The organism is Brevibacillus porteri (genome assembly GCF_003013475.1).
GTDB classification, from domain to species: Bacteria; Bacillota; Bacilli; order Brevibacillales; family Brevibacillaceae; genus Brevibacillus; species Brevibacillus porteri.
This window is the reverse complement of record NZ_PXZO01000049.1, coordinates 1-57,671: the sequence shown is the minus strand read 5'-3', so window position 1 is coordinate 57,671 and position 57,671 is coordinate 1. Positions and strand designations below refer to the sequence as shown.

Sequence of the window (57,671 nt, the reverse complement as noted above, 5' to 3'; positions counted from 1 at the left end):
TGAGCTGAACCGTCTCTCCGCCCGGCGAAGTGGCTTTGATGTAATCTGCCTGGAAATACAGGATGTTCGGGTCCTTCAGGTGCTCGCCGCGAACTGCCTGTGTCGCCAAGCGAATAAACTCCGCAATATTCAACTTCTTCACGACGATGACATCTAGCTTGCCGTCTGACAAATCGGCTTCCGGAGCGATGTTGTCAAAGCCGCCTACCGAGCGGCTATTGGCGATGAGAAATACCATGATTTCTTCATCCAACAGCACCTCTTTGCGGCTCTCCAGACGTACACGGATCGGGTGCAGCGACGGCAGCTTCTCCAATCCCTTGACGTAATACGCCATTTGTCCAATCAGCGTTTTCAGCTTGCTCGGGACCTCATAGGTCAAATTCGTCAGTGAGCCGCCACCCGCGATGTTCATAAAATAGCGGTTGTTGATGCGCCCTAGGTCAATGCGTTTCTTCTTGCCCATGGCGACAATCTCCGTTGCACGCGTGATCGATTTTGGTATACCGACCGCCCGGGCAAAATCATTGCTGGTTCCGCAGGGGATTATTCCTAGAGATGGACGTGCTTTATGCTCTGCCATCCCATTTACTACTTCATATATGGTTCCATCTCCACCAGCGGCCAGGATGACGTCAAAACCGCGAGCTACTGCACGAGCAGCTTCTTCTGTCGCATCATCTTCCCCTTTGGTCGCATAGCATGAAGTTTCATATCCGGCCGACTCCATTAAATCGAGGATTTCCGGCAATCGCCGACGCACGATCTCCCGGCCGGAGCTTGGATTGTAGATTAATCTGGCTCGTTTCAAGGCAGATCCCTTCTTCCTTCCCTCGCTCACGGGGGTACTCTCTTCCATCATATCCTGTATAGCCATTTTTGGGAATCGCTATGCTCCATATAGCGTGATAAGATAGAAAAAGATGGAAAACAAGGAGATAGGGGAGACGCTTGTGGAGAAGATCATCGTGGGAGTAGATGTGGGTGGCACTGCAATCAAGATGGCTTTGATTACGCCAGAAGGCAAGCTGGTGACAAAAATGCAAGAACCGACGCCTGTTGCTGATGGCGAGGATGGCATTTTGCAAAAAATCGTAGACATGTCTCATGATCTTCTTGCGCAGCATGACTATTCTCTTTCACAAGTCTGCGGAATCGGTGTAGGAGTACCCGGACCCGTTGATGGCGGAAAGGGGATCGTCTTCCAAGCGGTGAATCTTCACTGGCGCCAACCCGTTTTATTAAAAGAAAAATTGGAAGCCCTTACAGGTCTGCCAGTCGCGGTCGACAACGATGCCAATGTCGCAGCCCTCGGGGAAATGTGGCAAGGTGCAGGCCAAGGGGCACAAGACCTCGTTCTCATCACGCTCGGCACAGGAGTAGGTGGAGGTGTTATCCTCAATGGAAAGGTCATCCATGGCATCAACGGTGTTGGCGGCGAAATCGGTCACATCACCATGACCCCGGATAGCGGTGCCCCCTGCAATTGCGGTAAAACAGGTTGTCTCGAAACATATACGTCTGCGACTGCTATCATTCGTGAAGGGCGATTTGCCGCTACAAACGGTTCAAGCCCGGCGCTTGCCGCTGTACTAGCCACCAAAGGAAACATTGCAGCGAAGGATGTCCTCGAGGCAGCCGTAGCAGGAGACGCAGCAGCTCTAGCCATTACCGATCAAGTGGCGCTCTATCTCGGTCTCGCTCTCTCTCATTTGGCGAATGTACTGAATCCCGCGAAGTTTATGATCGGTGGAGGCGTGGCCGCAGCAGGTGACTTCCTCTTTTCCCGAATCCGTGAATCATTCAAACACTTTGTTCCATTCACCTATGTCATCGAGTCCACAGAGATCGTTCCGGCCGAACTCGGCAATGATGCGGGTGTGTACGGTGCGGGCTGGTTAATCCGCTCACAGATGAACGAAGCCTGATCAGGCCACATAAAAAAAAGAAAATGGACGCTCCTGCACGTGAAGCCTCACAGCAAGAGCGTCTTTTTGGTATAGCTTTATGAAGAAGCCTGACTGGGTGCCAGCTCTGACTCGCCACCTTTCCCCGAAACAATCAGCGCAGCACCGACGAGCACTGCACATCCCCCCAACAACTGGAGCAGGCTAAAAGCTTCGCCAAACAACAATGCCGAAAACCCAAACGTGACCACAGGCTCCAGCGTGCTTAGCACCGACGCTTTGGTTGAGCCAATCAGTTGCAAGCCGCGGAAGAAAAAACTGATAGCGACCACCGTAGAAAAAACGACGATCCCCAGCAGCGACCACCACCCTTGTACCGCAAAAGAGAGGTCGACACCTCCGTCTTTTAGCGCAATGAAAAAGGTAGATATGGTAGCAAACAGGGCAATGTACGCAGACGTTACATAGGACGAGACGCCTTTTACCACTCGATTTCCCACCACAATATAAACGGAATAAAACAACGCCGCTGCAAGCGCCAACAGCACGCCAATCGGCTGAATCCCGCCAAATGACAAGCCGAGCACCAGTCCAAGACCAACGAGTGTAATCAGCATGGCGATGACAGTCTTTTTCGTCAACCGCTCCTTCTCGACGAAGTAGCTCAGTATGGCAACAAACACCGGAAATGTGTACAGCAGCAAAGCCGCCATGGAGGTCGGGATGTACTGCACCGCCGAGAAAAAGCTAAGGGATTGCAGGGTGTACAAAATCCCTCCGAGACAAAACATCGCGAGCACCTGTCTTTTATCCAAGCGAAGCGACTCCTTACGCCAGAGCAGCAAACCAAAAAACAGGGCAGCCGCCAATAAAAACCGCAAAAACAAAAGCGTTGAAACAGACACACCCGCTTCGTAGGCGTACACAGCAAAAATAGACATGACGCCAAAACCAGCAGCCGATCCGAAAATATAGAACACACCGACATACAGCGGATTCACAACATTTCACCAGCTTTCTCAAAATGACAGCGACGAGTGATGCGACAGGTCTGAAAATGTTACGATCAGTGCTTCAACCCCGCCCCTTCTCTGCGGAATATGCGCGACGCGAGAAAAATGGTGAAAACCACATAGATAAGCAAAGAGCCAATCCCCAGGAGTGCATGCATCGGGTCCACCTTGCCATAAAACACTTCCTTGGACAGTGCGACACCGTTGAACACGGGCATCACGTAGTAATGCGTAGGGATGTCGACCGGACTGACTGGCATCAGCATATATGAGGGAACCATCGCCAAAAATAGGACAGCACTCATGTACGTCTGCCCCTCTTTAAAAGACTTGGCAACCGTACTCAAAACAAGCTCCAACCCTGCAAAGAGCGCCGCCAACAACAAAATAGTCACGATGAGCACCAACAAAGTAACAGGCGAGAAGAAAGCGAGTGTAAAATGATCTCCTTCCGTCCCCATTGGTCCCAGACGCATGGCCAGCGTGACAGAAATCAGTGACGCTACTGCCCCCATGCTACTCATAGTCATGACAGCCAACAGCTTTGCCGTGAGGATGTGCTGGGCTGCAATCGGCGCCGTCAACAACGATTCGAGTGTTCCCCGTTCTTTCTCACCAGCGACGAGATCATTCGCTGCGGCCATTCCCGCGGATGCGAGTGAGACTACCAACATCAACGGAATGATGCCAGCCAGCATCCCTCCCGACTTCCTTTCCTCAGAGGCTGCATTTTGAAAGGTGGAGACAATCGGTTGAATCGTCTGCTCGGACAAGCCCGCTTGGTTCAGCCTTTTCGCTACGACGTCTTTGCTGTACGCCTCTACTGTCTGCTCGATCAACGTACGGGCATAGACAGATTTTTGATTGGTGGAGTCATAGGCAACTGATAGCTTTGCTGTTTTTCCCGCCGCGATCTCTTCATCGAAGCCAGCAGGAATCGTCAAAATGGCGCGCAGATGACCTGCTTGCAGTGCTTGCTCCGGATTGGCTGGCTCTAGGATTTGAACGGCAGGATTTTTTTGCAAAGACGTAATCAATGAGGATGATCCTTGAACAGCTAACGGGATGTACTCCCTCGCTTCTTTTTCCACATTGCTATAGGATGTTCCCAACAAAAAGAAGACGAACGGAATGACGAGCAATGGCACCAGAAGCGTCCCCATCCACGCCTTGCGATCGCGAAACAAGTCCATCAGTTCTTTTTTCAGTACGGTCCAAACGACATGCGAGCCCATCAGCCTTCGCTCCCTTCCACGACAGCCATGAAAATGTCGTCCAGATCCTCTGTCCCAAACTGCTCGCGCAACGTATCCAATCCTCCGGCGAACCGCAGCTTACCCTTGTGCATGAGCGCAACCCTTTTGCACAGCTTGTTAATCTCGCCCATGTTGTGACTGGAGAACAGAATCGTCTTCCCCTCTTCTTGCAGCTTTCTGACCATTCTTCGAAAGATTGTAGCAGCCGTTACATCCAGTCCTGTCGTCGGCTCATCCAGCAAAATGACATCCGGATCGTGTACCAGCGTCCGGGCAATCGCTACCTTTTGCTTCATTCCCCGGGAAAAGGCCCCTACTCGCCTGTCGATAAAATCATCCATCTCAAGCATCCGGCTCAGACTATGAATCCGCTCCTCAAGCCTCGCTTGCTCCAATCCGTATAGACGACCAAAGTACGCGATATTTTCCCGCGCTGTCAAACGGCTGTAAAGACCCACATCTCCCCCGAATAAAATGCCGATTCTGCGGCGCACTTCAAGCGGTTGCTGTCGAACGGAAAACCCACTAATCTCGATGTCTCCCTCGGTCGGGGTCAAAACTGTCGCCATCATGCGCATCGTCGTTGTCTTACCCGCACCGTTTTCTCCGAGAAGTCCGTATACCTCGCCTGCCTCGACGCGAAACGATACATGCTGGACCGCTGCGATTTCCTTGAATCGCTTGCTAACATCCTTGACCTCAATCAACAGCAGTCCCTCCTCTCCCGTATTTTCACTAGAATCGCACCTTCAGTAAGTACGATGCCCGCTTTTCTCCCGTAAACGTCACCTGTACGACACCCGTCCGCCCATGCAAAACCCTCGGTATAGCGCCAGTGACTTGGAATTCCCGCCGCTTCTCATCGACTCGCGCGACAGACACGGAGCCTGGGGGAGAAAAGACCTGGTCGCCTTCCAATGTGTAAAATGAAAGGGTGATTTCTCCCGCTTGCCCGTGTGCCTCTCCCGAAAAACGGATGATCTCGATCATTCCTGACACCGCTGACACTTCCGTGAGGTCAAAAAGCGGATGACGCAGGTTCGCAAGCGTCTGCCCGTTTTTCCAGTCCTGCAAAAACGCATCAAACTCCTGTACAGCAACCATCCTCGCTGCCGAGGAAGTCGTAGGGACATGCGAAGGTATTGCACCAAAAATAAGCGCAGAAGACGCCATCAACAATGGCAACCAAATAGAAAGCATGCTAATTCCCTCCAATAATTGGTGCCCTTAGCATGCCCTCACAAAAGTTACCCGTATGTGTCTTTGGCGAATCAGAATCTTTTGACTTTGAAAGCTGTAACTCTCATATCCTACAACGGATAGCGCTCTTTCCACTTTGTCAGGGAAAAGTCTTCAAACAGCGCGACGAAAGACTCCGTATCGTTAATATAATGACGGGTTTCTTTTGCCTCTGGATGTTTTTCTAGATACAGCGTTGCTACCAAATGGCTGACAGGAACACCTTCTGCCTCTTGATCGTAAATGCCCCGCTCAGCGAGCACTTTGCCAAAATAACGCACATAGGTGACTGTTATTGTTTTTTCTTGACCATCTTCTTGCCACGTAGAAATGGAACGATCAAATGTATCAGACGGTGATCCACCTTTTCCAGGTGCCACACTTTCTCCTGCAACAGAAATGAGCTTCATGTACTTCCATCCTCCTTTTTCTTCCTGTACGTTCATTATAGGGGAGAGTGGAAATTGTTACAAATTGCTTTGTCATCTGCCATTGGAAAAACCACTGCCTTTATTTGTCTGATACACTAGACAGAACGATTTAAAAAACTCCGAAATTTTTTCGCATCCCGTGTCAGATAATCCGTGAACCAGAAGTCTACATAGTAAATCAACAAATCACGAGGAGTTTTTGCGATGGAACACTTGGTTATCAAGCCTAAGACTCAAGAAGAACAAGACCAGACAGACGACGAGACTTTGGTAGAGCAAGCAAAAGCCGGAGATCAGGAGGCGTTTAGCGAGCTGGTCAGGCGTCATCGCTCCAAAGTATACGGCTATGCACGGTCGTATACACAAGAAGCCTTTCTTGCCGAAGACATCGTTCAGGATGCTCTCATTCGCGCCTTTTTGCACCTTGGAACACTGGTGGATAGCCGACGTTTCCTCCCTTGGCTGCATCGGATTGTGCGCAATCAAGCATACACGCGTCTGGCGAAGGGTCCGCAAAAAAGGGAAACCGTCTTCTCGAGTCTAGGCAAACAGACGTATGAGCAGGAACCGACTGACTGGGAGGACCTCGATAGTATCCTGCACAGGCTGGGACGGTCTTGGTCACACTCTGCGCAGAACACCAATCCCGAAGAGGTCATGGTGCGGCGTGAACTGTTTGAGACGATCAGGAGCCTGCTGTACTGCCTCAATCCTCGGGAGAAACGCATCGTGGAATCTCATTTTTTCGACCATTTGGCCCCTCATGAGATCGCCCACATGTTCCAGATGTCCCAGGCGAATGTCTACCAAGTGCTATCGCGTTCTCGCAAAAAACTGATTCAGGAAAAAACTCGTGTCGTTGTTGATCAATACATGAAGACGAGAAAGGTTGCGGGGAGTATGAAACAAGCAGTATTAAATAAACCAGAAGCATTCACTATGCCTACTTGGATTACTTGCGCAGCAGCACTATACGGATTGGTAGAATCGACCGATCGAAAAATGTCTTTGCCGATGATCCTTGGCCTGAGCGGGCATGCCTTTCGCCTGACAATCGTCCCTGAAAATATCCACATTGCGGGTCCGACGATGTTTCACTTTCAGCGGGTCTTGCAGCAGGGTTTGAAAAACATGGGCTTTGAATCTCGTGCCGTCACCTCGTATCATCTTTCCTGCGAACCAAGCATGAATGCCAATCAAGTAGAACCTTCGCTGCTCAGCCCGGAAGCACGCCATAAGCGTCAGCTGTCTGTCCTCTTGCCAGAAGCATTGGAGCTGGTTCACCGTTCCATCGACAAAGGGCACCCTGTGCTTGCTTGGGACCTGTTCATGCCAGAGTTCGGATTGATCTACGGCTATGATGATGAAAAAAGAGTGTTTTACGCAGGAGACAACTGCCGAAACGACAGTACCATTCCTTATGAAAACTTGGGACGGGGTATCCTCGAGGAGCTATTTGTCCTTGCCATCGACCGTGCGGTTCCAATCGATCAACGCACGATGCTCGCAAATGCCCTCCAATCTGCACTCGTTCATTATCGTGGAGAAGAACCGCAGGACGCGAGTTGCGTCAATGGTCTAGCCGCTTATGCTGCTTGGCAGGAAGCCTATGAAAAGGGAACGGTCGAGTCGAATGGCAACGCGTATACGACCGTAGTGAACGGGGATGCACGTCGCTACGCCTCTCTTTTCTGGAGCGAAATCGTTGATACGTGGACAGATTTTGTGTTAGATGAGGTTCGTCCGCTGATGAAAGAAGCGGCTAGCTTGTACGGGGCGATTGCCAATGACTTTGACACGTTAAGCAAGCTCTTCCCATTCCCGGCTGGAGGCGAGCCGAACGATTCGGAGCAGGGCAAGCAGGCTATTGCGTTGTTGCAGGCGATTGAGCGAAATGAGCGCGAAGCTGTATCCATCCTGGAACAAATTCAGGCGGGGCTTGAGAATAAAGCAGGAAAGTAAACCGAAAGAAGTAAGGCGATTTATGGTCGCCTTACTTCTTTTAGGTTATTGCTCCATTCAAACTTCCCGCTTACTGCATCTACGGTTGGCCAGCCCTTATAGGTATCAATTGTATAGACGAGCTGAAGATAAGGAGATTTTTTGCCATTGTAGGTTGGCCAGAAGTAGGACAGCTTGAGCGGAAGATTCTTTGCTGCCAGATCAGCAGCTTGCTGTGCAGTCACAGATGGTTTAAGTACTGGAAGTCCGCCTTCCTTGTTCGGCATAGTTGGAAAGAAATATACGACTTGGCCGCTCTTCATTTCGATCACGACCCAATAGTTGTGATCTAGCACAGGCAGTCCGTTTTGGAGCCTATGAAACCTGAATGAATAATTGTCTGTATGTCTTTCCTTAACCTTATATAATTCCATCATCCAGTCGGCCAACACCGCAGGTTTATATGGATCGAATATCTCTACTTGCCATTCATTAGCCGAAATCGGAGCATACGATTCAAGGACGGTAATCGCTTTTTTTAGTGCTTCTTCCCTCGTTAATGGACTAGACAGGTTTTCCTTTCGTGTCCAATCCATAGCATTGATAACCTGTCCAGTAGATTCGTCCACCGTAAGGCGAATATCCAATCCACCATGATCTTCCCAAGAATAAACGAAGTCTCCCCAAGTATTCCTTGCATCATAGGGCATATTCGTGAGCTTTTTATCTGTTCCAAACAAATTTGTAACAATTTTCTCTGCATCGGCTCGGTTTGAGACAATCAGTGAGTTCGCTTGTGGATTGATCGTAATGTTCTTCACATGGACAGGGTTTCGTTTTCCATCGTCTACGATCTCTAATCCGCTAGGCGCCTCAATCTGCTTTCCTGTTACAGCATCCAAAAATGGTGATGTTCTCCATGCATATTGTATACTCGGTTTGCCATCGTTCCCTTCCTGAACATATCCGTAGTCGAAATGATCGGGGGTGAATAACTGCTCAGCGACGGCTTCTGGTGCCAATGCCGATTTTGGATCAGGAACCTTGGTATCTTCCAAATCAAGTGGTTGAAAAGACAAAGTTAAAAGATGACCTTCGTAATCCGTGACCATGTATATGCCTGTCACGATCCCTCTATCTACTTCCAAACCATTCAGCATAGCAGGATATTCTATGTACCGAAATCTGACTATCTCGGGACGCTTCTCCTTAATTTGCGATAACTTAGGAGCACCTGTCATTTTCCGTTTATCTGACCATTGTACGGCGAGAAAAAGTTTTTCTGCACGCTGCAATAAAACCTCGTCCGTTACTCTCCCTTTAGAATTCCAGATATCCAGGGTTGCGCTATAGTCGAGCATTTCCCCGGTTTCCCTATCAAAAGCGAGAGAGGCCCCAACGTACTCATCTTTTGGATGACTCATGTATAAGACTATTTCATTACCCGTTCCAAGTTTAACGGTTCGCACTGTCAACGTTTTTAATTCGGGCTCCAGCTCTTCTAAAGCAGCTACGATTTGAGCCGCGCCTTCCGGGAGTTTCATCTCTTCTGGCGCTGGGGCTGCTGTGCTTTTTAGGAGGATTTCAGGGCTTGCAGCCAATGCCTGTCCACTTGTTCCAAAGAGTATCGTTGCTACTGTTAGAACAATTGATAAGCCTTTTATGAACATGTTGATCAAGCCTTTCTCTCTTCCTGTCTCGTATTTCTTCTATTCGGGCTACTATTCCTCTATCTCGTCCCACGTAAACGATCCGTTTACGGCATCTACAGTTGGCCAGCCTTTGCTGGTATCGAGCTTGTAGGCAAGAATGGGAGCATTATGATCACTGGATGTCGGCCAGATGTAAGTCAGCTTTACCGGTACATTTTTGGCGAAAATTTCGGCAACCTGCTGGTCTGTTACGGATGGTTTGAGCACAGGATATTTGCGATCCTCCGCGGGAACTGAGGCCAGGAACTCTGCGACTTGTCCTTTCATTGGATCAATAACTACTCCATAAGAATACTCCATGGCTGGTATACCGTTTTGTTTCTCGAAAAATAAAAAGCCGTACTGCTCGATGGATTTCTTTTCCTCAGTCTCTTGCTTGTTATCCCTATTCGAAAGAACCTTCAGAGCCAGTGGATCTTCTGGTTTGATTCGTTCGTACATTTCGACTTGCCATTCGGATTTTTTAGCATAAGGCTCCAGGAAAGCAATCGCCTTTTGTAACGACTGTTCTTTGGTGAGCGGAGCAGGAAGATATGGGATATGCGTCCAATTCAGATAACCACCAATCTCTCCTGTCATTTTGTCCTCCACTACCGAAGCGTAATTCACTTCAACATAGTTCGCCCAATAATGATTGATTATGCCGTCCTGCTCCTCCTTTCGATAGGTCGAATACGTCTTCTTCGTATCTATTCCAAACAGGCGCTCTAAAATTTGTGTATCCGTTGCATTTTTCTCAATGAATGGCTTTGCCTGGGGCTTCAAGGAAATATTTTTCAGATCAGCAGCATTTAGCTTGCCTTCCCCATTTTCTTCCCCCCATCCATCAACGATCTGCTTGCCTGTCAGTGCATCAAATATTGGAGATGTTCTTAGCTTATACGCTAACCCAGGCTTACCTTCACTACCTTCCCATACATATCCATGCTGGATTCGTTCAGGTGTAAAAATCTGCTTCTGGATCGCCTCTTTTGCGACAGCTTTTTTCGGGTCAGCAACCTGCACTCCCTTCAAATCGAGCGGTTCAAACGAGACCCCGATTAAATGACCCGCGAAATCCATGTCTACATCTATGCCAAAACGCGTTCCTTCTATTTCCAGACCGTTCAACAGAATCGGATAGTAGACATTTCGGAATTCAATTGACTCTTCCTCATCATCCACGTATGTTGACAATTGTGGGGCATCCGTCATGCTCCGCTTCTTCGATCCAAGCAACTCCTCAACGGCTTTATCGGCTTTTTTCAAAATGGCCTCATCTGTTGCTTTTTCTTTCTGATCCCAGATGATGGTCGCAGCCTCGAAGCCAACCATCTCACCGCTATTGCGATCAAAAAGGATATACGCATCCTCGTGTATGTTGTCTGGATGATGCATAGTCAAGACCACTTGATTTTCATCTTGCTCCGAAATGAAGACTTCCCGCACCGTCAAAGCTTTCAAAGCAGGCTCCAGCTTCTCCAGCGCAGCGACAATCTCTACCGCACGAGTAGGCAGCTTGACTTGTTCTTCCGATGGAGTTTCTGCATTTTTCAAGATCATTTCCGGGCTTGTAGCAAATGTCTGGGCACCCGTTCCCAGCAGCATGGTTGTCACTGCAAAAGCAGCCGTTGCACTTTTCCAATTTTGTTTCATGAACATTTCTCCTAATCAATTATGATGATAGCTACGCATTCTATCTTACTTTTTTTCCACTATTTAGCATAGCTTATAGCACAAAAAAACAGCACTCTCCCCTTCCAGAGAAAGTGCTGTCGTATGTTTTGCCTACAGGCTGTTCAATACTTCCTGAATCAACTTGTTTACCATTCCCGGGTTTGCCTTGCCTTTGGTTTGCTTCATCACTTGACCCACGAAGAAAGCAGCTGCTTTTTCGTTTCCGGCTTTGAAGTCTGCCACGGCTTGCGGGTTGGAATTGACCGCATCGACGACGACTTGACGCAGAGCGCCTTCATCGCTAATTTGGACAAGTCCTTTTTCTTCGACGATCTGCTTCGGCTCTTTGCCGGTCTCGACCATCTCTTTGAAGACGGTTTTGGCGATTTTGGAGGAAATGGTTCCGTCCTCGATCAGCTTGATCATCTCACCCAAGCCTTTTGGTGTCATTTTCACATCAGCAAACACCAGATTGTTGGCGTTGAGGTGTGCCAACAGGTCAACCATCAGCCAGTTTGCTACGGACTTCGGCTCTGCTCCTGTTTTCACAGTCTCATCCAAGAAATCAGCCGTCTCCTTGGAGATCGTAATGACTCCGGCATCATCCTTAGACAAGCCAAACTCGTTCACGTAGCGTGCCTGACGAGCATCTGGCAGCTCTGGAATGGTTGCGCGAACCGCTTCAATCCACTCCTCGGAAATCTGCATGCGAACCAGATCCGGGTCTGGGAAGTAACGGTAGTCGTGCGCTTCTTCTTTCGAACGCATCGTCAACGTCTTCTTGTTCGCTTCATCCCAACGGCGTGTTTCCTGAACGACCTTGCCACCGGAAGAAACTACCTCCGTCTGACGCAGTACCTCGTACTCCAAGCCCATTTGTACGTTGCGGAAGGAGTTCATGTTTTTCAGCTCAGCCTTGGTTCCGAATTCTTCTTGACCATACGGGCGGATGGAAACGTTAGCATCGCAACGCAGAGAGCCTTGTTCCATGCGAACGTCAGATACTTCGGTGTACTGGATGATCGCTTTCAGCTTTTCCAGATACGCACGTGCTTCTTCCGGTGTGCGGATGTCTGGCTCAGAAACGATCTCGACGAGCGGTACCCCTACGCGGTTGAAGTCTACCAGAGACTCTCCGCCAAAATCGCTGTGCGTCAGCTTACCCGCATCCTCTTCCAAATGCAGACGAGTGATGCCAATGCGCTTCGTCTCACCGTTTACCTCGATGTCGATCCAGCCATTGTAGCCGATCGGCTGGTCAAACTGCGAGATTTGGTACGCTTTTGGCGAGTCTGGATAAAAGTAGTTCTTGCGGTCGAACTTGGTCTCGCGGGAAATCTCGCAGTTGAGGGCGAGTGCTGCTTTCATCGCGAATTCTACCGCTTGCTTGTTCGTTACAGGCAGTACACCTGGATGTCCCAAGCAGATCGGGCATGTATGTGTATTCGGCGGTGCACCAAATTCAGTCGGGCAGCCGCAAAAGATTTTACTGTTGGTCGATAGCTCGGCGTGAACCTCCAAGCCGATGACGGTTTCGTATTTGCTCATGCTCTTACCCCCTCACCCATTCCGGTTTGCGGCCGTAGAAGCCTGCTGTTTGCTCATACGCATGGGCTACGCGCAATACGGTGGATTCGTCAAATGCACGACCTACGATCTGCAAACCGATCGGCAGACCGTTTTTGGAGAATCCGCACGGCACGCTGATTGCTGGCAGTCCAGCCAGGTTTACAGGAACGGTACAAATATCTTCCAGATACATTTTCACCGGATCATCTACGTTTTCGCCTACTTTGAAAGCCGTAGAAGGCGTGGTTGGGTGCAGGATTACATCGTAGTCAGCAAAAATGTTGTTGAAGTCCTGAATGATCAGGGTACGAACCTGCTGCGCCTTTTTGTAGTAAGCATCGTAATAACCAGACGAGAGCGCGTAGGTTCCGAGCATGATTCGGCGCTTCACTTCTGGGCCAAAGCCTTGGCTACGGGATTCCTTGTACAGCTCGATCAGGTTTGCCGCATTGTCTGCGCGCACACCATAACGTACGCCGTCAAAACGAGCCAGGTTGGACGAAGCTTCAGACGAAGACAAGAGGTAGTAAGCTGGTACTGCATATTCCGTGTGCGGCATGGAAACCTCGCTCCATGTAGCTCCCATGCTCTCCAGCTGCTTCAATGCTGCCAGAACAGCATCGCGAACCTCAGGGTCAATCCCTTCTCCGATCAACTCTTTCGGTACCCCGATACGCAGTCCTTTCACATCTCCAGTCAACGCGGACAAGTAATCCGGTACGTCCACATTGGCAGAGGTAGAGTCGTATTCATCATGTCCCGCAATCGCTTGCAGCACATAGGCAGAATCCTCAACGTTTTTCGTCACAGGTCCGATTTGATCCAGCGAGGACGCGAACGCAACCAGCCCGAAACGGGATACGCGTCCATATGTAGGCTTCAAGCCGACAACGCCACAAAAAGCAGCAGGCTGACGGATGGAGCCACCTGTATCAGAGCCGAGTGTGAAATAAAAATGACGCGCAGCCATTGCCGCCGCTGAGCCACCGGAAGAGCCTCCCGGAACGTAGTCGGTGTTCCACGGGTTTTTCGCTGGGAAAAAGCCGGAATTTTCGTTGGAGCCGCCCATCGCAAACTCGTCCATGTTCAGCTTCGCAACGATGACCGCATCGGCATCCTTGACCTTTTTGGAAACAGTCCCGTCATGGACAGGATCATAGTTCGCCAAAAATTTGCTCGCGCAAGTCGTGCGAACGTCTTTTGTAACCAGGTTGTCCTTCAGTCCGGCAGGCAAGCCGTAGAGAAGACCCAGTTCCTCATTTCCTTTGACCAGACGCTCGTCCAATTGACGGGCATGAGCCAAGGCTCCCTCTTCATCTACATGCAGGACGGATTTGATTTCTCCGTCATGCTCCTTGATGCTAGCAATGGAAGCCTGCACCAGATCCGTTACCGAAATCTCTTTTGCGCGCAGGGCGCTATGTATTTCAGACAATCGCTTGTCAAACAGCGACACAGTGGGTTCCTCCCTTCTCGTTATCCAGTAGGTTATTCAAATACAGCCGGTACTTTAAACTGCCCGTCTTCGTGATCCGGTGCGTTTTTCAGCACGTCCTCACGCGGCAGGGACGGTCTGTTTACGTCTTCGCGCATGACGTTTTTCACGTCTGTAGCATGACTGGTTGGCTCAATATTGGATGTATCGAGCTCATTCAGCTTGGCTGCAAAATCAAGAATCGCATTCAGGTCTTTTGTGTACCGCTCCGCTTCTTCCTCAGTGAGCTGCAAACGGGCCAAATTAGCTACGTGTTCTACTTCTTTGCGAGTAATGGCACTCATTCTTTCCACCTCCGAATCGTATCACATAACTTTGATCTTACTTGAAAAGAGCAGGTTCAGTCAATTTTCGTAGGGATTTCAACAGGAAAAACAAATAATGTTCTCGACAAAAAAATATTGATCGATTATTCGCTAATAAAAACTTTGGCTCGCTGTTGTGGTGGGGAGGAAACAGGAGAAAACGCTCAGCTTCATGTCCCACCCGCTGGGGGATTCACTGCCCGACTCCATGCAAAAAGCGAAACCGCGTCCAAAGTAGTCCTTTCAGGATGTGTTTCAGAGGTGGACGCTTAAGAGCGTGTTTCGCTTTTTGCATTCCGTCTCGGTCGGTGTACCAAAGATCTTCGCTTTTTTCTCCTGTTTCCTCTACGAGCGTTCAGTGTTAAACGGGTCTAAAAGACTTAAAAGATGGGAGAATGTAATCAGTTACGACAGAGAAGAATATTTCCAGACGTAGCGACTTGTGGAGTCCTACCAAGCGGAGAAGGGATGAGCGGGCAAAAGAAACGCAACCGTGCCCGTGCCGACGTAGCGGCTACCACTTTTGCGTTTCCCCGCAAATCCCTTCGGAGCGGGCAGTCTGAGCCCTCAGCAGGACGGAGCCTGGAGCCTAGACTGGAAATATTCTTCTCCCCACCACAGCCACATCTACTAGAAAACTTCATCTCCTAAGAAAAACAAGCCCAAGGCATTTGCCCTGGACTGTGCGTCTTCTATCTCTTGCTATTCAGCCTTCTTTTTCGCCAAGGCCTGCCCCATCAAGAGAGACTTCCCTTTTTCAATGCCCGTTGCCCATTCGAGCTCGTTGGACTCCAACAACAAAATGACGGTGGATCCAAATTCGAACCAGCCCAGCTCCGCCCCTTTTTCATAACGAGGTGTCCCAGCAATCTTCTCGTGGGTTTGGCGCCCATGCTTGATATTCGTCGTAGCTGTGTTGTAGCAGACCTTCACGCTTCCTACAAACAAAGCTCCTACTTTAACCAAAGCCATATCGCCCAGGCTATCTGTTTTGATGTGAGTTACCAAGCGTTCATTGCGGGCAAACAAACGGTCTACGTTTTCAATCCCGAGCTGGTTGACTGGATAGAGTCTGCCAGGCAAATAGCAGTAACAGCTCAAATCGCCCGTTACCGGCATATGAATCCGGTGATAGTCCCTTGGACTCAAATAAATGGTGATAAATTTACCACCGTAGTAACGCTTGGCCTCTTCCTCCGAACCGCCCAACAGCTCGCTCACACTGAACTCTTTTCCCTTTGCTTGAATCAAGGTGCCTTCGCAAATATCACCTAACTGCGAAACAGTTCCATCTACCGGGCTGACGATGGTATCTGGGCCAGGTGCAATCGGTCTCGCTGCGGGCTTCAGGCGTCGGGAAAAAAACTCCTTCAGCGTGCGGTATTCCGAAGCCGGCTTTTCTATGATGGACGTATCAATTTGATAGTGCTTTATGTATCGTTGAATGGCTAATCGACTAAAGGGAGTAGCGGTAATTTTGCCCATTGTCCGTGACATCGCGTTTTGTGGCAAGCGATGAATGAGACCTGGGAGCAGCTTTTTGCCCATAAGAAATGCTCCTTCGTAAAACAACAATACCCTTACTTTACCACTTCTGCTAACTGCCAGTAAACCCCGCACTATTACCAGAGGTTCATCATTTTCTTCGACGGTCTTGCTATACTATAATCATTCTAACAAGCCAACTATCAGGAGATATCGGTTATGGTGAAGAAGCTCGATTTTACTACCCTTGTCAGTCAACATGGAGATATCCTAACCAGTCTGTTCGATCATATGTCGGACATGTTCTTTCTCATGGCTGTCGAACAAGCTGCGGACGGGGAGTATCAGTTCCGCTATGTCTTGATGAATCCATCCGCTATGCACAATGCTCAATTGTGCGAGGAAGCATACGGAAAAAGGTTTGAAGACGTTTATCCATATGAGAAAGCAAGCTTATTGCAACACATGTACACACAAGCAGTAATAAGCGGGAGTCCGACCCACTTTACCGCCAACGGGGACATTGTTGGCGAATCCATTCTTTCTCCTGTCTACGATAGTAATGGCGTATGTACGCATGTATTTTCCATTACCCGCGATGTGACCGAACGCACAAACCTGGAGTCACAGCTGGCCTATATGGCGTATCATGATGTGCTCACAGGATTACCGAACAGGCGCCTCCTCTCCGAAAAGCTCCAGCAAGCTCTACGTGCTGCCCAATCAAAAGAGGAGATAGTCGCTGCCCTCTATTTGGACTGTGACCGCTTTAAAGAAATTAACGATACCTGGGGTCATGACACTGGAGATTTGTTTTTGCAAATGTTGGCTACACGCCTCAAATCATCCGTTCGAGATGGAGATATTGTCGCACGTCTGGGTGGAGACGAGTTTGTCATCGTTCTGACCGGCATTCACTCCGAACGTCAGGTTGAAAAAATTGCGAACCGTATCCTGCTTGCGACTCAAGAGCCGTGGATGATCGAGGACCGGGCCATACCGTTCTCGACAAGCATAGGCATTGCCCTCTACCCGGCATCTGCAAGCGAAGCGGAACAACTGTTGAGCAATGCAGACAAAGCACTTTATCAGGCCAAAAAGACAGGGCGCAATCGTTTCTTTTTCTTTGACTCCATTTGATTATTGACTATAAAACAAAAACACTGCCAAGACGGAGAACAGCAAACTCACCACATACAGAATGATGACCGTCTGCTTCGTAGACAACCCCCGGGACATGAGCCGATGATGAACATGTCGACGATCCGCTTGGTACATGGGGGAGCCTGCCAAAAGCCGACTGATCATGACCTGTACAGTGTCTATGACGGGCAAGCCTACTGCCAGCACAGTCACGACTAATGAAATGAGCGTAGCCCCTTTCATCGTTCCTTCCAACGAGATCACGCCGAGAGCGAATCCCAAAAACATCGATCCCGCGTCACCCATAAAAATTTTCGCCGGATAAAAATTAAAGCGTAGAAAAGCGAGTGCAGCACCTGCCAGTGCGACTGCCAATAGTGCCGTTAATTCTTGACCTTTGAGCATCGATAAAAAGAACAAGGTCACCGCTGAGATCACAGTAGCACCTGCAGCGAGTCCGTCCACCCCATCCAAAAAATTGACCATATTGATCAAGCCGACGATCCACAGCACGGTCATCAGCAGGGAAACCAGGATTGGAAATGAGATATACATCCCTTCCTCTCCCCCCAGCCACATGAAATTGATTCCCCGAAAGCGAATATCCATGAAGAATGTCAGCGTCGCTACCAATAACTGCACCATCAGCTTCGGCAGTGCCGGAAACTCTTTTTTCTTCGACTTGTATGTATCGTCTACCCATCCAATGGCCACCAGCATGGCCCCTCCAACTGCCAAAACTGCAACGGTTTTTTGCGCCCCTGCAAAAAAAGTTGACACCAACAAGAGACCGACGAACATCGCCAACCCACCTGATAATGGGATCGGTCTGCTATGTCCCTTTCTTCCCTTTGGCATATCTAGCAGCTTTGTTTTCCAAGCCAGCCAATTTGCTACTGGCATTAACAAATACACAACAAAAAACGAGGAGAGTCCTGACACGATATAAGTAAACAGTTACCCTCACCTGCTTTGCCCTTCATTTTGTCTTTAGTGTGGACAAAATGGGAACAAAAAAGCCGCCCTTGTATAAGAGGCAGCCTTTTTTATTGTGAAGCTTACAGTTTTTCGGAAACCATTTTTGCTTGTGTGAAGAGCAAGAGGTAGTCTGGTCCACCCGCTTTGGAGTCTGTACCGGACATGTTGAATCCTCCGAATGGATGTACACCTACCAAAGCGCCTGTGCACTTGCGGTTGAAGTACAGGTTACCAGCATGGAACTCTTCGCGTGCACGCTCCAGGTTTTCACGGTTGCGGCTGATGACAGCGCCAGTCAAACCGTACTCGGTGTTGTTCGCGATTTCCAGTGCATGATCGAAATCGTTCGCTTTCGTGAACGCTACCACTGGGCCGAAGATTTCTTCTTGCATAATGCGAGCTTGTGGATCTACATCTGCAAATACAGTTGGCATGATGAAGTAGCCGGATTCTGGACCTTTTTCGCCACCTGCAACCAGTTTGCCTTCTGTTTTACCAATCTCGATGTACTCGAGGATTTTGTTGTATGCTTTCTCGTCAACTACAGGACCTGTGTAGAACTCGTTGGTTCTGATGTCGCCGACAGTCAGTTGTTTGGTCAGCTCTACTACGCGGCCCAGTACTTGATCGTACACGTCTTGGTGAACGATCGCACGGGAGCAAGCGGAACATTTTTGACCGGAGAAGCCGAATGCAGAAGCCACGATGGACTGTGCAGCCAACTCGAGGTCGCAGTCGTTGTCAACCACGATGGAGTCTTTACCGCCCATTTCGGCAACCAGACGCTTCATCCATTTTTGACCTGGACGATGTTTCGCAGCCAGTTCGTTGATACGCAGACCTACGTCACGGGAACCTGTGAAGCTGATGAAACGAGTCAGGTTGTGCTCTACGAGGTAATCGCCGATTTCGCTACCGGAACCTGGTACGAAGTTCACAACACCAGCTGGTACGCCAGCGTCTTCGAGGATTTCCATGAATTTCGCAGCGATAACTGGAGTAGTAGAAGCAGGCTTCAATACAACAGTGTTACCCGCTACGAGAGCTGCTGTCGTCATACCAGCCATGATCGCCAGAGGGAAGTTCCAAGGTGGGATAACGATACCTACGCCAAGTGGAATGTAGTACAGTTCGTTGTCCTCATCCGGGATACGTGGCAAGTCATGGCGCTGGGACAGCTTATCCATTTGACGTGCATAGTATTCCATGAAGTCGATTGCTTCTGCTGTGTCAGCATCAGCTTCTGGCCAGCTTTTTCCTGCTTCTTTTACGAGCCAAGCAGAGAACTCATGCTTGCGGCGACGCAGGATTGCTGCTGCTTTATACAGATAGCGGGAACGTGCTTGTGCAGGCACCTTTTTCCATGTTTCGAAAGTGCTAGCAGCTGTTTGGATCGCTTTTTCAGCCAGTGCTTGGTCAGCCTGGGAAACAACGCCCACTACTTGTTCTTTATTAGAAGGGTTGAAGGAGCTGGATTTCTTTTCAGTTGTGATGCGTTCTCCGCCGATGATAAGCGAATACTCACGGCCAAGCTCACTTTCTACCTTAGCGAGCGCTTCTTCAAATGCCTTTTTATTTTCTGGCAGACTAAAATTGGTGAACGCCTCGTTTTTGAATTCCACTTGCATCTGTGACGCCTCCTTATCGATATCTTCCATGTTTCGGATCACTCATAAAACATATGCAAGGATCATACCAACCAAACAATTAAAAGCTCGACTCTATTAGTGTTTGCATTTTTTCCGAAAAATCACCGCCAAGATTCAAGAAGTATTTCGAACACTTTTGTACATGCAGCGTTCATCACTTTACACTTTTGTTCAATCGACTATCTTTTGTGTACAAAAAAACACCCGACTTACTCACCTTTTCAGGCGATCATTCGGGTACTTGTTGCTTTTCCTTATTGTCTGTAAATATGCATATACGGCTCACCACTTGTCGGTCGAATGTAGAGCGACAATGGTTTGTTCATCGACTGCACGTACATGTTGACATGGACGTTCTTATCGAATAGTTGGTTGATACTGCCCGCTGCAAATTGAGTAAACTGCAATACCTCTGTTCTGGAGTCATACTCTGCCGTAGCTGTGATTGTCATTTCCGTCAGCCTGCCATCCATGAAGCGCCCCAGACCAGTCATCCCGATGTACTCACCGAAATAACCCTTAGACTGGCGCATGAGCTTATCGTACTGCAAGGACACTTCTGGGTACTTCTTCTCAGCCTCAGAGCTTGGGAATAGTAAAAACTCCTCTTCGATCGGCAGCCACTTGGATACCGTTGCTTCATTCGCCCCTACAGTTCCTGACATGATAAAGTGACCTGGCACCAGAGAAGAATTCGCTTCCGGTACTTGATACATCAAAATCAATATCGGAACCTGCGGGCTGTTGGCACGTACAGACTGCACAATACGAGCTGCGACCTGCTGGCCTTTTGCTTGCAGTTCTTGAGTCGTGTAGACCTTGTCCTGACCGGTTGCATCCTGGTAGTTCGGCGAAAGCGACAAGCCCAACACCATGCCAGCCAAGCTCTTATCCTTTTTGTTCAGGTAATCGTGCTCCAACACGTGCACGAGAATTCCGTTTTTCTTTTTCCCGTTGGCCCCAGCCGTCTTTTCTTGTGCGATCCACTGGGTGACTTGCTCTTTTTTCACTACTTGACCTTCTTGGAAATAATAATCGGACGTCGGGAATGTCTCCCGAGCAAACTCCATCAGGCCTAATTCAAGATGACTGAAATCGATGCGATATTTCGTATCCCCAAGCATACCTCGCGTCTGGTTCGGCTGATATGGCGTAATACTGCCGTAGTAATCCTCGGATACTTCCACTACCTCCGACAAGGACGGTGTAGTAGGCTCAGGAGCTTTGTCCTTGCCCCCAGGTATCAACGAGCAGCCAGTCAATGCCATCACAAGAAGTACAGCTGTGAAGAACCTGCATCCTGTCAAAAACTTCACTTTCATAGATTACTCCTTTTCGTATCCAAAAGTGGGCGATGTACAAATCATTCGTTCCACTTGATCCATCGATTGTCTTCGAGCTTATAGATCAATGCCGATTCGCCAATCCCCACCCATTTTGTATCCTCGCCACCTGAAGCAATGACAATCAGCTTTTCTGGTGAGCGAGCATCAAGCAAACGCCATTCGCCCTTGATTTTCTCATAGATACCTTTTTCGGTTGCGACAGCGAGAGTGCCAGTTCGTCTGTTAATGGCGAGCGAATAGATCTGCTGTGCTCCGGGAATCTCCTCTGTCTTCCACTGCCCCTCTTCATTATAGAGCAAGCTGAATTGAGCCGCTACATAGAGTCGGTCTTGTTCGGGATCAAAGTCCATGGCAAATACTTCCTGATCTATCGGTTGCCACAGGCTCCAAGATTGGGCCTCGTCCGTCGATTGATAAATGCCTTCACCCGAGACAAAGGCAAACAGACGTATTTCGCCTCCTTGGCGACTCCCCACAAAGCTGCTGATATTCGCAGGCTCTGGCAACCCCTTGTTGACAGAAGCCCATTTTTTACCACCATCTGTCGAATGAAGAACCCCATCAATCCCGCCGACAAATATTTGCTTCGGATCATCCGGGTCCACAAGCCAACCTTCGATCGCATACTGCTCTAAATCCGTCGAGAGAGAGGCCCACGATCCACCCCCAACCGAGCTATACAGCCCCGAATTGGTACCCACCCATATTTGCTTAGCATCATCGGTCATCATCAGATTGTGAATGGTTGCTCCCTGCTCCAATACGTCCTGATAGGTCAAGTTCCCTTGTAGAGCAAAAGCTGTAACTGTTGGAGGATTCGTATTGGTTTGTTCACTGCCAGTACTGCTGTTACTTCCACAGCCAACCAATTGCAGCATGGCTAATACACCGATTCCCCATTTCAGGAAGCTATTCATGCTCTTCACGTCCCTTCCCTTACTCATCCGTTGTCGCCACCGTTTTCTTAGGCGTTGCTCTCCAATACTTGCAGGAAACCTGCTTCGTCCATAACAGCCACGCCTAGTTTTTCTGCCTTCTCCAGCTTAGAGCCCGCTTTTTCACCTGCAATCACCAGGTCTGTCTTCTTGCTGACGCTGCCTGTTACCTTCCCACCCAAGCGCGCAATCGCTTCCTCTGCTTCCTGTCGCGACATTTGCGTCAAGGTGCCGGTTAAAACGATTGTTTTACCTGAGAATGGGAGGTCTGCGCCACTTTCAATGCGGATTCCTTTGTACTCCATGTTCACTCCGGCCGTACGCAGTCTCTCAATAACTGCCTGAGCCTGCGGCTGTGCGAAGTAGTTCACGAGACTCGCAGCCATTTTCGGCCCGATCTCATCGATTTGTGTAATCTCTTCTTCGGATGCCTGCATAATGGCATCGATATTGCCAAAATGCTCCGCGAGAACACGTGCCGCCTTGGCTCCGACCAAACGAATACCAAGACCAAACAGTACGCGCTCCAGCGAGTTTTCCTTGCTCGCTTCAATCGCCGCGAGCAAATTATCTACGGACTTTTCACCCATGCGCTCCATGCCCATTAGAACATCGCGCTGTTGGTGCAAGTAATACAGGTCAGCAACACTGTGAATAATACCGTCGCGATACAGCTGGGCCACGACCTTTTCTCCCAAGCCGTCAATGTTCATGGCTGTTCGAGACACGAAATGAATCATGCCTTCACGGATCAGTGCCGGACACATCGGATTGATGCAGCGCAGAGCCACTTCTTCCTCCAAGCGCACCAGCTCACTGCCGCATTCCGGGCAATGCGTTGGCATGGCAAACGGTACTTCATTTCCAGTACGACGCTCCGGCAAGACAGCGATAATCTCCGGGATAATGTCCCCGGCTTTTTTGACGACAACATGATCGCCGATAAGGAGACCTTTTTCCCGAATAATATCTTCGTTGTGCAAGGAAGCACGCTTCACAGTCGTACCTGCCAGACTAACTGGCTTCAACAAAGCAGTCGGGGTAACATTCCCTGTACGACCCACAGATACTTCAATACCTTCGAGAACCGTCACCGCTTCTTCGGCAGGGAACTTGTAAGCGATAGCCCAACGCGGACTTTTCGCAGTAAATCCGAGCTCCTCCTGCTGCGCGTAACTGTCGACCTTGATCACCATGCCGTCGATTTCATAAGGCAAATGTGGACGCTTCTCTGTCCAGCCGGCAATAAAAGTGAGAAGTTCATCGACTTCGTCAAATACGCGTCGCTCCTGATTCACCATGAAGCCGAGCGTCTCCAGCAAATCAAGCCCTTCACTGTGCGATTCCACTGACTCCCCTTGCAAATCGCCAATGCCGTAAACAAACGTATCCAGTTGACGGGATGCGGCAATCTTCGGATCGAGCTGTCGGAGCGAGCCTGCTGCGGAATTGCGCGGGTTGGCAAATAATGCTTCTCCACGCTCCTCGCGTTCTTTGTTCAGCTTTTCAAATGCTCCTTTGGACATGTAAGCCTCACCGCGAACCTCAAGGGTCAACGGTTTCGTCAGCCGCAAAGGAATGGAACGAATCGTTTTCAGGTTTTGTGTGATGTCTTCGCCTGTTGTTCCGTCTCCACGGGTAGCCCCGCGGACGAACAGCCCATTTTCATAATGAAGTGACACGGCCAGACCATCAATTTTCAGTTCAGCTACATATCGGACAGCCTGACTGCCAACGGCCTGACGTACTCGGCGGTCAAAATCCCTGATGTCCTCCTCATTAAAGGCGTTACCGAGACTGAGCATCGGTGTCCTATGAACGACCTTTTCAAAGAAGGGCAGCGGTTCTCCCCCTACACGCAAGGAAGGAGAATCAGGTGACTGCAAATCAGGGAAGCTGGTTTCAAGCTCCTTTAGCTCCCGCATCAATTGATCGTATTCCTGATCAGAAATCTCAGGTCGATCCTCTTCATGGTAAAGACGATTATGCCGCTCAATTAGTTTCGCTAATTCTTTAATTTTTGTTTCCGCCGTCAATCGATCCATTTCGTTCATCCTTTACATTTGCGATTGGCTGTATTTGCATTTGCATTTGCACACTATCCTTTTTGAATAGGAGCGAACTTCGCTAATAGCTTTTTAATGCCAGTCGGGCTTGGGAATGCAATGTCGAGTTCCATGTCGTCGCCTGTTCCTTTTACTTTGACGACCGTACCGTTGCCCCATTTGCCATGTGCTACTCTGTCGCCAACCTTCCAATCAACACTTGCTCCTTGACCGTGACCAGGCAGTTTTTCACCCGCTGGACGGGTAAACGTAGCAGGTGTGCTGCTTGCGGTTCGCTGACTCATGCCAAATTTCGGAGCAGAGCCTGCTTGTGAGGAAGACGCTCCAAACGGTCTCGCTCCCGCCTCACGTCCGAACGCACTGCCATCACGCTGTCCAAATGCACTGCTTCGTCCACCGCCGAAGCTTCGGTCCGCTGTCGCTGGATTTCCTTCCAACAGCTCAGCCGGAATTTCTTGCAGGAAACGAGACGGCGCATTCACATTGGTCCGTCCAAACAACGTCCGCATACGGGCACAAGTCATGTACAGACGTTCCTCCGCCCGTGTAATTCCCACGTAAGCCAGTCGGCGCTCTTCCTCCATCTCTGTATCGTCAAACAAAGAGCGGCTATGTGGGAAGACACCTTCCTCGCAACCGACCAGGAACACGACTGGGAACTCCAGACCTTTGGCGCTGTGCAAGGTCATTAATACAACCTGCCCATCTGCCGATACTTCCTCTTGGGCACCATCATCTCCCAAAGAATCGATGTCTGCCACCAACGCGAGGTCGGTCAGGAAAGCTAGCAAGCTCTTGTCTTCATTTTTGCGCTCGAACTCCTGCGTTACAGACAGGAACTCCTCGATATTCTCCAGACGCGCCTGTGCTTCCAGCGTTTTTTCTTCTTTTAAAGAATCGCGGTATCCAGAGCGCTTCAGCACTTCTTCCACCAGCTCAGTCACACTCAAGTAATCGGTCATTTGCATCAAATTCGAGATGAGATCATTAAAGGACAGGATCGCATTCGTCGTACGCGAAGGTAGCCCCATATAAGCCGTCTCCTGAATCGCTTGGAAAAGGGACTGACCATTTGCGTTCGCATACGCTTGTAGCTTATCTACTGTCGTATCCCCGATATTACGCTTCGGTACGTTGATAATGCGCTGCAAGCTGATATCGTCATCCGGATTGGATATGAGACGCAAATAAGCCAAGATGTCTTTGATCTCTTTGCGATCGTAGAACTTGGTTCCGCCGACGATGGTGTACGGAATGTTCGACTTGATGAAAACTTCCTCGACCACACGGGACTGTGCATTCGTCCGATACAGGACTGCAAATTTGTCGTAGCGCTTGTACTGTGCCATCTGCTTGCGAATCGTATCGACAATAAAATACGACTCGTCATGCTCGGAATCGCCCTGGAAGCACATGATCTTGTCGCCACCCGGATTCTCCGTCCAGAGCTTCTTTTCCTTGCGCAGCTTGTTATTGGCAATGACCTGATTCGCCGCCTGCAAAATCGTTTTGGTAGAGCGATAGTTTTGCTCGAGCTTAATTAGCTTGGCTTCGGGATAGTCTTTTTCAAAGTTTAAAATGATCGAGATGTCGGCACCGCGCCATTTATAAATACTTTGGTCAGCATCCCCCACGCAGCATACATTTCGATACTTATCTGCCAGCATGGAAATCAAAAGGTATTGCGCCCGGTTTGTATCCTGATACTCGTCAACGTGTATGTAACGGAATTTCTTTTGATAAAACTCCAATACTTCCGGCACTTCTTTAAACAGACGAACCGTCGTCATGATCAGATCGTCGAAGTCCAGCGACTGGTTATTTCTCAGCTTTTTCTGATAAGCCGTATAAACCTTTGCTGCCACTTGTGCAAATGGATCGCCCGCAAGACGCGTATAGGTTTCTGGATCTGTCAGTTCGTTTTTCGCTCCACTGATCGCTGCCAAAATCGAGCGCGGCTCATACTGCTTCGGATCGATGTTCAATTCTTTTAAACATTGCTTGACGACAGATAGCTGATCACCAGCATCCAAAATGGAAAAGCTGCGATTGATGCCGAGTCGGTCGATATCCCTGCGCAAAATCCGCACACACAAGGAGTGAAATGTCGACAGCCATGCATCCTGCGCTGCCGCTCCGCCAATAATGGCAGCCACACGGTTTTGCATCTCCCGTGCTGCTTTGTTGGTGAAGGTGATCGCCAAAATGCTCCAAGGTGCTACCTGTTTGGCACTGATCAAGTATGCGATACGCTGTGTCAGTACCTTGGTCTTGCCGCTACCCGCACCGGCCAAAATCAAGACGGGGCCTTCTGTTGTAAGGACTGCTTCCCGCTGCTCCGGGTTCAGCCCTGCTGTGATACGATCTGCAAAAGACATATGTATAAATCCACCTTTCCACGTTCCCTAGACGAAAGCATATGTTCCTATTTTCGCACAGATCGCAGTGGAGTTCCAGTTCGTATCCCGAACAGGAAACATCATCCTTTCGGCAGCAATGGCTCGTACATCAAATAAGCCCGATTCTCCGTCAGCCATTCTTGCTCCACCCATTCTCCTTCCAGCGAATAAACATCACGATACAATTCATTCTTCCGTTCATACCCTCCCCAAATCGAAGGATGGATCTCATGTTCTTTCTCGATAATGACATACGTCCGTGTCGGTGGCATGTCTGAACGCCATTCCCCTACCAAATGTGTATCGGTCAGATAGACATGCAGTTGAAAGGTCTGAGTCGTCCGGTTGGCGATTTGCAAATCCAGATAGTTATAGAAACAAGTCGCCCCACTTCCGAACGGCTGTGTCCGATTCGAATCGGGAAAAACATCGTAGCTATGACGATGTCGTTCCGTCACTGTCAACGGCGTATGCAGGGTCATCCAGTACAGCAAATTGGAGAGCTGACAAAGCCCTCCGCCAACTCCAGCTGTGACACGTCCCTGTGAGAGCAGCATGCCCTCTACATAGCCTTTGCTACGGGTCGGCTTGCCAATCTGTTTCCAGTACGAAAAGGTTTCTCCGGGATGGATAAGCAATCCGTTCAGTCGTGCAATCGCCAGACGCAAATTGATCACTTTGTTGTGCTGCATCCACATTTCCACGTTCTGCAATGGGCGTAACAAAATCGTTTGATGAGAATAATGGACATAACGCAACCATTCGCTTCTTTTCTCATGAGCGAACCTCGTTTGACCAAATGTCCATTGTACATACCTTTTCCAACGAAAATAGGCCATGCCTGCTGCCAGACGCCACTTTCCCCGTGCGATCGGTTTCATTGCGCACCCCGACTTCCTGATTATTACAATAGACGCAAGAATTTGGGATGAAGTTGCGGTCGAATACGGGAGAACCCCTCACTTCTTACACTTTTGTAAGCGAGACGTAAGCATATGCCATTTCTCCTCCATCTCCGGATGAGCTAGGATAGGAAAAGTGCACGATCGGACGACTAACAACGAGAGAAGGAAGTGATGGGATTGAAAGAAAACGCACCTACCATGAACCAACGAATTGATACAGTAGATACCGTACGGGGCTTCGCCTTAATGGGCATTCTCCTCGTCAACATCGTGGCATTGCTGTATGCACAAACACCTGAGATAGGAAGTGTGGACCACTGGCTGTTCCAGTTTTTCAATTTCTTTGTGGAATCACGCTTCTTCGTGATCTTTTCCTTCTTGTTTGGCGTGGGCTTCTATATTTTCATTAGTCGTGCAAAAGCAAAAGGGGCCAATAGTACCGTTTTGTTCATTCGGCGTTTGATTGCGCTGCTCGCTCTTGGCTTTGTGCATAAAATGTTTCACCCTGGCGAAGCACTCTTCATCTACGCCATCTTCGGCTTCATCTTACTGCCTTTTTATCGTTTGAAGGCGAAAACCAATCTGGTCATCGGCCTTATTCTGTCTATAGCTGTCTGCGCTACCGGCTTCAAGCCGCTTTTGGTGCTTCCGTTGTTTATTTTGGGACTCGCTGTTGGGCAGTACGGGGTCTTTCAGGACATTCCGAGATTTTTGCCTGTGATTAAAAAAGTGCAGGGCGTGACCTTCATCCTTTCGTTAATCGGCTTGTTTATCCAATACCGGCTGACTCCTGCTGATCCAGCAATGGGTGGAGCGAATCTGGTTGTAGACGATACCATGTCAGAAGAAACCCTACAGCATTTGATGAACTACACGATTGCCTTGACCTCCACAGGTCTTGTCATGGCTGCCTTCTACACAACGACCCTGATTCGGCTCTTGCAAAACAAAACCGTCCAAACGCTCTTGTCTCCGCTAACCAGCTACGGTCGCATGGCTTTGACAAACTACGTCGGACAAACCGTATTGATCCTTGTGGGAAGCTATTTGTTCGATTGGTTCGGCAATCTGGGCTACTTGCAAACGACACTGATCTGCCTCGGTATCTACGTGGTGCAAATGGTATTTAGTGTACGCTGGCTGTCTGTCTTCCGCATGGGGCCACTTGAGTGGGTATGGCGATTATTTACGTATATGAAAATCACACCACTGCGAAAATAAACAAGCAAAGACCCCAGAAAAAGCTGCCTGACAGCTGATCCGGGGTCTCTTTCTATTTTTTCGCCAAGTATTTGCGAATGTCAAAAGCAACGGCTGCCACAATGATGAGTCCTTTGATGATGAGCTGCCAATACGGGTTGACTCCGATAAACGTAAGTCCGTAGTTGATGACACCAAAAATAAGGACACCCGCAAGCACACCAGGAACGGTACCAATTCCGCCAGACGTCGAGACTCCACCTACCACACAGGCTGCAATGGCGTCCAGCTCGTACATGTTGCCGTAGTTGTTCGTCGCGCCACCTGTTCTGGCTGCCTCCAGAACGCCTCCGAGTCCATACAGGGCACCAGCAATGGCATAAATAATCATGAGGTTGAAAGCAACATTGATCCCGGAAACAGTTGCGGCCTGCATGTTGCCTCCGATGGCGTACATGTTTTTTCCAAGCCGTGTTTTATTGAAGATCACCCAGACGATGAACGCAACCATGATCGCAATGATAACGATATACGGAATCGAATACGGGCCACTCGGGCCGATGTACCCTGTCCCAAGCTGATTGAAGTCACTGCGCAGTCCAGCAATTGGCTGCGATTGATTGGGCTCCATATCAAAATAGATGGAGTTGAATCCGTATACAATGACCATCATGCCCAACGTGGCGATAAAAGGGGGCACACTAAAACGAGACACAATGATGCCATTGATCAGACCAACCAGCAAGCCCGCAGCAATTGCAATGAGAATGGGGATAAGCAACGGCAAATCGGGTAAATCCGGGAAAAACCTCCGCGGATAATCTTGGCTTTGCAGCATCGAGGCGGAGATGACAGCCGTCAATCCAACCACTCGCCCCGCTGAAAGATCCGTTCCTCCTGTGATGAGAACAAACGCAGCACCCAAGGCAATAATGGCGCGAGTTGAGGATTGCATCAAAATATCCCGAAGCGTTGTAATGGAAAGAAAATTGGGATCATAAATCGCTATTCCCGCTATTAACAAAACCAGAACGATATAGATGGCATTTTGTGTAACAAAGCCTTGCACCTGTTTAGCAGACAAGTGAGACATACCTCTTCCCCTCCTTTCTCATGCAAGATGTTTGGTAGCCAGCCGCATGATCTCTTCTTCGGTTGCCGCTGGGCCAGACAAAAAACCCGAGAGCCTCCCCTCGCACATGACCATGATCCGATCTGACATTCCAAGCAACTCCGGCATTTCCGAGGAAATCATGATGATGCCTTTTCCCTGACTCGCCAGCTCCGCGATGATCGTATAGATTTCGTATTTGGCGCCGACATCGACCCCACGCGTAGGTTCGTCCAGCAATAAAATATCCGGATCAGTCAAAAGCCACCGTGCCAGCAGAACCTTTTGCTGATTGCCTCCTGACAGGTTTTTGATCAGTGCTTTCATAGAGGGAGTCTTGACGCGGAGCATCTCGATGCTGCGGCTGACATCGGCTCTACACTTGCGCTCATTGAGGAGCAGAAAAGGGGTTTGGTAACTGGACAAATTCGCAATGACCGTATTTTCCAAAATCGATAAGACAGGAATGATGCCGGTGACGCGCCGCTCCTCCGTCAAGAGCGCCATTTTGTACTTCTTCGCATCCTTCGGTGATTTGATCCGTACCTCCTTACCGTTGATCAACACTTTTCCTGCTGACACCGCGCGTAGTCCAAACAATGCCTCAATCAGCTCTGTTCGTTGTGCGCCCACGAGGCCGCCTATGCCCAAGATTTCGCCTTTGCGTAATTCAAACGCCACGTGCTGAAATGACTGGGGGAATGGTGAGGTCAGTCCCTCTACCTTCAAAATCGGTTCCCTTGGCGTATTGGATCGACTCGGGAAACGCTGCGTCAGGTCCCGTCCGACCATTCTGGAGATGATCAGGTCTGTCGTCAGCTCGGTCGCCCGCCATGTTCCAATGAGCTTGCCATCGCGCATGATCGTCACGTCATCCGCAATCCGTAAAATTTCTTCCATCTTGTGTGAAATATAGATAATGGCGACACCTCTGCTCTTCAGTTCGCGGATGATCGCAAATAACTGCTCCACCTCGTTTCCCGTCAAGGAAGACGTCGGTTCGTCCATAATAATCACTTTGGATTGGTAGGAGACCGCTTTGGCAATTTCAAGCGACTGTACCTTGGATACAGACAAGTCACGGACTACAGCGTGCGGATTCAGGTCCATTCCCAGATCAGCAAACAGCTTCTCCGTATCCGAAAGCATTTTTTTCTCATCCACAAACGGAAAAGGACCGATTCTTTTGACCGGAAAACGTCCTAACCATATGTTTTCCATGACATTGCGAAAGGGCACTGGATGCAGCTCTTGATGAATCATGGAGATGCCATGTGCCAGCGCGTCCTTTGAGCTGCTCATCGTCACCTGCTCTTTGTTTAACACGATTTCTCCCGCATCTGGCCGATAAATTCCGAAGAGACACTTCATCAGTGTCGATTTGCCTGCTCCATTCTCTCCCATCAGTGCATGGACTGTTCCGGGCCGGACCTTTAGCGTGACATCATCGAGTGCCTTGACCCCTGGAAATTCTTTATGAATGTGGTTCATTTCCAATAAAAACGCATGCTGGTCCATGCGAATGCCCTCCTTTTTGCAAAAATCATCCCCATCACCGAAACAGGAGAGTCGGATTCGTCTCTTCACCGACTCTCCTGCTTTTTTATTTCGCGTCCTTCATGTTTTCCTTGGTTATTTTTTTGTAGGGCACCCACACGTACTTGCCATCCGTAATGTCAAAGCCTGTGGAATCTTTCGTTGGCGTTTCGCCCTTTGCCAAAGACGCAGCGATACTAAGGGTGGCTTTTCCTTGGTTATTCGCATCGTTGAGGACCGTTCCGAGCAAGGTTCCTGCCTCTAGCTCCTTCAGTGCAGGCGCTGTGGCATCCACGCCAACAACGGGCATATACTTGCCATTCGAAAAATAGCCGGATGCCTTCAGCGCTTCGATCGCCCCTAGTGCCATATCGTCGTTGTTGGCAAGAACAGCTTCGATCTTGTCACCGGATGCTGCGAGGAAGGCTGCCATCTTTTCCTGCCCTTTTACGCGATCCCACATGGCTGTATCTTCCGCGACCTTCTCTACTTTAATCCCTGCATCTTCAATCGCCTTCACCGAAAACTTCGTCCGCAGCTCAGCATCCTGATGCCCTGGCTCGCCTTTTAACATGACGTATTGGAGGACGCCATCCTTGTTTTTATCTGCGTCCGGATTTGCCTTCCAGTAATCGACGATCAGCTGCCCAGAAATCGTGCCGGATTCCTCCGCTTTTGCTCCCACGTAGTAGACCTTATCCCACTTCTGCATATCCTCTGGCATCGGCTCACGGTTGAAGAAGACGACAGGAATATTGGCTTGCTTCGCCTTGTCGATAAGGACGCCAGCAGCTGTGCGATCCACCGGATTGATGGCAAGGGCGTTTACCTTTTTGTTAATGAACAAATCCACTTTGTCATTTTGCGTAGGCTGGGCATTTTGGCTGTCTACAATGTCCACTTCCGCTTTGCCCTCCGCGGCTTTCGAAATCGCATTGCGCACTCCTGTCATGAACGTATCATCGAACTTGTAGATGGCGACTCCGATTTTGGGATTCCCCGCAGGAGCCGATCCTCCCCCCGACGCTGCCGGCTGCGAACCGCCTGATTGTGAGCATCCAACCACCGAGAGTGTAACAGCGGCCACCAATGTAGTGGCAATCAGCTTTCTCATTCGATAATCCCCCTTTATCCCCTATGTTTACATCTGATATACACCAAATGTAAGCGTTTTCCCAAATGTGTTCCATCGAAAATCCTGCGCATTTCTATCAAAATTCTCATCTGTTTTTCGGTGGCCTATTTAACGAAGGGGAAAAGGAGCTTTTGATTCTCCGACCAGAACATATTCTCCCGATCGATTACTTTTGTTCCGGTGTCGACCAGACTGGGCACGGCTTCACCGTTGCTCGCTTCGACTGCGTACTTGACCCCGAGATATCCCATCGATAGCGGCTTTTGGATGATCGTCGCGGAAATGATTCCTTCCTGCAAATACTCCAGTACTTCCGGCGGACTGTCGATTGCTACGATTTTGACTTTGTCCCGCAGTCCACTGTTTTCCATTTCCTCGGCCACATCGATCGCTGTACTTGCATCGAGTGCAATCACTCCTTTCAACTGCGGATGCTTACGGATCAGTTCGCGCGTCCAGTCACCGATCTGCTTTTTATCCAAGGGAACATTTTCGTTGGCCACCAGTTCAACCTGCGTTTCCCGTGGGAGCAAATCGAGGACGCCCTGTTCTCTTTGTTTGGCATTTGCCTTTACCCGATCTGTGCCGAGCAATGCGATTTGTCCCTTTTTTTCGATCAGGAATACCATTTTTTCGAATGCCTTCATGCCCATATCGTAGTTATCCGTCCCAATGTAGCTTTTGACGGCTGAATCTTTTCCGACTGTGTCGAGTACAAGGATCGGGATGGCCCGCTCTCTTGTCAGCTTGATGGCTTCTCGCAAGACTTGTTCGTCACTAGGTGCCACCACGATTGTCTCGGAGCCATCAGCAATTGCCTGCTGCACCAGTTCCATTTGCCTGTGGGCATCCTCCTCATAGTCCGGCGCGTAAAAATTCAGGTTTCGCTCATATTCCTTGGCAGCCATCTCCGCTCCGAGCTTGACCGTTCGCCAATAATCGCCGTGCTTCATACGGACGATCAGCGCCACTGTCTTTTTCTTGTCTACTTCCCCATCCGTAAGCGGAGCACTACACGAGTAGAAAAGCGTCACCGCTACCAAAAAGAACAGTCCGTATACACTAAATCGTTTCACCGCTGCTGTCCTCATAAACGATCTCGCTCCTCTGCAAGTTGGCGCGGAATCCATACACGCACAACGGTCCCCTCTTCCTGTTCGCTCGCAATTTCCAAACCGTACTCTTCACCGAAGGTCAAGCGGATGCGCTCTTGCACGTTTTGAATCCCAACGCCCGAGCCTTCTTCGCTTTTGTAAAAGCCAGCTTTTACTTGTGCAAGAACATCAGGGGACATGCCCAAGCCATTGTCGCTTACCTGAAGTAACACCTTACCGTCGATGAGTGCTGCCAATATATGAATCCTGCCCGGATCAGCCAAATGCTCAATTCCGTGGTAGATGGCGTTTTCCACAATCGGCTGGAGCAGTAACTTCAGCGTCAGACAGTTGAGCACCTCACCTTCATCCTCGACCACGATCTCGTACTCAAATTTTTGCTTGTACCTCATTTTTTGAATAATGAGATAATGTCGTACATGCTCCAGCTCTTCTCGCACCGTAATAATGTTCTTGCCTCTGCTCAGGCTAATCCGAAACAGCTTTGACAACGAAGTAATCGTGGTGATGACATCCTCGTTTTTTCCGTTGCCGACCATTCTGACCACAGAGTTCAACGTGTTGTACAGAAAATGCGGATTGATCTGTGCCTGTAGCACCTCCAGCTCGCTTTTTCGTTTGGCTTCCTGTTCCCGAATGATCTGGTGCATCAATTCCCTGACCTTCGCGACCATCAGATGAAAACGCAAGGAAAGCTGTTCGACCTCATGGCTTCCCCGGATCGGTTCACTCTCTGAAAAGTCTCCTTGCTCCACCTTTTCCATGGATCGCTCCAGCAGCTTGATCGGTCGTGATATTTTCGCAGAGAGATAATGCAGCACGAACAACACAATGACAATCACAAAGATGAGCAGCCAGAAAATGAAACGACTGATTTCGTTTTTGGTCGTCACAATCTCGTCCATATAGGAAACCCCAATGATTTTCCAGCCTAGCTGATCAATCGTCTTGATGGTGATCAAGCGCGTTTCATCCTGTGTCTCTTCTACATAGCTGCCGTAGGAATGCTTCAGCGGCAAGGAACGGTTTTCATTTTTCAATCCGGCGTAAATCAACTGCTGCTGCGGATGGTAGACGATGTTCCCGACCAAATCGATGATGTAGACGTACCCCTTTTTCCCCAAGCCCACTCTTTGGCACAGGTCATCGATCTCTTTGAAATTCACATCGACTAAAAGTACAGCCGGAATTTCTCCGTCAGGTCCGTGGAGAAGAATTTCCCGACTCATCGAGACGACCCAGGTGTACTCCCCTTTAAACAAGTTCTGGATATGCGGGAGCGAAAAGGACAGGTTCGTCGGGTCCTCAATCGCCTTTTGGAACCAGCTCTGTTCAGTCAAACGAGTGTTTCTCCTCAGTACTTTGGAAGGAGTCGTGGCCAATAACGTTCCGTCTCGTGTAAAAACCGCGATGGAGACGATGTCCTTTCTCGTTTCTACGATTGTCTCCAGCTGTTCACTCAGCTTGTCTGCCGTGAGTCCCTTGCTTCTTCTGATCTTATCATCGACGAGTTCGAAAATTTGCGTCATCCCATTCAAATAGCTGTCCAGATTGTATTTCACCTGCTCCAGGATTTGCTGCGTATGCAGATAGGCGTTTTGCTCAGCTGTCTGCGCAAATTTTCCGTACAGCATTACCCCGACAAACAGCATGACGAGTACCGTCACGAGCGTAAAGGAAGTGGTAATGATAAATTGAATCCTTTTGACCTTGATCACCGCGAGCAATCTTTTCATCGGTTAACCTTCCTGCTCGCTCTGACTTCGGTACTCTTTAGCGGACATGCCTGCATACTTGCGAAAGCTGAAGCTAAAGTAATTGGGATCGGTATATCCTACTTTCTCCGCGACTTCAAAGGACTTCAAATCGGTCGTCCGCAACAGCTCTTTGGCTTTTTCCATGCGCAATGACAGGAGATAGGACACAAAGGTGGTTTTCGTCTCTTTCTTAAAAATACCGCTAAAATAACCGAGGCTGATGTGCAGATGATCGCACACCTTGTGGATGGATATGTCGGGAGAATGATAGTGCGTGTGGGTGTAGTCCAATGCCTGGGTGATCAATCTTCTGTACGTCGTTTGCCGTCCGCTTGAGATACTCGCCATGATACGCTCACAAATTTCTGTAATCTGTCCGCGGGCATCCTCCATACCGGTAAAAGTCGTCATGACCTGCAACAGGTGGTATTGCCCACCAAACAACTGATCCATATCGACCTCAGCTCGATGAGCCGTCTTCAAAATCGTCGTCATAATCTCCAACAAAAAAATTCGATAATCGTCAATCGATATGGGTACACCCATCATTTGATCAAACATTTCATCGATTACGGTCCGAAGCTCCGCACTCGTCCCCATTTTGATACACCGAACAAATTCATGCTCCCTTCTCTCATCGAGTCGTATCTGCTCACTCGCTTGCTTTTCCACGTCATTGATCACGATCATCCTGTTGCAGCCAAGGATGCTTTTGTAGTCGAGTGCCTGTCTGGCGTCCTTATACGAGTAAGGGAGTGCTGCTACATCTGTCACGACGTTGCCGATTCCGATTGTTACCGTGATGCTCATATATTTTTCAATCGTTCGCCTGATTTCATCTGCGATGTTTTGTGTTCGCACTTCAATTCGCTGCGTGTCGTCTGCCATTGTTTGCATGAGCAGCACGACCTGATCTTCATGGAGAAAAACGATACCTTCCTGTTTGCCTGCGTTCAGCTGCTCTTCTGCAATATTTTTCACAGCAAAAAGAAACAGCTGCTGCTCCTCCTGCTTGGGCTGGTCTACACAGATGACAGCCACGAGATATTCGGGACTCCTGAGCTCTATCCCGTATTCGCAGGCTTTTGAAAAAACATCGTGCTGGACTAGCTGACGACTCAGCAAAGATGATAAAAAAACCTCCCGCAAAACCGGCAAGCTTTTTCGATAGCTATCGCGCAAAAGCTGAACGTTTTCCCGATGAGCCGCCTCTTCGTCCATCCGTCGCTTGACCTTGTCCAGCGCTTCCATCAGCTCACTCGCAGAAAACGGCTTGAGCACATATTCATCAATTTGCAGCTTCACGGCCTTTTGTGCATACTCGAACTCATCAAACCCAGTCAGGATAATGATGCGAATGGCAGGGTACTCGCGCCCGATGGACTCCGCCAGCTGAAGTCCGTTCATAAAGGGCATCTTGATGTCGGTTACGACGACGTCCGGTCGCAGTCTCTCTACCAATTCCAATGCCTCTCTGCCGTTCTCTGCTTTGGCAACCACCTCGTATCCGTGGCTATGCCAGTCAATTTCTTGGCTAACCCCTTCTCTCACATCTTCTTCGTCATCTACCAATATCAGCTTATACATAGGCACCTCCCGCTGTTGTACTTGTACAACGGGAGGCGACTGTTTTCCTGCCAATGGAAGGTTATGGCGTTACCACGTCATATTCAGATCATCTGCATAGAACAGAATCGCTTTATGATAGGCCAAAATCGTAGGATCGCTTGAGGTTTCTGCGAGGTTTTTCAGGAGGAGATTCATGGCTTCGTGGTGCTTCCCGAGATTGTAATAGGCCATGGAAAGAAAAATCGGAAAGGAACGGTCCTCGGGAAACTGTTGCATCCCCTTCGCGAGCGTAGCTGCTGCCTGCTCGTATAGTCCCAGCACGCGATACGTACTGCCCAGACCCAGTAATGCCCCTTGCAGGTCGTCATCGATAGACAGTCCAAGCTCAATCGCTTTTTCGTAAAAGGGAACGGCTTCCTTCTCCAATCCGGCTGCGTCGTGGCACCACGCACATTGATAATGGGCGACAGGATCAGTCGGGGATTGGCTGACGAGCTGAAGGGCAAGCTGGATCGCTTCGTCCAGATGCCCTTCTTTTCGCAGTTGAATGATATTTTGGATCATCGGGTTCATGTGAGCACTTCCTTTGCCTGAGTATCTCTCTTCCCCCTAGCGTAACAGGGCAACTTGGCAAGGTGAAGACGTAATTTATGTGCCCTGCAAAGATTTTGCCCGCTCTCTTTCGCTTCTCCGTTGTCGGTACGCTCTCATCCACGACCAGCCCAAAATGAGAAACGGAACCAGAACCAACAGGATCAACAGAATGCCGTCCCAAAACTCCCACGAGTGAAGCGGAGCGTTCTTCATGTCGTCGCCGATGATCCAGATAAAATCGACCGCCATGCGCAGCTGATACTGGACAAAGAACCAGATTCCCCACACAGATCCAATCAAGTAGATCCAGCTATACCAGCGGATGACTCTTTTCTCATGATCGGCTACGTACTCCCATTCCTCCTGCTCATCCTGCCTCAAGGAACGGAATTTCCCTTTTAGAAACAGACGTGTATTCACCATCAAATTGGAGCAATGGAACTTGGTTGCCAACACGTAATACAAATCCGTCTGCATGAAAACCATGAACTGAAAGGCCAAAGCCATGAGCAGGATCACATTCAGCATACGAATGAATGCTTCCATGAAAGGCACAAGCGTCAGCCAGCCTTGATCATTGGCAAACAACAGAATGACACCGATTCCCATAAACATCGCATCCCAGGACATTCCCGCCAAAAACGCCCTGTATCTGCGCTGTGGCTCCACGAGAACAATATTGGACATATTCGTCTCTGCTACAGCAAAAACAAGTCGATGCCCCAGACCAATACGACTGCCGATTCCCAATGATCGGGCCGCCATTAAGTGGGCCATCTCATGGAAAAAGAGAAAAACCCAAGTGGCCACGAAAGAAACCACAACCGAAACTGTCACGGAAGAAGAAACAAAAATATCGGAATAGACCGGGATATACTTGCCTGTAAACACACAAATCAAAAGACCTGTGACAAATAAGAGACCGTATAATCCAAAGGCAACACGATTAAAGAAAAACTGACCCGTCTCCTGCTTGATCCAAGAGAAATGATCTACTACCGGTACTGGCTCGTTGACAACTTCTCCATCTGCCATGTACACAAATTGATAGGAAGCAATTAAATCCTGCGCAAAGTCAAGCACATCCACCGGTTCGCCCAACTGTTCTTCCATAATCGTCGCGACTTCATTGATGCTCTTCCCTTCATCCAGCATATCGATGATCTCGACACCAATGGCCGGAAGCACAATGAAATTGCTGATATCCGTTCGTCCAATGAGGATCTCTTCCTCGTTTTCCGCCCGACGCGCAAGCGGGTGCATCTTGAGAATGCTCTCTCCTGAGATGTTCACTTGACCGACACCTTCCTCTCTTACAGGAACGACTCCTTACTTTGCGAGCACTTCATTTCTCTTGATATGAAAAATCGGCTCCGTTCCGCTGCCGCCCCCGCAAGTTGGGCATTCGGCTTCATTTCGCTCCCACTCAAAAAACACGCTCTTTTCCAACGTGTTGAAATCGAAAATGATAAATTTGCCCGCCGATTGTACCGGAGCGATTCCTGTCAAATACCTGATGGCATCGGAAGCCATCATTCCCGTAATCATCATGGTGTTGGGGGCAATCGTGGCGGTAGGCAGAATAAAGTTGGTATCGAGCAGCCTTTGAATCAACTGCGGATAGTCCTCGATCTGTGTAGAACGATGCAAATGCATGCAGTCGATACAGCCTGTCTTGCCCGGTTCTACCATGAAGAACTGTCCTTCGATCAGGTTGAATCCCCCGGCAATGAACGGGATTTGCAGCTTGGTGCAGGCATGATTTACCCATCTCTGCAAAAAGAAAAAGGGCTGATCGGCTGCGAGCATCACGAGGTCACTTCCGGTAATAACCCGCTCCACGTCTTCGCTGGACTTGATTTGCAGCGTCTCCGTTTCAATCAATACCTCAGAATGAAGCCTTCCGATGAAATCACGTGCCGCTTCCACCTTCAGGCGACCAATATCATGCTCGTTAAAGACCATTTGTCTGTTCAAATTACTGAGCTCTACTCTATCAAAATCCACGAGCTTGATATGCTGGATTCCCGCTCCTACTAGATTGACCAGTAGTGTAGAGCCAAAGGCACCCATTCCCAGGATCGTCACTTTTTTTCTACTTACTTGCTCCTGTAGCTCGCTTGGACTTTGATTGAGATCGGTAAACAAGGAGAAGTAGCGGATATTCGCTTTATATCTTTCCTTTTGTTCTGAAGTCAGAGCGGAAGCCTCTTCCTTCGCCTGATCCATCAGGAAGCCCAATCCACTCAGTGATTCCACTGCTTCCGATATTTCTTCATACGTAATTTCGGGGTAATCCACAACCAATAATGTATGTATTTCACCGATAGTACGAGTGCCATCCATCAGTCTGATCATCTTGCGGATGGACCCGTTCTCGTCTTCCAATTCGAAGGTATAGCCAGGAGCCTCTCCCAAGCGGATCATTTGCTCTGTCACTTCATAAACGGGATGTACTGGTTTAAATAAAGGACGACGTTCCATACAAAACACCTCCCAATAATGGGGTTCGCTAACCCGGCTCATTTTAGATGAAAAAAGGGAATAGCTCGAGTGCTATTCCCCCTCTTCTTAAGAGAATTAAGCTGCTACTGCAGTAGTGCGAACGCTTTCAACTTTTTTCGCTTGGATTTTCATGGATAGTTCCTCCTCTCTATGATCGAAAATTAAGACAAGTTCATTATATTTCATAAATTTACAGAAATCTACAAATATTAGCAAAAAATTATATATTTTGGTAATATTCGACTATTTATTTCGTATGCAATAGGATTTTCCTTCCATTTTCTATGAATATTCTCAAAAATCCTTCTTTCAGGGAAATACTTTTCATTCTTTTTGGAAAATGCCCCTGTTTTTGGGACACTTTTATTTCTGGATTCGTAGTACTAGGATGTAATAGAAAAATTTCACCAAGATCACTTTTGTTTGATCAAAAAAGGAAAAGCTGCGCAGCGAGCCTTTTTTGCTTAGGGGGAGCACACATGGAGGAAGATCGAGTGATCATCGGGCGGGTCTTGAAAGGAAACAAAGACTCCTACTCCGAGATCATTTCCAGATACCACGGAAAAGTAAGTTCCATTCTTCGTAAAATGCTGGGACATACACCGGATGCACAAGATATCGTGCAGGAAATTTTCATTAAGACGTATTACCATTTACCAGAATATAAAACAAACTACGATTTTTCTGCATGGTTATACCGGATAGCAGCCAACCACTGTCTGGACGAGCTGCGCAAACGCAAGCGAAAGCAGCGGCTCACCGCAAGCGAAGAGATAGAACCAGTGGATAGCCATACGCCGGAGGTTGCCTTACTGAATAAGGAGGGTCAGCGCCTGTTGCGTCAAAGGATGATGTCCATCGAAGAAAAGTATCGGATCGTCCTCGAAATGCGCTACTTCGAATCATTGAGTTGTGAGGAAATCAGCCATCGACTGTCCATTCCGTCGAGTACTGTGCGGACGCGCCTGTCTCGTGGAAAGGACAAGCTAAGGGAAGCAATCGGGCATGCAGGGCAAGGGGGGGACTTTCATCTATGAAATGTTTAGATAAAGGACAAATTGCTTTGTATCTATACAACCTGCTTGAGCCAGAGGAAGCCAAGGTCATGGCAGCCCATTTGGAAGAATGCCGTCACTGCCAGTTGAAGTTAAAGCAGGAGCTGGACGAGCTGGAAGATCCGGAAGAATCTCTAGCGACAGACGAGCCAACCGATGCTGTCATTCATGACATTATGGTGAATCTGCCTCCTTACCCCATACACGTTCTGAAACGATCAGAGAGACATCAATTACAGAAGAAAATCGATTGGAAGAAAAGGAGCCTGGATATCGTGAAAAAAGCAACTATCGCCGTAGCAGGAATGGCAGCAGTCGTCTATTTTGGAACACTGACTTCACCATCTTTTGCGACTTATGTAAATGACTTCTATGCCGCTACCATAAAATCACAGCCGAAGCAAACAGAGAGCAGCTTGTTTGCAGAAGAAGCGTCCGAGGACCCCCTCATCCAGCGCGGACTGGAAGAAGGTTATAACAAGAAGCTTGATTTGAAAGCCATCGACAACGGAATGACGCTGGAAGTAAGAGAAGTCATGGCAGACACGAGGGATGTCCGGATTATTTTCGGCTTCAAGGATAAGAATGGCAAGCAGCTTGAAAAGTTGTTCCGGAATTTCCCACTGGGAGGTCAAGATGAACGGAGCGAAACCTATGAAATCAAAATCACAGATGAAGATGGAAACGTTCTTGAGACAAATGATAAGTACCATCTTAATTATAACAAGAAGGAAAGCATCGGCGAAAAAGATGAGTACTTGATGGTCAGCCGACCGATTAGCAGATATTTTACAGATGTCAGCAAGATTCCTGACAAACTGAACATCGAGCTTAGCATCAAGAAGCTGGACAAAGTTGACGGAAATTGGAGCGTGACCATTCCTGTTGATATTTCCAAAGCAAAAAAAGAAACAAAAATTGTTCCCATCAACGAGCATTATACCGCTCCCAATGGCGAAGTGATTAATCTGAAGCAAGTAACGGTGACACCTGGACAGACTGAATTCGTTATCGAGAATACAGAAGGAAGTGGTAGTTCCCAATCCTTAACTTATGAAGTTGTGGACGACAAAGGAGCTGTGCTCGCAGCCTGGAGCAATCTTGATCTAACGAGTGAATTTGGGGAAGAGCCGAATCCATTTTTCAAAAATGTTAGCAGGGAGTATTTCGTTCGTGCAACCGACGACAAAGATATTCACTTCATCACCTTTCATTCCTTGCCGGCGGATAAAAATCTAACCTTTAGAGTGGGCGATAATTACGATCAGATTCCTTCGAATTTTAAGCAAAAGCTGTCCACTGAAACACTGAAGACCGCGCCTGTCACGATAAAGCACGATGGAAGTACGCTAACTTTCTCAAACTTTGCTTCAGAAGAGATAACAAAAACAAACCCAATCACGTCTGAAAAACATAAAATGCTACGTAGTACATTACAGTTTGAAGCAACTTTGGCACCAAGTGTGGCCTACTTAGATGACTTTCAGGGTGTTGATGACAAGGGGAAAGAGTACCGTTTCTATTTCTTCGGCACAACAACAAAAGATGAAAAGGGCAATTTTATCATGAAAGGTACACTCCAAGAAGATATGAACGTAATCCCGAAAGAGCTGACGTTTACCTTCGAGGAGCAAGTGAACGTAAAGAAAGACATGGATTGGAGCGTAGCCATTCCGTTGAAGAAGTAACCCAAAAATGAAAAACCACCTTTCCTCATGAAACTGTAACAGCTCATGGGAAAGGTGGTCTTTTTTAGATTTCGGTTCCTTTTACAGCCTTCAAAGTAGCTAATGCAGCAGCTAGATCGTCATAGATGACATTCCCTACGACAACCGTATCTGCAATCGCAGCCATTTCTGCCGCTTGCTCCGGGTTGCGAATCCCGCCACCATAAAAGAGGTGGGCTTCGCCCGCGCCTGCCTTGGCAGCCTTCACGATTGCCGGATCGCCGTATGTACCGCTGTACTCCATATAGACAATCGGCAAACGACATATGTTCGTCGCTACCTGTGCGTACGCTTTGGCCTGCGAGGCATCCGCAATCGGACGTGCTTTCGTCAGATGTGCTACGCCCGCATCTGGATTGGCGATAATATATCCTTCTGTAATGATCTCATCCCAATGAATATAAGCGCCAAACGCTTGAAGCCCCGATACATGCGGAGCAAAAATCCAGTCTGGATCGCCAGCGTTCAGTACGAGCGGGATCAAGTACGAATCAAATCCCGGCACAACTGCATCCAGTGAGGAAATCTCCAAGACAGCCGGTACTGCGTAACGTCGCAATCGCGACATCAATTCGAGCGTATTGTCATAGGTCACACCGTACGTGCCGCCTACAATGATCGCATCTGTTCCGGACTCGCAAATCGCCTCCAAGGCCTCGTCATCGATTGTTTTATCCGGGTCTAGTTTAAATGTATGGCGCCAGCCACGATAGTCAATCAACGTTGCCTGCCTCCTAGCTATTTTCCGATCCGCTCAAGCGCCATCTGGTATCCGTCATTTCCATAGTTCAAACAGCGTTTGACACGGGAAATAGTCGCCGTACTTGCGCCGGTCTCTGCTTCAATCTGATTGTAAGTAAAGCCTTTGCGGAGCATTCTCGCTACTTCCAGGCGCTGTGCGAGCGACTGCATTTCGTTCACCGTGCACAAATCGTCAAAAAATTGATAGCACTCTTCCATCGTTTCCAGGGAAAGAACAGCTTCAAACAACTGTTCGAGCCCTTTTCCTTTTAATTTTTCCAATTGCATGTCTGTCACCTCTGTTATATAGTCCGTCTTTCGAACGGTTTCTCACTGTACAATTTTTAAGCACTAAAGCTTTAACAATTATCTTAGAAGAAACCGCCTTCATCCGCAAGCCCTAATCCTTACTGGAACTTGAGCGACTTCGACAGACCTGGTGAGGTCGACAATATCGCCACCCATGTATTTCCTGGCAAAAGCGGTGCCTCTTGCGTCAAAGCCGCGTCCTCATAGGCACGGATGACACCATTGCTGCGCTTCCATTTGACCTTGCGTGCTTTTCCTTGCTGGAATAAATAACCGTCCCCCGGCCCGATTACATCGACCGATAGACGCCCTTCTTTATCCAGCACGCGGTGTTTGGCAGAGATGACCAACAAATTGGTCGTGGACAACTGTTTCTTGTCGCTCAAGTCCAAATGCGGCTTACCTGCCGTAAAGCGCATGTATTTCTTTTGCTCGGCATCATAGGTAAAAGCAGCTTTATTCAATGAGTGGAAAGTCAGATCTACCTGTGTTGCAGGCTCGCCTTCCTTGATCTCAGCGTCCTCCTTCAGGAAAGTGAAGTGAGGCACCTCTGCCGTTTGACGCATCCCTTTATCCTGCATCGCTTTTTCCAAGAGCTCTGGCTTGGTGTACAGATTATGTGGCATTTTCCGGAATTTTTCTCGCCAAAAGTATTGACCGTTCGGAATTTCATCCAGATGGCTGTAGTCTTTTCTCGCCAAGGTTTCCAGCGCATCCGGACTGCCTCCTGCGTGCACGAGGACCGCATCAAAGCCGTTCCCGATCTGGATAAAATAAGGGCGGATACTGCGGACAGGTCCAATTACTTCTGGTTTTTGGCTTTGAAATATCGCAAGAAAGCGGGTCATTTCCCCTTCTGACAATACCTCATAAATCATATCCGCTTTGTTGACACCTGTTTGTGGACGGGCGGGCGGCGCGTTGTTGATCATTACCATGATCGGGCGTTTGCTTCCCAGGTTTTCGTGACTGCCAAGTCCTGTCATCGGTGCCTTATACGCATACTCGACGGGCTGATTCGTTTCCGGTGGCGTTTGCACAATCGGATCGGGTATCTGCGGACTAGGTTGGGTGTCCACCGGCTTTTGAGCGCAGGCCGTTGTTAAGAGCATGAAGGCTAATACCATGAGAGACGATTTGACTGTTCGTTTCATATGAATCGCTCCTTTCCATCTCTCGTTGTCTTTTTTTCCCTGTTTCTTTTTCCAGAAGGATACAGGGGAATCCTGCTTCCACACGTTTTCCACGATTCTCATACGCCCGTGCCACACATCTTGTTTTTGGCTATGCTACAATAATGAAAAACAGATGCAAAGCGAGGCCACAATCTATGAATACCCCCTACCTCGTCTATCTGGTGGACGATGAAACAAACCTGTTGGAGCTCTTGCAATCGTATTTGCAAAGTGCCGGATTGCAGGTGAAAGCGTTTTCTAGTGGCAAGGACGTCTTGCCGTTACTTGATGAAGATACACAACCACATTTGTGGATATTGGACATCATGATGCCCGACATCGACGGCTATGAGCTCTTGCGTCTCATTCGTGAAAAATCAAATGTCCCGATCATCTTCATCTCCGCTCGCGATCAAGATGTCGATAAAATCATCGGACTGGAACTGGGCAGCGATGACTACTTGGCGAAGCCTTTTCTACCACGCGAACTGGTCATCCGTGCGAAAAAGCTGCTACAGCGCACCTATGAAAAGCCCGGTGCCACTGCTTCCTCTACCCAAACTTTCCAAGATTGGGTAACGGTTGATCCTTATATGATCTCAGAAAAAGGCAGACAAGTAAAAGAAGGCGACGAACTCATTGATTTAACCACAAAAGAATTCGAGCTCATCGTCTACCTTTTGCACAATCAAGGCTTGGCCTTGAATCGCGAGCAGATTCTGACCTCCATCTGGGGGGAAGACTACATTGGCTCAGACAGGGCTGTCGATGACTTGGTGAAGCGCATCCGCAAAAAAATGCCCAAGTTTCCATTGGAGACGGTCTATGGCTTCGGCTACCGAATGACACGTATATGAGCAAATTCCGACTGAAAAACCTGCCGATTTCCAGGCAAATCCTCATTTTGTTCATGATCCTGACAAGCGTCCTCGGGGTTGGCCTTGGCATCGGGTATCCATTGGCTGTCAAACAGTATCTGGTATCCAACACTTACACGCTCTTGGAAGAAGAGTTTTACACATTATCACAGCATATCTCCTTCAACGAGCATAATGAGCTGCTGCCTGTTCCGGCTGCGGCCCCTTACTTTTTACAGCTCTTGCTCCAACGTTATGAGTACTCATTTGATATGATCGTCTATGCTGAGAACGGACGAGAGCTGGGCAGCCGAAGCAATGGCCGCATTCCCTACGAGGATGCCAAGGAGTTGTTCCGACAAGCCGCCTCGTATCCAAGCAACAAGCTCCAGCATGGTTCGCTGGACCGTGGAGCCGAGAGCTATTTGTTCGTCAGCAAAAAAATGGATTACCACGGCTTCCCCTACTACATGGTGCTGTTCTCCAAGGAACAGGAGCTCAACCAGATCAACTCGATTTTGACACGTCAGTTTTTGTTCATATTTGGTCTGCTGCTGCTCGTAAGCTGGTTGTTGGCCGTGTGGTTTAGCGGGTATTTGAGCAGACCGCTGCGCACACTTGAAGAGCTGTGTAAAAAAATCGCTCGTCGTCAGTTCGATATCCCGCTTACGATGGATCGCGGAGATGAGATCGGACAGCTCGCCCGCTCATTCGATATGATGAAAAACCAACTGAAGGAATACGACGAGTCACAGCAACATTTTGTCCAAAATATTTCCCATGAGCTCAAAACACCAATCATGGCGATTCAAGGATACACGCAAGGCCTCATCGAAGGCGTCTTTCAGGGCCCACAGGCTGAAAAAGGGCTTTCCATCATCATGGAAGAGAGCAAGCGTCTCGAAAAGGTCGTCGGACAGCTCTTGTATATCACAAAGATCGAGTCTGTCTCTCAAATGATGCAAGTCGACCGCGTCGACCTGTCAGAGATGATGCACCTGTTGAAGCAGCGTCTTTCCGTGCTCAACCCGCAAATCGAGTGGGAGTTAAATCTGGCAGCCGACTTGATCGTGGAGGGAGACGGCGAGCAATTGAGCACTGCGTTCGTGAATATCATGGAAAATCAACTGCGTTACGCCAAAAGCCGACTTACCATCACAGGGAGACACGCAGGAAAAAGCGTCGTCGTCGCGATTTCCAATGATGGGCCACCCATTGAGGAGGCGCTGCTGCCGAATTTATTCCAGCGTTTCCGCAAAGGAAAGTCGGGCAAGCATGGGCTTGGACTCGCGATTGCCCGTGCCGTCTTGGAAGCACATAAAGGGACGATCGATGCCCGCAACGATCCAGATGGACCTTGCTTTACGATGATCGTACCCGTTGAATTTAAAGGCCGATTGAACTGATAGGAGGGGACACTTGTCCTCTCTTTTTCTATTCTAAAGGAGAAATTCGATAAAAGCGTAGGAAGATACCGTGACAAAACCGAGCTTCTCATACACGTGTATCGCCGTGGGATTATCTGCAAAGACAATTAAATAAACATGATCAGACTTCTCCAAGCCAATCCGGGAAATATCTGAACTGATTTGCGTACCCAACCCTTTTTGCCGATGATGGACAGATGTGCCAATGTTCCCGATTTCGACGTAGGCTTCGTCATAGACATGAAAGCCGGCTACGGCCATTGGCTCTCCTCCTTCCGAACAGAGTGCGATGTGTGGCATTTCTGCTACTTCCTCCGCCCGAAAACTAATCATGCCGAGCTCTGCCGCCATATTCTCCACGATCTGTGCTTCAGATAACTCCAGTATTCGTGATTCTCCCACAGGTAAAAGCCGTTCTGGATCTGCTAGTTTCATCAACCACATGGTACGTGTGGCGAGTATATTCGGAATCTGTACGCGCGTCAGACAAGGCTCTGCGAGTGCAATCACGCCCTTTTGTCCATCTGGCAGGCTGCCATCTAGCACTTCTTTCATATAAATAATTTGCTGGTTATGAGTCTGTGTTTTTATCAACCAGTAGCGAAAACAAAATCGCGAGAAACTCAAATCATTCATCACCCAGAGCATACGCCCGAAAGATGAGTTGGTACTTTTTGCGGCTGGTCTTGGTGGAGGCACATCAGTTACTTTTGACTCTCAAGACTTCCGGAGAATTGTTCTGGAAGGAACGGGATCATTGGTCATCAGCAAAGATTCGAAAAAAGTGGAAGAGATCAACAATGTGAATGATTTGAAAGGGCTGTTTACGTCTGCTTTGGCAGCTAACAGCTTGCACGACCCGATAGCGCTACAAGAAACTGATGAAAATGGCGTTACTCAATTTGCCAAGGTTCACCATGTTGGACTGCTTGGTGTACTGGACAAGAAATTGGAGAACATGGGGAGCTTCTTCCTGGATGAGGCAAAAAATGAGCTCATCGAAAAGTTGCCGTTAAGTGGTACCGTTTTTAGTGGGTATCTGCAAGATAAGCATGACTTCCGCGTATCTGCTTACACGTTCTATAAGGTGGAGGCATTGCCGCAGCACTTGGCAAAGGGATTGGTAAAAGAGTACGAGGAATTTGTCCAAAAGCAAAAAGCTGTTTCGTACCGGTAAGACTCCATCGCCAAAATTGCCGTTGCTGATGATGAAAACCTGGATCTCGATTTAGACTTGTCTGAGTTGGAGATCGATATGGCGGAGATTGAAGCTGCAGCAGCGAAAGAAGAAGACGAAGAGATTGACTTGAATAACCTCAACTTTGATGGCATTGATCTCGATTAAGCCATAAAGTGTAGGGTGTAGCTGCACAGCAACAAGGGGATAACAGGGGAGCTACTGTAGAAAAGACCTACTTGCCTGAAATGGCAAGTAGGTCTTTTTATCATGTTGCGGCCAATGACGAGGCTTGACCCATGAATGGACTTCCGGACTTCCGTAGACATACCTTCGGACTTCCGTAGATGTACCTTCGGGGGTTCCGAAGATATACTTTCGGGGTACTTTAAACGTACCTTGCCAATATGTTATGATGTACAAAAACTGGTTTGCTTTTGTGTTATTATATAATGCGATTTCGTACCTCCTTTGTGTTATCGATAGCACATGGTAGGGACAAAATAAAAAGAGACCAAAGCTCTATCTGCAGCTTGGCCTCAATACAATAGAGTGCGCCAACACTCTATTGGTAGTACAAAGACGTTCCCTCAAAGGGGCGGCTCAGCTTAATAGCTCATTGGAGTGACCACCGAATGCTTGCTGGCAAGGGTGGTCATTTCTTTTTTGGGGTCATAATGAAACTTAACAATGCGATCAGAAATAGCCCAGACTGTATCATGAGCGACATTGTTTCGTATGTAATTGCCATATTTCTCACCTCCCCGTGTTTTTGACCTGGGAGATAAGCTGGCTGACCCTTGGAGCCGTATCTTTGTACTTCTCCATATTTTACTATCCTTTTCGGTGAAGTGCTAGGAGAGTATGCGAGTTTTCTGTATTTGCGAAATAAATCACGTAAGACTGTCTTGACAATGCTAGTAATCAGAGAATCATATCGGCGTTCCAAATTGTTGCATGATGCCCCTAATCATTCCCGTTGTGTGCAAATCAGGATCAATCACTCAATCAAACTCAATCAGGTGGTTGTTGTAAATGGACTACTTTGAGTGATATATTGATAATACAAAAATGTATTTGTATTTTTGTTTTATTGTGATTTTGTACCTGCTTTGTGTTTTATAGCACAGTGTAGGGAAAAAATAAAAAGAGACCAAAGCTGTGTCTGCAGCTTGGCCTCAATACAATAGAGTGCGTCAACACTCTATTGGTAGTACAAAGACGTTCCCTCAAAGGGGCGGCTCAACTTAATGCACGAGGATGTAAACCACCTTTGCCTCCAAGCTTCGGGTGGTTACTTCTTTTTTTGGGTCATTTTAAAAACGAGACCTAATAATGCGATAAGAAACAGCCCAAACTGCATCATGAGAGACATCGTTTCGTGTGTAATTGCCATGTTTATCACCTCCCTGTGGTTCTGACCTGGGAGATAAGCTGGCTGACCCTTGAGAGCCATATCTATAGTACTTGTCCAAATTTTACTATAGTTTAATCATTCATACCAGTTCAGAATACGATAATCGTTTGGGGAAAACGTTTGGTGAAATAATCGTCAGGAGTGAAGTAGTGAAGGCAGATCAAAGGTGTCCCAGCACCTCAAATTTCTTTTCATGACGAGGATTCCGCAAAAGCAATCATTCAACTAGATGGTGCATGGTTGTATGAAGAGGAGGAGTGGAATTACTATGACATTAAGCAACTTTGAGCAAAACCTTGATCGATATGAGAAAGGGATCATAGAGACTCTTCGGAACAAGTACGGTATGGGGGATGCTCTCGATAAATTCTTGGAGTATCATGATGTGATGAAAAGACTGGATCGATTTGAAAGTCCAGAACAAAAAGCCGACATCCTTGCAAAAGCAATTCAAAAAGGGATAAAACCTGATGATTGGCTTCGTCATATCGAAAAAATGGAACGGGCCAGAAGAGATTTATATGTGGAAGAAAATCCATTACTTGCGCAACAAGAGAAGGAAATTAGGCGTTTACAGGGTCAGGTCACAAAGTTACAAAAAATGGTTCAATCTGCAATACGAAATGAACCCTTTAGGACGAGTTTCTGTATCAGAGGCAAAGGCAAAAGAATTTGCCCGAGAAGCAGCTACTCTAAACCGCCCATTTAAAGGTGTCAGGGATGCGGTGCGCTGGTTTGTTGGCTCTGGTAGTACGTCAGAATTGCAGTCCAGCCTGACGGTTCGCGGATACGCAGATGGAGTTCCTCGCCGGGTTCAAGAGGGAAAAGCTCCATTTCAAGCGAGAGTAAAAACAATGCATGGCGATGTGATTGTGACAGTTGGGGAAGATTCCCAACAAAGAGCGATAGGGAAAAAGGGCCAGGGATGAATCCTGGTCTTTTTGCTCTTCAGATGTTACGGCGTGGTCGGGGGTCGGTAACCGGACATTTTTAGCTAAGGCCAAGAATGCAAAAAACCCTCCATTTTGGAGGGCCTACGACTTAACTTCTTGCCGAGGTAGATTCTAATTTTTTTCGAAGAATTCCCAGATATTTGCGTTTGTTTTTGTTTACCCCTTGTTGAGATATACCCAAATGCTGTGCGACTATTTCTTCTGGAACTCCATGAATCACGACTTGCTCAATAATGAATCTTGCTTTAGCTGGAAGGGAATTCAACATTTCTTCTACATGCAATTTAGAATTTACGGAAGACTATACCGAAAGGTACGTACGGTGTTGTAGAAAGTCGGCTATCCATTAGTTGGATAGCCGACTTTCCGATTCTCTGAACTTTATTTTGAAAAATTCACCTCAACATCCATTGGATCAACCAAATGTCCAGGTGTCTTCTTATAGAATCTATAAAGTTCTACTGGAGTCCCTTTATCAATTCGTTTATAAATCTCATGATTAGGGAAACCATCGTGTCTTCCGTTAAAACTTACACGTCCAGTTTTTCTATCAACAGAAATGTTGTACTCCCAGTCAATCGCAGGGGAAAGTTCCGGCAAAGCAGAATTTCCAGCCGAACCTTTGATATATAGGGACGCAGTCGTTGGGGTTAAAACTGTATTCTTATATGTGATATCCTTGTCGCTTGTCAACGGATATTCTTTAATATATTCCTTTCCGGTTGCCCTATTTTCAATTTTCGTTCTAGTTGGTCCCACCGCTTTGTACACGTCAATTGTGGAAGTATTCCAATTAATCACAATGTGTTGAGCCATTTTAAATAGCTTATTCTGATTTTCCGTCCAGTAGGTAAAATCACGGTTGTTTCCTTCACCATAATAATTGTTATAAGGATCAGCAGTAACTAATAACCATTCATCAGGGATAAACGCTGCTACACGCAATTCTACAATATTCGCCATTTATATCCATCTCCTATAGGAATTGTAAGATGAATGATAAGGGCGCATAACATAAAGGTCGCCCAACCTTCATGCTATGTTGATATCAATCACCTTCACCCATATAGGTAATCAGGATTGGTTTTCTACAACCGAATGTTAAACTTTTTGATAAAGGTCCTTCAATTAAAGGAATCTCGGTCATTCAAGCCACGACATCGAAAATCTCAGAATAGGCCAAATCTACTGGGCCAAGTAATTAACATTCAAGCATAAGTAGCGAAAAACGCTTAAATAACAAAGAGATCGCGACCCACTAATGAAGTGCATTTGATAATATGTGGAATTTATTGATAAATAATAATAATATTGAAACTAATTCAATTGAGGGAGGGAGCGACCATTTGTATTAAAGTGCGCTCTACGTTAGTAGGTCTTATTTACGGTTTGGTGACTATGTTTTTTTTGAGTTTTATCATTTCTTTTCTCGGGGATTTCGCAGCTGGTGGCATGTCGGTTGGGGGAGCATCGTTTGGGGGATGGTTATGGTTTTTGGCGACTTCCCTATTTCCTGTCTCTGTTATTTCTTGTATTTCAGGTTACTTCCAGGCATTCAGGAACATTCGCCTATGGGTATATTGGGTTTTATGTGCTTTTCTAGGTTTTATAATCCCCCTTTTCATGGGGTCAGTTGGTGCTACGCTGATGCTTATTTTAGAGTATGGCTTTGAGCGTGTAATGACCCCGTCAACAGAGATTACAGCGAATGATATCATGCATGACTATTTTAAATTAGCACCCCTATATGCCCTGATAGTACTACCAGTTACGACACCCTTTTTGGCTCTTTGGCTTAAAGGAATGCAAACTTTTCTAACCTATGTTGAAAATAAGTGGAAAAAGGGGACCTTGTGAGCTGTAAGGATCGAATCTCCTTCGAACCGGCCAGATCATTATGAGCGTCAATAGGCTAGTAAATGGGGTACCGCCAGCAAAGTAACCAGAAACCCACGTTAAGGGGAAAAGTGCCGTAAAATACGCCTTTTGCGACAGTTTTTGTGGGGGCATAACGGTGTGAATCGGCATTATTCCCTTCGTAATCAGTGAAAAAAGTGACGCAAAAGTTTCTTTGCGTAGGAAAAAGTGGCTTATTTGATTGGTAAAATCTCTTAGCGTGGGTTTTATGTCATTTGGTTGGCGGTCGCCCAAACAAGAGCCTCAACTTTTTAGTTGGGGCTCTTGTTATAAATTAGGGCGTGATCTGGTTCTTTTTTGATGGAGTGACCAATCATCTGAACGGCTCTAATGAGGTAAATTTCGATTTTTCAATGACTAGCCAACCCTACACCTAGAATAAAAACGCATAAAAGGGCCTTTGTAGCTCGTTTGGTAAGGTGTTTAAACATAACCGGTAGCAAAGGGATTTAGCCTAATCAAGACGTTGATCGGGCTATTCGTGTTATAAAAAATTTTAAAAAAGCCCTCCATTTGGAGAGCACTGCAAAAGTCTACTTTTTGTGGCTGAGTGCAGGTAAAGCTTGCCCTTCCTTTTTTAATAATACGATTCAAACGAAAAAATGCAGTCCGTCCTCTCTAGGAGGCGGGCTGCATTTTTTCGATCAGTGTAACGATTCGCTTTGCATTTACGACGAAGGCCGTAAGTATGGCCTGCATACGCATGCGAAACAGACCACGGTATTTGGCCTTGGTCATCCCATGATACCTTTTTAATTCAGCATTTTTATGCTCGATAATCGGTCTGCGTCGAATACGTTCTTTGAACGTATCACTGTTCTCAAACTCGATTTGCTCTATGTAGTGTTCCGCCATGATCCGGATGGAATAGGTTTTGCTCTTCGCTCCTGGCTTGAAACAGCCTTCCCTAAATGGGCATGTCTTGCATTTCTCCGTATCGAAATAGAACACAAGGGATCGGCTTTTGCCATTTTGTTTGCTCCCTTGAACGGCTTTTCTAATGCTATGTTGTCCTGCCGGACAAATAACAAAATCCGCATCTTTGTTGTACTCAAATCCCTCTTGCCTGAGTCCTCCGTTGTGTACGACCGGGTTTAGCGGAACCACAGGCTGAATTTTCTTGGATTTCATCTCGGCCAGGTTATCTTTGCTCGAATACGCAGTGTCACCAATCACTTCTTGAACTTCTATCCCTGCGGATAGCGTCTGGTTGAGAAGCTCTTTGAACTGTTTTCCGTCATCTGAACTTCCCCCTGTGACTTCCACAGCCGTAATGATTTCTTCTTCTGTCATGGCAAAATGTTCTTTGTAGCCGAAAAGGACTTTGTACTGCTCTTCCATCCAAATCGTGCATCTGGATCAATAGCTGACATAATGCCCTTATTGGCAAGGAGACGCTCGTCTTCAACGATGGTCTTCGCGATCTTGATCTTCTCGGCACCATTTTGATCTTTCTTTAACTCCGGTAACCATGGTAGTTTCTTTTCGAGCTTTGAGTGCTTTTTCACCACAACACGGAATAAACGCTTTGCCGCATCCCGTAGCACTTCAAGTGGCTTTTGATTTTGCGAAGCTGCCAGCGTATGTGTAGAGTCCATGATAATTGACTTTGACTTCACAAGTCCTTTTTCGATGGACTGACGTACAACCGATTTGAGAACCTCATCTACGGCTCCTGCCCTTAACCGATGATTGCGAAAACGGGATAATTGCGAGGGATCTGGCAGTTTATCTTCTGGATTAAGACCTAAAAACCATTTGTAGGCGAGGTTCACTTGGGCTTCTTCAATTATGCGATCGTCCGAAAGATTGTAGAGAACCTGTAGAAACAACAAACGAAACAGAAGTTCCGGCTCGTTAGCTGGTCTACCGTAGTACTCACAGTAAGAAGAGCGAACCAGTTCATGAATGAAAGTGAAGTCAATAGCTTCATGAATTTTACGCAGTTGATGGTCTTCGGGAATGAGTTTATATAATTCGGCGTGGAAAGACACGGTCAATTGTTTAGCAGACGGTAGCACTTATTCCAACTCTTTCGTTTTCTTCCCAGTATACGACAAAACCCAGTACCTTGCGGTACTGGGCTACGATTAACAGAAATTAGGTGGACTTTTGCAGTGCTCTCATTTGGGAGGGTCTACGACTTAACTTCTAAGTCAGCTTCTAATTTTTTCCGAAGTAACCCTAAATATTTCCGTTTGTATTTGTTTACCCCTTGTTGAGATATACCCAAATGCTGTGCGACTATTTCTTCTGGAACTCCATGAATCACTACTTGCTCAATAATGAATCTTGCTTTAGCTGGAAGGGAATTCAACATTTCTTCTACATGCAACTTAGCATCTACAGAAGACATTTGATTCTGCCCACAGGCATTTTCTATGATCGGAAGCTCTCGGGTGGAAATCTTCTTTGCTTGATACTGCAATCGCCAAGCGATCCTTCTTAAAACTCCTCTACACTTCTCTATTAATAACTCATCGTTCATGTTTTTCACCGTCCTACCTTATAGGTAAAAAAAGAAGGTAAAAAACAACTGTTTTTCATAAAATATTCCATTCTTTTTCTGAATGAAATACTCAAGAAACGTAATGAAAACGCCATTTCATCGCGTTTTCGTATCATATAAGTACAAAAATAACGCCCAAAAGGGGCGCTATTCGATCTATATATCCTCCATGTCCAAACGCTTCTTTGTTTCAACTGGAGGCGGATGAGAAAGAAGCCTTTTAAGAATCAAGCTAAGGAAATTACTGACCGATTTCTCTCCAGCCCTCAAAACGCTAGAATGCTCAAATAATCGCCAGTTGACACTCCCCATGCCTGAAGGCAGGAGAGTGTCAACCTTCCGAAATATAAAAAAAGATGCGATTTCTCGCACTCTGTAAGTGTTCGATTATTTGTACTCCGGTGGCGAGTACGCCCCTGCAATATCTCCCGATCCGAAGGCTCTGCCTCCAGCGACACCAATACGGGTTGATCGTAAGAACTATAGGAATCGCGTCTTGACAGGCGCGGGACTGGGATTAGTCTCCCTTTCTTTTTTTCTTTGCTTTGATTCGGTATACGATTGCTACAACAACAAGTACAAACACTCCTAGCACTATGAGACCCGGATATCCTACACTCCCCATACTACTCCCTCGCTTTCAATTCATATTATACAAATATTGTAGATACTTGCTATCCGTCAGATGGAACATCTTAATCACTATTTATTTCGAGACCAGATCAAAAGAAAAACGAGGCTACCCCTTAATGTATTAAAAATCCATTTATGGGATGAGCCTCCTGTATGGTTTTATATTACTTTTTCCCAGTTCCTGTGAACTCTAGGCCTCCAGAAGCGTTTTTTACGGCTCCTTTTGGGGTCAAGTAGTAATATGCTACTGATGCATTAAACGGCTGATCAAACGAATATGTAAATTTTGACTTATTACTTGCCGTCCAATCGCTTGTTACCGTAAAATCAGCAGTCTTTCCAATATATGTCCCGCCTGAACCTACAAGACCGTATGCCTCCATCTGGATCGAATTTTTAAAATGGGTCGGCGTCCCTTTTTGTACTTGTGTGGTTATAGTTCCTTTGAAATTGTTTTCCCATAAATTCAGGCCAACATACACTGTTCCCGACATGCTAGCAGTAAAGACTGTGTTTTTATCACTTCCAGTAAGTGTCCAGTTATCCCGTTGAGCATCCGCAGAACGCACGCTTAGTTCTGATCCAGCTTGCAAAGCATATTTTTCACCAATTCTGCATCTTCATCACTCAAAATTTCCCCAACGCTATATTTATCCCCAATTGCTCTCATTATTTGTTCGGGAGTCTGCTGTTCGGCCGCTGCAAATGCAGAGCTTCCGCTCCCCCCAATAATCGAAAAACCTAGTAAAAGAGTAGTAGCAGTCAACAGAGATTTTCTTAAAAATAGGACTAAGTTTTTTTCATTTATGCTCTCCTTAAAATAAATACGGTAAATTCAACCTTCTTTTCCATATTACAAAAGATGTTCTTCAAAAAAGTTACAATTAAGTTACAATTTCAGAAAATAGAAAGAAGGGACCTCCTAAGAGCGTTCTCGTAGCTGTTCAGGCGTGGGGGAGCGCTCTTATTTTTTTGTTGTCTTAAATACAAATCCAACGCGATTCTCGCGTTATGGGGGGAAGGCAGGATAAGGTGCGCCCACGCGCACGACCACTTAGGAATTTTTTTTGGCATTGGTTGTAAAAGGACCTCGTTTTTTTCCTTTATCTATGAAAGCGACAAATTGACCGGTCAAACAAAGTCGCTTATTACATTTAGATAGGGGAAAATAAATATGAGCTTGCGTGGAAAAAAGATTTTCATTGATCCAGGTCATGGTGGTACAGCTTCTGAAGGTAAAAATCGTTGTGGAACTTACGCTGTAGGTACTTCTGGCAAAAAATCTGGGAATGAAAAAAGTTCTGCCCTTGCAATCGCTGAAGTCGTGGTAGAGTATCTGGAAGAGGCTGGTGCAAATGTTAAGATGAGCCGTACAACGGATGATCCAGTTTGCTTGGATGAACGTGCCAAAATGGCAAATAAATGGGGCGCTGATATCTTTGTTTCCTTCCACCATAACAGTAGCACCAATACAAGCGCTAATGGTCTCTCGGCACACTACTATAAATCCGAGGATAAAGCACTAGCGGAAGCTATTCTTCCAAGAATCGTAGATTATACCGGCCTCGATACATGGGGAAGTACAGGAATTAGAAAGGACAACTTCCAAGTACTGCGGGATACTGATATGCCGGCAACATTGCTTGAATTGGGTTTCATGTCCAATCCAGATGACGATGCGTTTATTGCCGACTACGACAACAAGATTGACATGGCTGGTGGTATCTACCGTGGTATCCGAGATTATTTTGAATAAAAAATGCTAGAAAGAATATAGCATCAAACAAGCCCCTGGAGGATCTGAAATGCACCCCTTAGAATA

Annotated in this window: 50 protein-coding genes and 1 pseudogene (1 of these 51 running past the window's edge); 13 read left to right on the top strand and 38 right to left on the bottom strand. The window is 47.6% G+C overall.

The features are described from left to right. Positions 1-811: the 5' portion of a diacylglycerol kinase gene (locus C7R92_RS23540; RefSeq protein WP_106835854.1), read on the bottom strand. Its footprint begins 80 nt before the window's first position; only the first 811 of its 891 coding nucleotides appear in the window; the start codon lies at positions 809-811; its stop codon lies beyond the left edge, outside the window. Between the two features lie 142 nt (positions 812-953). Here C7R92_RS23540 and C7R92_RS23535 point away from each other — a divergent pair, with 142 nt between their 5' ends. Next, the gene (locus C7R92_RS23535) at positions 954-1,928 is read left to right on the top strand and encodes an ROK family glucokinase (protein WP_106835853.1); all 975 of its coding nucleotides are present in this window, start codon (positions 954-956) and stop codon (positions 1,926-1,928) included. A gap of 77 nt (positions 1,929-2,005) precedes the next feature. On the opposite strand, the gene C7R92_RS23530 is transcribed toward C7R92_RS23535, so the two are convergent. The 5 genes from C7R92_RS23530 to C7R92_RS23510 form a co-directional block, all read right to left on the bottom strand. Then, positions 2,006-2,908: a DMT family transporter gene (locus C7R92_RS23530; RefSeq protein ID WP_106835841.1), complete on the bottom strand. Its 903-nt coding sequence runs from the start codon at positions 2,906-2,908 to the stop codon at positions 2,006-2,008. A gap of 65 nt (positions 2,909-2,973) precedes the next feature. Then, entirely contained in the window at positions 2,974-4,155 is a 1,182-nt protein-coding gene (locus tag C7R92_RS23525; protein ID WP_106835840.1) for an ABC transporter permease, read from the bottom strand. Continuing rightward, positions 4,155-4,883, bottom strand: a complete 729-nt coding sequence (locus C7R92_RS23520; RefSeq protein ID WP_106835839.1) for an ABC transporter ATP-binding protein — start codon at positions 4,881-4,883, stop codon at positions 4,155-4,157. The genes C7R92_RS23525 and C7R92_RS23520 overlap by 1 nt, the downstream gene beginning before the upstream one ends. A gap of 28 nt (positions 4,884-4,911) precedes the next feature. Further along, positions 4,912-5,376: a hypothetical protein gene (locus tag C7R92_RS23515; RefSeq protein ID WP_106835838.1), complete on the bottom strand. Its 465-nt coding sequence runs from the start codon at positions 5,374-5,376 to the stop codon at positions 4,912-4,914. Between the two features lie 110 nt (positions 5,377-5,486). After that, the gene (locus tag C7R92_RS23510; RefSeq protein ID WP_069847196.1) at positions 5,487-5,825 is read right to left on the bottom strand and encodes a hypothetical protein; all 339 of its coding nucleotides are present in this window, start codon (positions 5,823-5,825) and stop codon (positions 5,487-5,489) included. A 225-nt stretch (positions 5,826-6,050) separates the two neighbouring features. On the opposite strand from C7R92_RS23510, the gene C7R92_RS23505 reads away from it, so the two are divergent. Further along, a complete protein-coding gene (locus tag C7R92_RS23505) occupies positions 6,051-7,808 on the top strand; it encodes an RNA polymerase sigma factor (protein ID WP_106835837.1) in 1,758 nt (585 codons plus the stop codon). A 20-nt stretch (positions 7,809-7,828) separates the two neighbouring features. Here the strand turns inward: C7R92_RS23505 and C7R92_RS23500 are convergent, their stop codons facing one another. The 6 genes from C7R92_RS23500 to asd form a co-directional block, all read right to left on the bottom strand. Continuing rightward, the gene (locus C7R92_RS23500; RefSeq protein ID WP_106835852.1) at positions 7,829-9,457 is read right to left on the bottom strand and encodes a YcdB/YcdC domain-containing protein; all 1,629 of its coding nucleotides are present in this window, start codon (positions 9,455-9,457) and stop codon (positions 7,829-7,831) included. A gap of 51 nt (positions 9,458-9,508) precedes the next feature. After that, the gene (locus tag C7R92_RS23495; protein ID WP_106835836.1) at positions 9,509-11,134 is read right to left on the bottom strand and encodes a hypothetical protein; all 1,626 of its coding nucleotides are present in this window, start codon (positions 11,132-11,134) and stop codon (positions 9,509-9,511) included. Between the two features lie 132 nt (positions 11,135-11,266). Continuing rightward, positions 11,267-12,703, bottom strand: a complete 1,437-nt coding sequence (gatB, locus tag C7R92_RS23490; protein WP_106835835.1) for an Asp-tRNA(Asn)/Glu-tRNA(Gln) amidotransferase subunit GatB — start codon at positions 12,701-12,703, stop codon at positions 11,267-11,269. Between the two features lie 4 nt (positions 12,704-12,707). After that, positions 12,708-14,180, bottom strand: a complete 1,473-nt coding sequence (gene gatA / locus C7R92_RS23485) for an Asp-tRNA(Asn)/Glu-tRNA(Gln) amidotransferase subunit GatA (RefSeq protein WP_048031142.1) — start codon at positions 14,178-14,180, stop codon at positions 12,708-12,710. A gap of 32 nt (positions 14,181-14,212) precedes the next feature. Next, the gene (gatC, locus tag C7R92_RS23480) at positions 14,213-14,503 is read right to left on the bottom strand and encodes an Asp-tRNA(Asn)/Glu-tRNA(Gln) amidotransferase subunit GatC (RefSeq protein WP_007717539.1); all 291 of its coding nucleotides are present in this window, start codon (positions 14,501-14,503) and stop codon (positions 14,213-14,215) included. 723 nt (positions 14,504-15,226) lie between these two features. After that, entirely contained in the window at positions 15,227-16,072 is an 846-nt protein-coding gene (asd, locus tag C7R92_RS23475; protein ID WP_106835834.1) for an archaetidylserine decarboxylase, read from the bottom strand. A gap of 156 nt (positions 16,073-16,228) precedes the next feature. On the opposite strand from asd, the gene C7R92_RS23470 reads away from it, so the two are divergent. Beyond that, positions 16,229-17,149, top strand: a complete 921-nt coding sequence (locus tag C7R92_RS23470) for a diguanylate cyclase domain-containing protein (protein WP_106835833.1) — start codon at positions 16,229-16,231, stop codon at positions 17,147-17,149. On the opposite strand, the gene C7R92_RS23465 is transcribed toward C7R92_RS23470, so the two are convergent. From C7R92_RS23465 to C7R92_RS23435, 7 genes are all read right to left on the bottom strand, one after another. Continuing rightward, positions 17,150-17,953: an MraY family glycosyltransferase gene (locus tag C7R92_RS23465; protein WP_017249798.1), complete on the bottom strand. Its 804-nt coding sequence runs from the start codon at positions 17,951-17,953 to the stop codon at positions 17,150-17,152. It lies immediately after the preceding gene. 257 nt (positions 17,954-18,210) lie between these two features. Further along, a complete protein-coding gene (gene pruA, locus C7R92_RS23460) occupies positions 18,211-19,758 on the bottom strand; it encodes an L-glutamate gamma-semialdehyde dehydrogenase (protein WP_069847212.1) in 1,548 nt (515 codons plus the stop codon). A gap of 275 nt (positions 19,759-20,033) precedes the next feature. Next, on the bottom strand, positions 20,034-21,101 hold the full coding sequence (locus C7R92_RS23455; protein ID WP_069847215.1) for a CamS family sex pheromone protein: 1,068 nt from the start codon (positions 21,099-21,101) through the stop codon (positions 20,034-20,036). 41 nt (positions 21,102-21,142) lie between these two features. Further along, entirely contained in the window at positions 21,143-22,069 is a 927-nt protein-coding gene (locus C7R92_RS23450; RefSeq protein WP_069847217.1) for a WD40/YVTN/BNR-like repeat-containing protein, read from the bottom strand. A 20-nt stretch (positions 22,070-22,089) separates the two neighbouring features. Continuing rightward, the gene (gene ligA, locus C7R92_RS23445) at positions 22,090-24,105 is read right to left on the bottom strand and encodes an NAD-dependent DNA ligase LigA (protein WP_069847219.1); all 2,016 of its coding nucleotides are present in this window, start codon (positions 24,103-24,105) and stop codon (positions 22,090-22,092) included. A gap of 53 nt (positions 24,106-24,158) precedes the next feature. Then, positions 24,159-26,504 carry a DNA helicase PcrA gene (pcrA, locus tag C7R92_RS23440; RefSeq protein WP_106835832.1) on the bottom strand — a complete coding sequence of 782 codons (2,346 nt, stop codon included), beginning with the start codon at positions 26,502-26,504 and terminating at the stop codon, positions 24,159-24,161. A gap of 101 nt (positions 26,505-26,605) precedes the next feature. Then, positions 26,606-27,406 (bottom strand): VanW family protein, encoded by an 801-nt coding sequence (locus C7R92_RS23435; protein WP_106835831.1) that lies wholly within the window; start codon positions 27,404-27,406, stop codon positions 26,606-26,608. Between the two features lie 195 nt (positions 27,407-27,601). Here C7R92_RS23435 and C7R92_RS23430 point away from each other — a divergent pair, with 195 nt between their 5' ends. Beyond that, positions 27,602-28,651: a DUF418 domain-containing protein gene (locus C7R92_RS23430; RefSeq protein ID WP_106835830.1), complete on the top strand. Its 1,050-nt coding sequence runs from the start codon at positions 27,602-27,604 to the stop codon at positions 28,649-28,651. Positions 28,652-28,703: 52 nt separating this feature from the next. On the opposite strand, the gene mglC is transcribed toward C7R92_RS23430, so the two are convergent. The 9 genes from mglC to C7R92_RS23385 all read right to left on the bottom strand — a co-directional run bounded on the left by mglC (position 28,704) and on the right by C7R92_RS23385 (position 39,931). Next, positions 28,704-29,723, bottom strand: coding sequence for a galactose/methyl galactoside ABC transporter permease MglC (gene mglC / locus C7R92_RS23425; protein ID WP_106835829.1), 1,020 nt, complete (start codon positions 29,721-29,723; stop codon positions 28,704-28,706). An 18-nt stretch (positions 29,724-29,741) separates the two neighbouring features. Further along, positions 29,742-31,259 (bottom strand): sugar ABC transporter ATP-binding protein, encoded by a 1,518-nt coding sequence (locus tag C7R92_RS23420; protein ID WP_106835828.1) that lies wholly within the window; start codon positions 31,257-31,259, stop codon positions 29,742-29,744. Between the two features lie 85 nt (positions 31,260-31,344). Then, positions 31,345-32,391, bottom strand: a complete 1,047-nt coding sequence (locus tag C7R92_RS23415; RefSeq protein WP_106835827.1) for a galactose ABC transporter substrate-binding protein — start codon at positions 32,389-32,391, stop codon at positions 31,345-31,347. A gap of 125 nt (positions 32,392-32,516) precedes the next feature. After that, the gene (locus C7R92_RS23410) at positions 32,517-33,503 is read right to left on the bottom strand and encodes a substrate-binding domain-containing protein (protein ID WP_106835826.1); all 987 of its coding nucleotides are present in this window, start codon (positions 33,501-33,503) and stop codon (positions 32,517-32,519) included. Beyond that, complete coding sequence (locus C7R92_RS23405) at positions 33,500-35,263, bottom strand: cache domain-containing sensor histidine kinase (RefSeq protein WP_069847238.1); 1,764 nt, start codon at positions 35,261-35,263, stop codon at positions 33,500-33,502. The genes C7R92_RS23410 and C7R92_RS23405 overlap by 4 nt, the downstream gene beginning before the upstream one ends. Before the next feature lie 3 nt (positions 35,264-35,266). Continuing rightward, positions 35,267-36,871, bottom strand: coding sequence for a response regulator (locus C7R92_RS23400; RefSeq protein ID WP_106835825.1), 1,605 nt, complete (start codon positions 36,869-36,871; stop codon positions 35,267-35,269). Positions 36,872-36,940: 69 nt separating this feature from the next. Beyond that, positions 36,941-37,426 (bottom strand): tetratricopeptide repeat protein, encoded by a 486-nt coding sequence (locus C7R92_RS23395; RefSeq protein WP_069847243.1) that lies wholly within the window; start codon positions 37,424-37,426, stop codon positions 36,941-36,943. Positions 37,427-37,501: 75 nt separating this feature from the next. Beyond that, a complete protein-coding gene (locus C7R92_RS23390) occupies positions 37,502-38,740 on the bottom strand; it encodes a hypothetical protein (RefSeq protein WP_106835824.1) in 1,239 nt (412 codons plus the stop codon). Between the two features lie 36 nt (positions 38,741-38,776). Continuing rightward, positions 38,777-39,931, bottom strand: a complete 1,155-nt coding sequence (locus C7R92_RS23385) for a HesA/MoeB/ThiF family protein (RefSeq protein WP_106835823.1) — start codon at positions 39,929-39,931, stop codon at positions 38,777-38,779. Between the two features lie 500 nt (positions 39,932-40,431). Here C7R92_RS23385 and C7R92_RS23380 point away from each other — a divergent pair, with 500 nt between their 5' ends. Beyond that, entirely contained in the window at positions 40,432-40,989 is a 558-nt protein-coding gene (locus C7R92_RS23380) for an RNA polymerase sigma factor (RefSeq protein ID WP_106835822.1), read from the top strand. Next, the gene (locus C7R92_RS23375; RefSeq protein ID WP_106835821.1) at positions 40,986-42,695 is read left to right on the top strand and encodes a DUF4179 domain-containing protein; all 1,710 of its coding nucleotides are present in this window, start codon (positions 40,986-40,988) and stop codon (positions 42,693-42,695) included. The genes C7R92_RS23380 and C7R92_RS23375 overlap by 4 nt, the downstream gene beginning before the upstream one ends. 64 nt (positions 42,696-42,759) lie before the next feature. On the opposite strand, the gene pcrB is transcribed toward C7R92_RS23375, so the two are convergent. The 3 genes from pcrB to C7R92_RS23360 form a co-directional block, all read right to left on the bottom strand. Beyond that, complete coding sequence (pcrB, locus tag C7R92_RS23370) at positions 42,760-43,455, bottom strand: heptaprenylglyceryl phosphate synthase (RefSeq protein WP_106835820.1); 696 nt, start codon at positions 43,453-43,455, stop codon at positions 42,760-42,762. Positions 43,456-43,472: 17 nt separating this feature from the next. Further along, entirely contained in the window at positions 43,473-43,763 is a 291-nt protein-coding gene (locus C7R92_RS23365) for a YerC/YecD family TrpR-related protein (RefSeq protein WP_007717484.1), read from the bottom strand. A 119-nt stretch (positions 43,764-43,882) separates the two neighbouring features. Next, positions 43,883-44,938, bottom strand: a complete 1,056-nt coding sequence (locus C7R92_RS23360) for a DUF3048 domain-containing protein (RefSeq protein ID WP_069847514.1) — start codon at positions 44,936-44,938, stop codon at positions 43,883-43,885. A gap of 176 nt (positions 44,939-45,114) precedes the next feature. On the opposite strand from C7R92_RS23360, the gene C7R92_RS23355 reads away from it, so the two are divergent. Together C7R92_RS23355 and C7R92_RS23350 are read left to right on the top strand one after the other, a co-directional pair. Further along, positions 45,115-45,816, top strand: coding sequence for a response regulator transcription factor (locus C7R92_RS23355; RefSeq protein ID WP_017249777.1), 702 nt, complete (start codon positions 45,115-45,117; stop codon positions 45,814-45,816). Next, positions 45,813-47,222 (top strand): sensor histidine kinase, encoded by a 1,410-nt coding sequence (locus C7R92_RS23350; RefSeq protein WP_106835819.1) that lies wholly within the window; start codon positions 45,813-45,815, stop codon positions 47,220-47,222. Before C7R92_RS23355 ends, C7R92_RS23350 begins: the two co-directional genes overlap by 4 nt. Before the next feature lie 33 nt (positions 47,223-47,255). Here the strand turns inward: C7R92_RS23350 and C7R92_RS23345 are convergent, their stop codons facing one another. Then, positions 47,256-47,798, bottom strand: coding sequence for a GNAT family N-acetyltransferase (locus C7R92_RS23345; protein ID WP_244195807.1), 543 nt, complete (start codon positions 47,796-47,798; stop codon positions 47,256-47,258). A 202-nt stretch (positions 47,799-48,000) separates the two neighbouring features. On the opposite strand from C7R92_RS23345, the gene C7R92_RS23340 reads away from it, so the two are divergent. Further along, on the top strand, positions 48,001-48,420 hold the full coding sequence (locus tag C7R92_RS23340; RefSeq protein ID WP_106835818.1) for a hypothetical protein: 420 nt from the start codon (positions 48,001-48,003) through the stop codon (positions 48,418-48,420). Positions 48,421-49,075: 655 nt separating this feature from the next. Here C7R92_RS23340 and C7R92_RS33430 read toward each other — a convergent pair. Next, positions 49,076-49,150, bottom strand: a complete 75-nt coding sequence (locus C7R92_RS33430; RefSeq protein ID WP_412678994.1) for a putative holin-like toxin — start codon at positions 49,148-49,150, stop codon at positions 49,076-49,078. 564 nt (positions 49,151-49,714) lie between these two features. Next, positions 49,715-49,816, bottom strand: coding sequence for a putative holin-like toxin (locus C7R92_RS32965; protein ID WP_017252200.1), 102 nt, complete (start codon positions 49,814-49,816; stop codon positions 49,715-49,717). Between the two features lie 289 nt (positions 49,817-50,105). Here C7R92_RS32965 and C7R92_RS23335 point away from each other — a divergent pair, with 289 nt between their 5' ends. Beyond that, positions 50,106-50,546 carry a hypothetical protein gene (locus C7R92_RS23335; RefSeq protein ID WP_106835817.1) on the top strand — a complete coding sequence of 147 codons (441 nt, stop codon included), beginning with the start codon at positions 50,106-50,108 and terminating at the stop codon, positions 50,544-50,546. 16 nt (positions 50,547-50,562) lie between these two features. Then, on the top strand, positions 50,563-50,766 hold the full coding sequence (locus tag C7R92_RS23330; protein WP_106835816.1) for a hypothetical protein: 204 nt from the start codon (positions 50,563-50,565) through the stop codon (positions 50,764-50,766). A 405-nt stretch (positions 50,767-51,171) separates the two neighbouring features. Here C7R92_RS23330 and C7R92_RS23320 read toward each other — a convergent pair whose 3' ends face one another. Continuing rightward, complete coding sequence (locus tag C7R92_RS23320; protein ID WP_100169641.1) at positions 51,172-51,753, bottom strand: DUF3238 domain-containing protein; 582 nt, start codon at positions 51,751-51,753, stop codon at positions 51,172-51,174. A 435-nt stretch (positions 51,754-52,188) separates the two neighbouring features. Between C7R92_RS23320 and C7R92_RS23315 the strand changes: the two genes are divergently transcribed. Beyond that, positions 52,189-52,647: a hypothetical protein gene (locus C7R92_RS23315; protein ID WP_244195806.1), complete on the top strand. Its 459-nt coding sequence runs from the start codon at positions 52,189-52,191 to the stop codon at positions 52,645-52,647. A gap of 678 nt (positions 52,648-53,325) precedes the next feature. Here the strand turns inward: C7R92_RS23315 and C7R92_RS23310 are convergent. From C7R92_RS23310 to C7R92_RS23300, 3 genes and pseudogenes are all read right to left on the bottom strand, one after another. Continuing rightward, a pseudogene (locus C7R92_RS23310) lies at positions 53,326-54,728 on the bottom strand (IS1182 family transposase). A gap of 116 nt (positions 54,729-54,844) precedes the next feature. After that, positions 54,845-55,195, bottom strand: a complete 351-nt coding sequence (locus C7R92_RS23305) for an RNA polymerase sigma factor (protein WP_106835814.1) — start codon at positions 55,193-55,195, stop codon at positions 54,845-54,847. Between the two features lie 818 nt (positions 55,196-56,013). Next, on the bottom strand, positions 56,014-56,442 hold the full coding sequence (locus C7R92_RS23300) for a hypothetical protein (protein WP_146147626.1): 429 nt from the start codon (positions 56,440-56,442) through the stop codon (positions 56,014-56,016). Positions 56,443-57,023: 581 nt separating this feature from the next. Between C7R92_RS23300 and C7R92_RS23290 the strand changes: the two genes are divergently transcribed. Continuing rightward, on the top strand, positions 57,024-57,605 hold the full coding sequence (locus C7R92_RS23290) for an N-acetylmuramoyl-L-alanine amidase family protein (RefSeq protein WP_106835811.1): 582 nt from the start codon (positions 57,024-57,026) through the stop codon (positions 57,603-57,605). Positions 57,606-57,671: the final 66 nt, after the last annotated feature.

Coding starts and splice junctions, on each gene's coding strand:
- pruA (WP_069847212.1), bottom strand. CDS start 19,758: ATGCAAGTGGAATTCAAAAACGAGGCGTTCACCAATTTTAGTCTGCCA.
- C7R92_RS23465 (WP_017249798.1), bottom strand. CDS start 17,953: ATGTTCGTCGGTCTCTTGTTGGTGTCAACTTTTTTTGCAGGGGCGCAA.
- C7R92_RS23335 (WP_106835817.1), top strand. CDS start 50,106: ATGACATTAAGCAACTTTGAGCAAAACCTTGATCGATATGAGAAAGGG.
- C7R92_RS23450 (WP_069847217.1), bottom strand. CDS start 22,069: ATGAGTAAGGGAAGGGACGTGAAGAGCATGAATAGCTTCCTGAAATGG.
- C7R92_RS23430 (WP_106835830.1), top strand. CDS start 27,602: ATGGGATTGAAAGAAAACGCACCTACCATGAACCAACGAATTGATACA.
- C7R92_RS32965 (WP_017252200.1), bottom strand. CDS start 49,816: ATGGCAATTACACACGAAACGATGTCTCTCATGATGCAGTTTGGGCTG.
- C7R92_RS23355 (WP_017249777.1), top strand. CDS start 45,115: ATGAATACCCCCTACCTCGTCTATCTGGTGGACGATGAAACAAACCTG.
- C7R92_RS23315 (WP_244195806.1), top strand. CDS start 52,189: ATGTTTTTTTTGAGTTTTATCATTTCTTTTCTCGGGGATTTCGCAGCT.
- C7R92_RS23510 (WP_069847196.1), bottom strand. CDS start 5,825: ATGAAGCTCATTTCTGTTGCAGGAGAAAGTGTGGCACCTGGAAAAGGT.
- ligA (WP_069847219.1), bottom strand. CDS start 24,105: ATGGATCGATTGACGGCGGAAACAAAAATTAAAGAATTAGCGAAACTA.
- C7R92_RS23350 (WP_106835819.1), top strand. CDS start 45,813: ATGAGCAAATTCCGACTGAAAAACCTGCCGATTTCCAGGCAAATCCTC.
- C7R92_RS23385 (WP_106835823.1), bottom strand. CDS start 39,931: ATGGAACGTCGTCCTTTATTTAAACCAGTACATCCCGTTTATGAAGTG.
- pcrA (WP_106835832.1), bottom strand. CDS start 26,504: ATGTCTTTTGCAGATCGTATCACAGCAGGGCTGAACCCGGAGCAGCGG.
- C7R92_RS23515 (WP_106835838.1), bottom strand. CDS start 5,376: ATGCTTTCTATTTGGTTGCCATTGTTGATGGCGTCTTCTGCGCTTATT.
- C7R92_RS23470 (WP_106835833.1), top strand. CDS start 16,229: ATGGTGAAGAAGCTCGATTTTACTACCCTTGTCAGTCAACATGGAGAT.
- C7R92_RS23420 (WP_106835828.1), bottom strand. CDS start 31,259: ATGGACCAGCATGCGTTTTTATTGGAAATGAACCACATTCATAAAGAA.
- C7R92_RS23455 (WP_069847215.1), bottom strand. CDS start 21,101: ATGAAAGTGAAGTTTTTGACAGGATGCAGGTTCTTCACAGCTGTACTT.
- C7R92_RS23320 (WP_100169641.1), bottom strand. CDS start 51,753: ATGGCGAATATTGTAGAATTGCGTGTAGCAGCGTTTATCCCTGATGAA.
- C7R92_RS23405 (WP_069847238.1), bottom strand. CDS start 35,263: ATGAAAAGATTGCTCGCGGTGATCAAGGTCAAAAGGATTCAATTTATC.
- C7R92_RS23400 (WP_106835825.1), bottom strand. CDS start 36,871: ATGTATAAGCTGATATTGGTAGATGACGAAGAAGATGTGAGAGAAGGG.
- C7R92_RS23290 (WP_106835811.1), top strand. CDS start 57,024: ATGAGCTTGCGTGGAAAAAAGATTTTCATTGATCCAGGTCATGGTGGT.
- C7R92_RS23495 (WP_106835836.1), bottom strand. CDS start 11,134: ATGAAACAAAATTGGAAAAGTGCAACGGCTGCTTTTGCAGTGACAACC.
- C7R92_RS23380 (WP_106835822.1), top strand. CDS start 40,432: ATGGAGGAAGATCGAGTGATCATCGGGCGGGTCTTGAAAGGAAACAAA.
- gatB (WP_106835835.1), bottom strand. CDS start 12,703: ATGAGCAAATACGAAACCGTCATCGGCTTGGAGGTTCACGCCGAGCTA.
- mglC (WP_106835829.1), bottom strand. CDS start 29,723: ATGTCTCACTTGTCTGCTAAACAGGTGCAAGGCTTTGTTACACAAAAT.
- C7R92_RS23435 (WP_106835831.1), bottom strand. CDS start 27,406: ATGAAACCGATCGCACGGGGAAAGTGGCGTCTGGCAGCAGGCATGGCC.
- asd (WP_106835834.1), bottom strand. CDS start 16,072: ATGGGCAAAAAGCTGCTCCCAGGTCTCATTCATCGCTTGCCACAAAAC.
- C7R92_RS23505 (WP_106835837.1), top strand. CDS start 6,051: ATGGAACACTTGGTTATCAAGCCTAAGACTCAAGAAGAACAAGACCAG.
- C7R92_RS23410 (WP_106835826.1), bottom strand. CDS start 33,503: ATGAGGACAGCAGCGGTGAAACGATTTAGTGTATACGGACTGTTCTTT.
- C7R92_RS23415 (WP_106835827.1), bottom strand. CDS start 32,391: ATGAGAAAGCTGATTGCCACTACATTGGTGGCCGCTGTTACACTCTCG.
- C7R92_RS23305 (WP_106835814.1), bottom strand. CDS start 55,195: ATGAACGATGAGTTATTAATAGAGAAGTGTAGAGGAGTTTTAAGAAGG.
- C7R92_RS23360 (WP_069847514.1), bottom strand. CDS start 44,938: ATGAAACGAACAGTCAAATCGTCTCTCATGGTATTAGCCTTCATGCTC.
- C7R92_RS23525 (WP_106835840.1), bottom strand. CDS start 4,155: ATGGGCTCGCATGTCGTTTGGACCGTACTGAAAAAAGAACTGATGGAC.
- C7R92_RS23375 (WP_106835821.1), top strand. CDS start 40,986: ATGAAATGTTTAGATAAAGGACAAATTGCTTTGTATCTATACAACCTG.
- C7R92_RS23345 (WP_244195807.1), bottom strand. CDS start 47,798: ATGAAAGAAGTGCTAGATGGCAGCCTGCCAGATGGACAAAAGGGCGTG.
- C7R92_RS23500 (WP_106835852.1), bottom strand. CDS start 9,457: ATGTTCATAAAAGGCTTATCAATTGTTCTAACAGTAGCAACGATACTC.
- C7R92_RS23395 (WP_069847243.1), bottom strand. CDS start 37,426: ATGAACCCGATGATCCAAAATATCATTCAACTGCGAAAAGAAGGGCAT.
- gatC (WP_007717539.1), bottom strand. CDS start 14,503: ATGAGTGCCATTACTCGCAAAGAAGTAGAACACGTAGCTAATTTGGCC.
- C7R92_RS23365 (WP_007717484.1), bottom strand. CDS start 43,763: ATGCAATTGGAAAAATTAAAAGGAAAAGGGCTCGAACAGTTGTTTGAA.